This is a genomic window from Paenarthrobacter sp. NPDC090522 (assembly GCF_044769225.1).
Taxonomy (GTDB): domain Bacteria; phylum Actinomycetota; class Actinomycetes; order Actinomycetales; family Micrococcaceae; genus Arthrobacter.
This window is the reverse complement of sequence record NZ_JBIVXL010000018.1, coordinates 1-54,724: the sequence shown is the minus strand read 5'-3', so window position 1 is coordinate 54,724 and position 54,724 is coordinate 1. Positions and strand designations below refer to the sequence as shown.

Sequence of the window (54,724 nt, the reverse complement as noted above, 5' to 3'; positions counted from 1 at the left end):
TGGTGGCCTGTTCTGTTGCTGGCCGTGTCCTTCGGAACCATGAACCTTGGCCTGTATGCCGCTATCCAGCGGATCGGCCTGGGCCTCGCAGTGACCTTGGAGTTCCTTGGGCCGTTGGCCGTGGCATTGATCAGCTCTGGACGCCAGGCCGGCTCCCATCGGAAGGGCAACGTCCTGTGCGCCGTGGCTGCGGCCGGCGGGGTAGTGGCCATCACCCGGCCCGAAGCCTCCACTGATTTCGCAGGGATTGGCCTGGGCCTCATGGCAGCGTGCAGTTGGGCCGCCTACATTCTCCTGAACCGCGTGGTCGGCCAAAGAATCCAGGGAGTCCAAGGGACTGCGGCGGCCACGGGGGTGTCCGCCACGCTCTTCCTGCCGGTCGCCGTCGTGGTTTTCCTGAGCCAGCCTGTGGATGGTTTTGCCGTCCTGTGTGCCGTGGGCGCTGGGATCCTTGCTTCGGTGCTGCCATACGTGGCGGACCTGATTGCCTTGCGGCGGGTCCCTGCCAGTCTGTTCGGCATCCTGATGAGCATCAACCCGGTGTTCGCCGCCATCATCGGCGCGCTCGTGCTGCACCAGGACCTGGCCGCGCTGCAGTGGGCCGGGATAGGCCTGATCGTTGCCGCCAATGCGGGCGTGCTGCTCCTGGGCCGGCGCTGAGTCAGCCCCGGGCGGGCACGTCACCCGACGAGCCCCGGACCTGCAACTGCGACGGCACTTGGTGCAACCTTGCCGGGAGGTCTGGGGCGGTGAGCCGTTCCAGGATGAACTTCCCGGCCTCCACGCCCACGGCAAGGTTTCCGTTGTCCACGGAGGTCAGCGAGAGGTGGCGGATCTTGGCCAGGTAGGTGTTGTCGTAACCCACCAAAGACAGGTCCTGGGGTACGGACAAGCCAAGATCGTCGGCGGCGGACAGGGCGCCGATGCAGGCGATGTCGTTGTACGCGAAGATCGCGGTGGGCCTCTTCGCGGAAGAGAGCAGCCGGCCCGCCGCCGCATAGGCGCTCTCCTCGCTCACGCCACCGGCGACCACTACGGGCTCCAGCCCGGAACCGCGCATGGTTCGCTCAAAGGACAGTCGCCGCAGCTTGCCCACTTCGCCCGGGCCCTGCAAGTGTGCGATGCGCTCATGGCCCAGGGAGATGAGGTGTTCGGTGGCCTGCCGTGCGCCGGCGTCGTCGTCGTTGACCACAATGTCGACGCCGGGAAGGTGCGGTTCGCGGGTGCCGGCCAGGACCACCGGGATGCTCTGCGCAGCCCTTTCAATGGCAGCCGATTCCACCGTGGTTCCGACCACCACCAGTCCGTCGATCCGCTGCTCCAAGAGGGTCTCCACCGAGCTGCGCCCCACGCGGTTGTCCGTGTAGGAATCGGCGAGGACCGGCGAAACACCCGCCGAGTGAAGGGACGCAGTGAGCCCTTCAAGCAGTTCGACGAACCACGGGTTCCGGATGTCGTTGAGCATCACGCCGATGGTCCCGCTGCGCGGTCCGGACAAGCGTTGCGCCAGTCTGTTGGGCCGGTAGCCCAGTTGCTCCATGGCGTCCAGGACGGCACGACGGCGGGGCTCACTGACGTTGGCAGAGCCCTGGAGGACCAGGGAGACCAAGGATTTTGAGACTCCGGCGGTACTCGCTACGTCGCGGATGGTGGGCTTGGCGGCCATGCAGTGCCTCCTGTCGTGTGTCGTCCGGGTTCAAGCTTAGGGGCTTGACGGCTGTGACCTTCCACAGCCATTATGGACCGGTCCAAGTAAATTCCAAAGAGTCAATGAGGATCTTTCATGAGTGCACCGAATTCGCGGCAACTGGTCGCAGGGATGATTGGCGGTGGGCCGGGCGCCGACATCGGCAAGACCCACCGCTACGCCATGCGGCTGGACGGTCACTACGATCTCCAAGCCGGAATCTTCGGTCGGGATCCACGTCAGTCGAGCGACATTGCGGCCCACCTCGGCGTGCCCGGAGAACGCAATTACCGCAGTGTCGAACAAATGGCCGCCGCCGAGGCGCAACGCGAAGATGGGGTGGACCTCGTGGTGGTCGCAACTCCCAATGACAGCCACTTCGAGATCGCCCGGGCCTTCCTGGAAAAGGGCATCTCCGTGGTGTGCGAGAAGCCGCTGACCCAGGATTCCGCCACCGCGGCGGAACTGGTCCGCATCGCCGAAGACAACGACGCAATCCTCGCCGTCCCGCACTGCTATTCCGCCTACGCGATGGTGCGCCAGGCCGCCCGCATGGTACGCAACGGCGAGCTGGGCGCCATCCGGTTTGTCGACGTCGAACATGCCTCCGGCTGGGCCGCGACGCCTCTGGAGGACACAGGCCACAAGCAGGCGAAGTGGCGCACCAACCCGGACATCGCCGGTTTCCCGAGCGTCGTGGGCGACCTCGGCACCCACGCTTTCCACCTGCTCCGCTACATCACGGGGCTCGAGGCGCAGCGCCTGTCCGCCCGGCTCCAGGCGTTCGTCCCGGGGAGGCGGGTTTTCGACAACGCCACCGTTGAACTGGAGCTGACCGGCAACGTCCCGGCGCGCCTTTGGGCGAGCATGGCCGCCACCGGCCACAACCACGGACTCCGCATCCGCATCTTCGGCGAAAAGGGCAGCCTCGAATGGCAGCATGAGGACCCGCACCACCTCACAGTCCAGGACCTGGCCGGCGCCACCACCATCCTCACGCATGGGCTCGGCACCCTGCACGACGACGCGTCCCGGCTCACGCGCGTCGGCCTGGGCCACCCGGAGGGCTTCCTTGAAGCCTTCGCCAACTTCTACTCGGACCTCGCCGAGGTCCTCCGCGCCCGCCGCGACTCTTCGCCGCTCCCGGAGCGGGACCTGTCCTTCCCTACGGGGATCGACGGCCTGATCGGCGTCCAGTTCGTCGAGGCCGTCGCGGCCTCGCACCACGACGATTCCGCATGGAAAGTCCCCGCCTCCGCCCTACAGAAAGCAGCAGTCTGACATGCCCCGTTTCGCCCTCCTGGGAGCCGGCTTCATCGGTTCCGTCCACGCAGCAAACCTCGCCGCGCATCCCGGCATCGACTTCCGCTTGGTCTATGACGTGGACCAGCAGCGTGCGCAGTCCCTCGCCGCCGCCCACGGCGCTGCCGCCGCGACCTCGATCGAGGACGTGTTCAACCCCGGGGAAATCGACGCAGTCTTCATCGCGTCCTCCACCGATACGCACGCCGAACACCTTCGCCGGGCTGCCGCCGTCGGAATTGCCGCCCTGTGCGAGAAACCGATCGACCTGGACCTGGACCGCGCCCGCGAGACTGCTGCCTTCGCGCAGGAAACCGGCGTCCCGGTGATGGTGGACTTCAACCGACGCTTCGACCGCGACTACGCCGAACTCAAGCGCGTGGTGGACTCGGGTGGGATCGGCACGGTGGAGCTCATCCAGCTCACCTCCCGTGGGCCGTCAATGCCGCCGCTGTCCTACGTGGCGGTTTCCGGTGGCCAGATGCGGGACCAGACCGTTCACTTCTTCGACCTCGCACGCTGGCTTTCCGGCCTCGATCCCGTGGAAGTTTTCGCTGCCGGCTCGGCTTTGGCGGAGCCCGGGATTGTGGAGTACGACGACGTCGACACCTCCGCGGTGACGTTGCGGCTCCCCGGTGGGGCGTTGGTCCAGATCGATTCCGTGCGGCGCACAGGATACGGCTACGACGAACGCATCGAGATCATGGGCTCCGAGGGAATGGTGGAAGCCCGCCGCCACCGCAACGGAGCCGTGTCCCGCTACTCCGGAACATCCGTGGTGGACGACGGGCTCCACCCGGGTTGGTTCGAGCGGGTGCAGCCGACGTACGCTGCTGCACTTGCGGCCTTCGTTGCGTCCCTCGACGGCGGCACGGCCCCAACCCCTTCCTTGGAAGACGGCCTGAAAGCCCAAGCCATCGCCGAGGCCGCCGTCCTCTCCCTTCGCTCCGGCCGCATGGAACCCATCAAGTACTGAACCCAACTAAGTCGCATTAGTGCGCGTTTTGACGGTTCAAAACGCGCACAACTGCGACTCAGTTGGGGGAGAAGGCGGTGCGGAAGGCGGCCAGGGCTGCGTCGCCCGCTTCGATGCCCTGGCCGCCGATGGCGCCCGCTTCCATCCCGATCACACCCGTGTAGCCGGCGTCACGGAGTGCCCTGGCTATGGCCGGATAGTTGATCTCGCCCGTGCCGGGCTCGAAGCGTCCGGGAACATCTGCCACTTGGATTTCGCCGGTGAACGGCTGGGATGCCCGGACCAGCTCGATCAGGTTCCCCTCGCCGATTTGGGCATGGTACAGATCCAGCATCATCTTCACCCCGGGGTGGTCCACGGCCTGGACCAGCGCCAAGGTGTCCTTGGCCCGGGCGAGCGGGATGCCGGGATGGTCGAGGATGGTGTTGAGGTTCTCCAGGGCGAACGTGATGCCGTGCTGTTCACCCAGCTCACCGAGCTTCTCCAGCGTGCGCAGTCCTGTCAGCCACATCTCTCCCGTGGAGCGGTGCGTTGGCCGGACAGCGCGGCCGCCCTCACCCAATTCCGCGGGGTGCACCACCATCCGTTCCACACCCAGTTCCAGTGCCGTTGGAATGAGCTTCTCCGCGGAGGCCAAGACCTCGTGGGCGTTGGTGGGGTCGATGACGCTCCCGCCAAAGTAGCCGCTCATCGAAGAGAACCGGGCTCCCGTGCCGGCGAGGGCCGTGATGTCCTGGCCCCGGGTGTCCCACAGTTCCACCTCGAAGCCTTGGTCATGGATCCGGCGGACGCGTTCAATGAGCGGCAGCTCACCGTAGACCATCTCGGCGCAGACAGCCAGGCGGAAGTTCATGCCCCGGCTCCCTGCGGGACGCGGGCTGCCTCAGCGGCCTGGAGCTCAGCGATGTCCGAGACCTCAACCGGCAGCCCGGTCTGCGCCGACTTGAACGCGGCCAGGGCAATGGCCAACGCATTGCGCGCATCCACCCCACCCGGCGCTGCGACCGAGGAAGCCGCCACTGCGGCAGGGGAGGCGCCCGCCGTCGTACGTCCTCCCGCGTAACCGCGGCGCGCGGCGACGTCGTCCGCGAAGTGCGCCAGCTCGTCGGTGTAGGCGTCGTGGAAGAGGTGGATGTTGAGGCGCGAGGTGTCCGAGGCGATGCCGGCGGCGGTGTAGCTGGTGGCATTCGTGGCTTGCGGCGTACCTGCAGTGACCATGCCCGCGGAGCCGAACACTTCGCCGCGGACGTCGTAGCCGTAGAGCGCGTTGAAGTTCGCTTCCGCCACCGCAATGGCGCCGTTGCTGTACGTGACCGTCACGACGGCGGTGTCCAGCAGGCCGCCGGCCTTCGCCTCGGGTGCCACCAGGGCATCGGCGACGGCGTGGACCCTGACCGGAACGGCGCCCGGGTTCAACCAGTTCAGTGTGTCGAAGTCGTGGATGAGGGTTTCCAGGAAGATGGTGCCGGGCGCGATCCGTTCGGGGTTGCTGAGGCCTGCTTCCGTGCCTGGGTCGCGGGTGAGGGAGCGGAGCAGTTGCGGGACGCCCACCACGCCGTCGTCGATGAGCTTCCGGGCTGCCGCGAAATCGCTTGAGTAGCGCCGGTTGAACCCGAAGCGAAGTACGACGCCGGCACTCGCCGCTGCGTCGATGGCGGCGTCAAGTTCCTCGATGGTCCGTCCGCCGGGCTTTTCGCAGAAGACATCCTTGCCGGCGCGGGCGGCGGCAGCGATGAGGTCCGAATGGAAGCGCATGGGCGAGGCGATGAGGACGGCGTCCACGTCCGGATCAGCCAGGACATCGGCTGTGTCTGTGCTGATCTTTGTGACGCCCAGCGTCGTGGCAAGTTCCTGGACGGCCGGAAGGACGGGGTCGGCAATGGCCTCCAGCCGGGCATTCGGGATGCGCCGGGCAATGGATTCTCCGTGGAATCTTCCGATCCATCCGGCGCCGATCAGGGCGATGCGAACGGGCCGGTCTTCCGCGACCGGGTGCTGGAGGTACGTCATTGATGGCTCCTCGTCGATGGTGACTAGATCGTTCTAGTTCCCACCATGGTGGCACGGTATCGAAGGGGCTGTCTAGATCGTTCTAGTAGGTTTCCGGGATCGTCGCTCTTCGGGTGTCGATGCTTGCCCCAAGGCAACGTGCAGCACGGGGGCAAGGAGCAGGAGGGGCAGCATGCACACTCCAGCCCCCACGCCGGTCAGAACCACCGACCCTGCCATCAAGAGAAATCGGATGTCCACACCTTCAAAGAACTCCACAACGCACTCCTGAATCTCGGGTTTCCACTGAGCGATGAGTGCGCCGGGAGCGTCGAACGTGTCGGCGATTCAGCTGCTGCTTAGAGGTAATCTCCGGCGTGCTCGCGGGCGAGCTCAAGGAGGGTGGATTGAAAGGCAACTTCGGCCGGTGCGTAGACCTTGTCCTGGCGTTGGGCCAGCAGAATGCGGCGGAGGGGTGCAGCATCGCCGATGCTGATGACTTTCACCTCGGGATGCAGCAGGGCAACCGCTGTTTTAGGCGCAAGTGCCACACCCATGCCCACGCTGACCATGGCCTGGGCCTCTTGGTAGTCGTTGGCCAGAAAGCCGATGGAAGGCTCGAACCCCGCATTGTGTGCCGCGCGTTGGAGCACCTCAACCACGGGATGCGCTTCAGCCCTGACGATCCAGGATTCCTTCTTCAACTCCTCCATCCGGATCTCTTCGCGGTCGGCCAACGGGTGGCTGCGGGAGACGAGGAGCACGGTGCTCTCCTGGAAGACTTCGGTCAAGCGGATGCTGTCGTCGTGGAACCTGTTCCACGGGTAGTCCCACAGCAGGCAAATACCGGTGATGCCGGACTGGAGGTCGCTGACCAATTGGTCGAACCGTGCGCTGCGGACGGAGAGGCCAATCGCCGGGTAGCGCTTTTTGAAAGCCCGGATCACTACAGGAAGAAAGGATCCTGCGAGGGTAGGGAAGGTGCCAACAGCCAAAGAGCCCCGGTTGAGGCCGGCAATCTGGTCGAGGTCGGACTGGGCGGCCTTCATTTGGCCGACGATCTTCCGTGCATGGGCTGCCAGCACCTGGCCGGCCTCGGTGGGCACCACGCCACGGGAGCGGCGGTTCAGCAGGGGCTGCCCCACCTCCTGTTCGAGCTTGCGCAATTGCTGCGAGACGGCGGACGGCGTGTACATCATCAGGTCCGCCGCCGACGTGATGGATCCCTGCTCCACTACCTCGACCAAGAGTGCGAGTCGCCGGATATCGAAAAGACCCTGGTACTCATCGTTAAGCAACGCTTTACCCTTCCCCACAGATGGTTAATTCCATGCACTCTCATGCTGAATATAGGCACTCTTGATCCCTATCCGCCACCTCGCAGAGGATTTCATGGGCCGCATCGTTCACCTACCTCAATGAGTGAAGCATCTCTACATCCCCCCACACTTATCCAACATTGTCTTCATTTGTGAGCTGGCTCATTCTCGAAGTATCCCCTTCAACTCCGGGGCGTCGAAGAGCAAGGAAATGACCATGAAGATCGAAGCGGAATGGATGCGCGGTGGCACCAGCAAGTGCTGGGTGTTCGAATCAGCGGATCTGGCGGAGACCCAAACCAGTGTGGACGTCCTGCTCCCGCGGCTCTTTGGCAGTCCCGACCACCGGCAGATCGACGGAGTGGGCGGGGCAACGTCTACAACCAGCAAGGCGATGATCCTCCGTCGGCCACTGGACGGCGACGTGGATGTCGAGTTCACCTTCGCCCAGGTGGGCATCGAAGAAGCAGCCGTGGATTGGGGCAGCAACTGTGGCAACTGCTCGGCAGTGGTTGGCCTCTACGCGATCGAAAAGGGTTGGGTCAGCGCCGGTGACGATGTCACCCGGATCGTGACGCGCAATACCAACACCGGCCAGATCATCATCCAGCAGGTCGCCACACCGGCCGGAGCCTTGCCCACCATGCCCGAGGCCCGGATGCCCGGTGTGCCGTTCCCGGGTTACCAAGTGGGATTGGGCTTCCAGGACCCTGCGGGCAAAACGACCGGCAGGCTCCTGCCCACCGGCTCCGCCCGTGACGTGGTGCTTACCGGCGGAACACGCTGGGACGTTTCCATGGTGGACGCGGGTGCTCCGGTGGTGATTCTCCGGGCACAGGATCTTGGCCTCGACCCCGAGCACTACGACATGTGGTTCGGTGGCGTGGAACTGCAACTGCAGACCCTTGAGCGAATCCGCCGCCAGGCAGCCGTTCTTATGGGCCTCGCAGCCACGCCGGGGGAAGCCGCCCGCGCCGTTCCCAAAGTGGCGATAGTTGCTCCTCCATCCATCAACGACCCCGACGCCGATGCCAGCGTCATGATGCTCTCCATGGGCAAGCCCCACCCGGCACTGGCCATTACGGGAAGCATCGCGTTGACACTGGCCGCACGAACCCCCGGCACCGTCATGAACGAATTCATGGGCGCTGCCGTGCACCCCAGGCTCCGGTTGCGCACACCGGCCGGAGTCATCGAAACCTGGAGCGAGGAACGGGACGGATCCCAGCTCGTCGGCGTGGACCGCACAGCCCGCACCATCGCTTCCACCACCATCCACCTCCCTGAGGCCATCGACAGCACGGTCGATGCCTCACTCGCCGGCGCTACTCGATGAAGAGAGAGCATCATGACAACTAAGACTCCAGAAAAGACTGCCCCCAGCACCGTCAGTGAACACCAGCCCGCACCACCCAAGCGACGCCGTCGTATCCTTCTGGTGACGGCAGTTGCCATCACCGTCCTGGGCCTTGCGGCCCTCCTGCTTGGCGGTGTCATGGGCAATCCCTCGGCTGCCTCGGGATCGGAGCCGACCATGACCGCCACCCAGATCATTCCGTTGGTCATCCTGGTGGTGATGTTCGTTGTGGCAACCAAGTGGCCGCTGAACATCGGCGTGATGGGCTTGGTGGCCTCGTTCGGCGTGGGCTACTTCGTCCTGGGCATGACGGATAAGCAAATCCTCGAAGAGTTCCCGGCCAGTATTGTCCTGACGATCATCGGCGTCACCTACTTCTTCAGCATGGCCCAGCGAAACGGCTCGATCGACATCATTGTGCAAAGCTGCGTGCGGATGGTCAGGGGCAAGACGATGCTCCTGCCGTGGGTCTTCTTCCTCATGGCTGCCGCCCTGACCGCCCTCGGTACCTTCAGCCCGGCCGCGGTTGCCCTCCTGGCTCCGGCAGCCTTGGGCCTGGCTTACGAATCCAGGATCCACCCGGTCCTCATGGGTGCCTTCGTGATCAACGGAGCCCATGCCGGCGGTTTTTCCCCTCTGTCCGTAGCCGGCGTCCTCGTCCACGACATCGCCCACAAGAACGATTTCCCCATTGACCAAGGCGCCCTGTTCCTGGCCAGCTTCGCCCTGAACTTCATCCTGTCGGCGCTGACCATCGTGTTGTTCGCCCTCCTTGGCAAGCTCCGCGACAAGAACTCCAACGAATACGCCGAGCTCGACACTCCGCCCGCGGGCCGTGCCAGTGGGCAGCGAATCCTCACGCTGGTCCTGATCCTGGCGATCCTGGTATGCACCCTTGGCTTCCACATGCCGATTGGCTTCGTTGCACTGTCCGCCGGGCTTCTCCTGGCATTCGTCAACATCAAGGAACACAAGACCTTCATTGGCGGCATCTCCTGGTCCACCGTCCTGCTCGTGGCAGGCATGATCACGTACGTCTCCCTGCTCCAGCACGTGGGCGTGATTGACACCCTCGCGGAGATGGCGCTGGCGCTCGGTGCGCCCCTGCTGATCGCCTTGGTCCTTTGCTACGTCATTGGCGTCGGTTCCGCTTTTGCGTCTTCCACCGCGCTGCTCACCGCGTTCATTCCCATGGCAGGTCCGCTGCTCGCCACCAGCTCGCTCAGTGCTTCCGGAACCGTAGCTGCCTTGGCCATCGCCGCGACCGTGGTGGACGTTTCGCCGTTCTCTACCGATGGCGCCCTGGTGGTTGCCAATGCACGCGACTCAGACAGGCAGCGTGTCTACAAGCAGCTCATGATGTACGCAGGAGGAGTGGTCCTGGTGGCCCCCGCACTGGCCTGGGCGCTGCTGGTACCCACCGGCATCATGTAGCAGGCAGAGACCGCCGGACCCGAGTCCGGCAAGCGCAAAGGGAAACTGCACTCCATCGCAACAGGAGACCCGAAAGACGGGCGCAGGAACAACCCGAACGCTGGCAAGGGCGGGGCAGCTCAGAAGAGGTGCCCCGCCCTTGGCGTGCTGCGGCAAAAGCAAACGCGCGCACCTAGGCGCGCAGCCGCCGTCGGAATTCCCTGGGCGTTTGGCCCGTGTCGCGCAGGAAGTGCCGGTTGAAGTTGGAGAGGTTGGTGAAGCCAACCTCGTAGCAGATATCCGATACTGCTTTGTCAGTCCGCTCCAGGAGCCGGCGGGCGTGGGCGAGCCGCAGCTTCCTGACCAGGTCGCTGAAGTTCTGCCCGGTTGCCCGCTTGAAGTACTTGGAGAAGGCGGGCTCACCCATGCCCACCAAGGCTGCGGCTTCGCCCATGGAGAGGGGGCCGGCATGATGCGCGAAAACGTACTCGAGGACGATTTCCACCACGGCGGCGGCCTTCCCGTCGAGTTGCGGGTGAAACCACTCCGACGCGAGATAGCGCCGTTCACCCGCAGGAGCCGCACTGAGGATGCCGAACAGGTCCACCAGGTGCTGCAGGCGTCGCAGGCCCGTGGATGCTCCCATCGCCTCGATGGCCCGGGCCGCATCACCGGCCGCAGCTCCCAGGAACTCGATCCCGCGGGCGGACTCCTCCAGCAAGGGCTTGATCTGCGCCAATTCAGGCACCACGAGTGACGCCTGGGCAACCCACGCGCCCTCGAACTGGATCACGGCGTCGCGGTTCACCAGGACCTGGCCGGCTTCCAGGTCGCTCACCCAGTCGTGGGGGAGGCCCGGTCCGACCAGCACCACATTGCCGGGCTCGAACGTGCCCACATAGTCGCCCACGATGAACTTGCCGGGGCCCGCCCTGGTCAGGTGTATCTCGTACTCGGGGTGGTAGTTCCAACGCGCCAATGGGCTCGGGTAATCATGCTGGTGCCAGCGCACGGAGTGGTGCGGGTCTGCGGGCACCATTTCGCGCACCGCTTGCCGTCCCACCAGACTGCCGGCGAGCAGTGCGGGCATCCGAGCGGACATGGCAACCCTTCCGGTACGTGGCAAATAAGTATCAGTATGGTGTACTTCCGGCGCTAGTTGTCCCCGCCCCGGCTGCCTAGCCTTGAGGAAAATCAACGCGCCAAAGGAACTCCCGAAATGACAAGTGCACTGACGCCCTTGCTGGAACACCCCCACATGCCTGCCACCATGCGTGCCGCGGTCCTGCAGCGCCAGGGAGTGATGAGCCAGGCGACACTCCCCATACCGCAGTTGCAGCCGGACCAGGTCCTGGTCCAGGTGGCCGCTGTGGGCGTCTGCGGCAGCGACGTCCACTATTACGAGCACGGCCGGATCGGTAATTTCGTGGTGGAGCATCCGTTGATCCTCGGCCACGAACTGTCGGGGCGGATTGCCGCCGTCGGAACCGCTGTGGATCCCGCCCGCATAGGCGAGAGGGTCGCCGTCGAGCCTCAACGGCCCTGCCGGAGCTGCACGCAGTGCAAGGCCGGCAGGTACAACCTGTGCCCCGATATGGAGTTCTACGCCACCCCGCCGGTGGACGGTGCGTTCGCCGAGTACGTCGCCATCCAAAGCGACTTCGCGTACGCCATCCCGGACTCGGTGAGCGACGACGCCGCAGCCTTGATCGAGCCGCTGTCCGTGGGTTTGTGGGCCTGCCAGCGCGCGGAGGTCCAGCCGGGAAGCAGGGTACTCATCGCCGGTGCCGGGCCTATCGGCATCATCGCAGCGCAGGCGGCGCGGGCGTTCGGGGCCACCGAAATCCACATCACGGACATCGCGGAGGATCGCCTGGCCTTCGCCTTGGAGCATGGTGCCACCCACGCCCTGAACGCAAAGACGGACAGCGTGGAAGGGCTCGACGTCGATGCCTTCATTGACGCTTCCGGCGCACCTGCCGCTGTCCGTGCCGGGATCAAGGCAGTGGGACCCGCGGGCCGTGTCATCCTGGTGGGTCTTGGCGCCGACGACGTGGAACTTCCCGTGTCGCATATCCAGAACCGGGAGATCTGGCTGTCCGGCGTGTTCCGGTACACCAATACGTGGCCCCTGGCGATCCAGCTCCTTGCTGACGGCAAGGTGGACCTGGACATCCTTGTTACCGGGAAATTCGGGCTCGATGAAGCCGAAGCGGCACTGCGCGCAGGCAAGGAAGCGGGGCAGCTCAAGGCCCTGGTCTACCCGGGCCGCTGACCGTAATCCGGTGCCGAAAACTTTTTTCGAAACCACCCGTCACGTTTCAGGAGGGGTCTGCACATATCCAGTGCCTATGTCGTTGCATCGCAATCTGTGTTGTCGCCCTTTTCGACGCAGTTCCGCGGGCAACGTTGCGTTAGCAGTGATGGATGTGGCGGGTTCTGGGGCCCGCCCGGGGCGCCGTCACTGCGGATAACCGGGCTAAGTGCGGTCGGTCGTCTGAGTCGCGACCGGCCGCACGTTCAAAGTCCGCAAGGGGCTGTCTTGGATCGTTCTATAGACTGGCTCCGGCGGAGGAGGGACATGGCAGGCAAACGCCCCACACTGATGGACGTCGCTGAAGCGGCCGGGGTTTCCCGCGCGCTCGTGTCCATCGTGATGCGCGATGCTCCCGGTGCGTCAGAGGCCACCCGGCTCAAGGTCCAGGAAGCCGCCCGGCACCTCGGATACCGCCCGGACAGCCGTGCCAGGCTCCTTCGCAGCAGCCGGACCAGGCTCCTGGGCATCAGCTTCTCCACGGCGCACGCCTTCCATGCCGAAATCGTGGACGCGGCCTACGCCGGCGCCACCGAACGCGGTTATGACATTGCCCTCAGCGCTGTGGCCAACGGCCGCCCGGAACAACGGGCCGTCGAATCACTCCTTGACCTCGGCTGCGAGGCCCTGATCCTGATTTCGCCGTTGCTCGGAGAGGCCGAACTGGCGGGCTATGCCGCGCGGGTGCCCGTGGTCAGCCTGCTCCGGGACGATGTTGGCGAGGCCTTGGATTCCGTCAGCAGCGACGATTTCGAGGGAATCCGTATCGCGATCGAACACCTCACCTCGCTGGGACACGAACGGATAGTCCACGTCGACGGCGGCAGTACCGTATCCGGTCCGCAGCGCCGCGAGGCTTTCCGCGCAGAAATGCTCAGGCGGGGTCTGGAGCCCCGGACCGTGGCCGGTGGACCCACGGAAGAGGACGGGCTGCGCGCAGGGCATGAGCTCCGTGCGGACCCGCCCACGGCCATCATCGCCTTCAACGACCGCTGCGCACTCGGCGTACTCGAAAGCCTCAGGGCCGCCGGACTCCGCGTTCCGGAGGACGTCTCGGTCCTCGGCTATGACGACAGCCAGTTCGCACGGCTCAGCTACGTCCAGTTGTCGTCGATCAGCCAGGACGCGCCGCTCTTGGCGCGTGCCGCCGTCGAACGCGCCATTGACCGCCTGGAAAGCCCGACGCCGGCGGCGCACCAGGTGCGGACCCCGCACCTGGTGGTTCGCAGCACCACCGGCCCAGCTCGGGCGTAGGCGCGCCGCGGAGTCCGGGGCGCGCCCGTTTACGCCGATCGCGCCCGTGGCCCCGCTCGCCAACCCTGGGCGCACCCGTTCCCGCCGATCGCGCCCTTTCTTGCGGGTGCCTGGAGCGGCTATGGGTGCGAGGAGTGTTCCGTGTGGGTGCGTAGGGCGGGTGTCGTTGCGCAAGGCGGGTGCGAGTGCGGGTGCGTGGGGGCGCGCCCATTTCCGCCGATCGCGCCGTGGTCCCGCTCACCAATCCGGGGGCGCACCCGTTCACGCCGTTCGCGCCCGTTCTTGCGGGTGCGTGGAGCGGCTATGGGTGCGATGGATGTTCCCTGGGGGTGCGGGTGCGTGGGGGGCGCACCCGTTCACGCCGATCGCGCCCGTGGTCCCGCTCGCCAATCCGGGGGCGCACCCGTTCCCGCCGATCGCGCCCATTCTTGCGGGTGCGTGGAGCGGCTATGGGTGCGATGAGTGTTCCGTGTGGGTGCGCATGGCGGGTGCGGGTGCATAGGGCGGGAACGGTTGCGTGGGGGCGCACCCGTTCCCGCCGTTCGCGCCCATTCTTGCGGGTGCGGGGAGCGGCTATGGGTGCGATGGATGTTCCGTGTGGGTGCGCAGGGCGGGTGCGGGTGCGCAGGGCGGGAACGGTCGCGGGGAGTGTCCCGGGGGGTGCGCAGGGCGGGTGCGGGTGCGCAGCACGCGCCCCTACACCGCGTCCGGCTGGCTGTCCGGCGATTCGGCCGAGACCGTGTCCGAGGTCAGCGGATGGGCGATCTCGTCGCTGGTCATGCGGGCTGCGAAGAGCGCCAGGAAAGCCATGAGCGGGCAAACCAAACCGCCCACGAAGAAGATCAGCCAGATCGGCACCACCTCGGCAACCGGACCGGCCAAGGCCATGGACACGGGCATCAAAGCCAGCGAGACGAAGAAATCCAGGCTGGAAATCCGGCCCAGCAGATGCGGTGGTACGCGTCGCTGCAACAGCGTGCCCCAGATGACCACGCCGATCCCCTCGGTCACGCCGAACACCACCATCGCCGCGCCCAACCACCAGAACTCGGTGATAAAGCCAATCGCAGCAACGGGAAGGCTTCCCAGTCCCCACGTCACTACCATCACCGTCAAATAGCGCCGTGGCAGGGGGAACGAAGCCGTGGTCAGCGAAGCGACAGCGCTGCCAACGCCCATGATGGCCAGCAGGAACCCGAACATCCTCGAGTCGCCACCCAACTGGTCCCGGACCACGAACGGCAACAGCACCTCGATGGGACCGATCAGGAACAGCACGGACAGGCACGCCCAAATGAGTGTCCACAACAGCCACGGGGTTCGCAGGGTGTAGATGAACCCTTCCTTGAGATCGAAGAAGAAGGATGACTCGGTGGGGCCCTCAGCCGGGGCCACCCCGCGGGCGTCCAAGGTTTGCCGGCTCAGGAAATTAAGGATGCCGAACGCCAGGAAGTGGCACACGGCAACCCCGGCCACGGCAAACGCGGGCGACAAAGATGCCACAATGATGCCGGCCAGGGCTGGGCCAGCTGCCTGCTGGAGGATGGGCCGGACGGTCCCTTCCATCCCGTTCGCCGCCAACAGGTCCTCGGCGGGCAGTATTCGGGGCAGGATGGCCGAATAGGCAGGAAAGAAGAACGCCTGGCCAACGCCCAGCACGAAGGCTCCCAAAGCCAGGTGCCACAACTGCAGGACATTGAGCATGGCCAACAGGGAGACTGTGGCGATGACGGCGAGGTTGGCACCCTCCACCGCGATGATCAGCAGGCGCTGCGGAAAACGGTCGGCCGCGATCCCGCCCACCAGCACAAAGGCCACCAGGCCGATGCTCGCTGCCGTTGCCACCAAGGACAGTTCCAGCGGACCCCCACCAAGGTGGATCACCTCGTAGACCATGGCGACGGCCCACATGCCGGAGCCGAAAATCGAGATGGACAACGCGGAAATCAGCACACGGAATTCCCGGTGTGTGAAAGGACGCAGCGCCCTCAGAGCCACCATCACTCCAGCCTAGACCTGGGAAAGCCGGCGGGGGAGGGGCGCCCGCGCCGGCGCGGGAGGGGTGTCAGTTATGAAGCGCCCGACGGAGGGGCGTCGCCGTCGTCAATATCCGGACCTTCGGCAGGATCCTGGCTGTGGAGGCCGACGTCGTGCGCCACCCACCCGTCCGTCTCGCCTTCGGCCGGAGCGTCTGTATGGTGCCTGATGAAGTGCTCTGGCTTGTCGGTTGCGCTCATGACGGATACTCCCTGTCCGTGGGTGGACCTGCTTCCGTGAATGCCCTCAGTCTACGCCGGGGCCCTGTCTTGTGGCATAGGCTGTGAACATGCCGAAGCGACCCAACCCGGCGGTACGAATCGCCCAGGAAACAGCCCACAACGCAGTGTTCGACGCCCAAGGCAACACCAAGCCAGGCGTCCACAACGTGCTGCTGAAAGCCGTGGAAGTACAGCGCCCGCTGGTCCTCGCGAACCTCAAAAGAATGCAGCGAAGGCACCCCCATGCGACGCCCGACCAACTGGCCGCCAAGCTGGAACGCGACTACCTGACCGCAGTGGCAGGTGGGGGAGCCGGGGTAGGTGCCATCGCCGTCGTTCCCGGACTGGGAACCGCGGCGTCGCTGGGTCTTTCCGCCCTGGCCACCGTGGGATTCCTGGAAACCACTGCACTGTACGCGTCGTCTCTGGCCGAACTGCACGGCATCCGGCTGACCGATCCCGAACGCGCGCGCACCATGGTCATGGCCATCATGCTCGGCGAGGAAGGGACATCGCTGCTGGGCGCGCTGAGCGGGCAATCGCTGGGCCGCGGCAAAGGCGTGACCCACGCGTGGGGACGGACGCTGACCAAGAAGATTCCGGGCAGCGGATTCGGTGTCATCCGGGACGCGATCCAACGGGCATTCCTGAAGAACCTTGTGAAGAAGCAGGGCTCGGCGTTCCTGGGCCGCGCGCTGCCCTTCGGGGTTGGCGCCGTGGTGGGCGGAGCCGGCAACCTCATGATGGGCCGGGCAGTCATCGCCTCCGCCAAGGAAGCTTTCGGCGCCCTGCCCGCAACTGTTCCCGGCGAGTTGCTGCCGACCAATGCGAAAAACCAAATCCTGGAAGGCGGTACCAGTGGATCTCAACGCTGACCTCGGAGAGTCGTTCGGCTCCTGGACCATGGGCGACGACGCGTCGATGTTCCGCATCGTCAGCAGCGCCAACGTAGCCTGCGGATTCCACGCCGGAGACCCGCTGACAATGCTGGACAGTTGCCGGGCAGCGTTCGACCTGGATGTCCGGGTGGGCGCGCATGTCGGTTACCGGGACCTCGCGGGCTTCGGCAGGCGCTCGCTGGATATGAGCTTCGATGAACTCTTCGGCGACGTCCTCTACCAACTCGGTGCGTTGGATGGAGTGGCCCATGCCGTCGGCGCCTCCGTGGATTACGTGAAGCCGCACGGTGCCCTTTACAACCGGATCGTCCACGATCCGGAGCAGGCGGAAGCAGTGGTTGCCGCTGTCCACGCTTATGATCCCGGGCTCCCCGTGCTCGGCCTGCCGGACTCCGTTTGGCTGAATCTCGCCGAAGAGTCGGGGCACCCCGTTTTCCGGGAGGCCTTTGTGGACCGGGCCTACCTTGCTGACGGGACGCTCGTGCCGCGCTCACAGGAGGGTGCCGTGTTGCACAACCCCGCCGACGTAGTGGCCCAAGCCGTGCGGATCGCCACCCGCGGCGAAGTGGTGGCCCAGGACGGAACGGTGGTCTCCGTGAAGGCCGATTCCCTCTGCATCCATGGAGATACGCCTGGCGCCGTCGAGATGGCCGCAGCCGTCCGCAGCGGCCTCGAAAAGGCGGGTGTGGAGATCCAGGCGTTCGCCTAGTCTGGTGTTCGGACTGCAGCCCAAGGAGGCCCGATGAGTGCCATAGTGATGGATCCCGGCGCGTTGACCCTGGTTGTGCCTCCTGACAAGGCCTTGGACCGTGCGTCCCTCGCCTTGGCCAACGCCTTGCTGGGGAATCCCGATTCGGCTCCCGGCCTTGAAGTGCTGGTGGGTGGGCTCCGGCTGCGTTTTGTCACCGGCACGGCCATCGTCGTGACGGGCGCAGAGGGCTTGGTCAGGCTCAACGGTTCCGAGCTGGCCATGAACAAAGCCGTGCGGGTGGCTCCAGGTGCCGTGCTGGAGTTCGGACGCGCACTGTTCGGGATCCGCTACTACCTTGCCGTCCAGGGCGGGATCGAGCCCCAGCCCGATGCCCTCCATACCGGCCGCACCCTTGCGTTCGGCCGGCCCCACGGACACGGCTTCCCCGCCGTGAACCAGCCCGCCCGGCGTGCCCTGGATGCGGAACGGCCCGTGGTGGCCAGGGTATCGCCCGGACCGGACGCGCAATCGTACGACGCCGGCACCTGGCTTCGGTTGACCACGGAACCGTGGACTCTCTCGCCGGAGTCGGACCGCGTGGGCGCCCGGCTGGGAGGACGGCCACTCTCCCTTGAGGGGTCTCCGGCACCCGGCACCCAACCGCTGGTGGCCGGCTCAGTCCTGCTGCCGCCGTCGGGCCTTCCCGTCATCGCCCTCGCAGACCATCCGGCGACGAGCGAATCGCCGGTGATCGCCGTGGTGCGGGACGAGGACCTGGATTCCCTGGGGCAGGCCCGGCCCGGGCAGATGGTGCATCTGCTGGGGTGAGAATGGCGGTGCGGGATTTTCTCAAGAATGGGCGTTGGTGAGAAAATCCGCTGGTCCTACCCGAAAATCAAATGCGCCGCCGTGAAGATCAGCAGTCCGGCAAGGGCACCCACCACGGTGCCGTTGATCCGGATATATTGGAGGTCCTTGCCCACTTGCAGTTCGATCTTCTGTGAGGTTTCCTCGGCGTCCCAGCGGGCAACCGTGTCCGAGATGACCCCGGCAATGTCTGAGCGGTAGGTGTTCACCAGATAACCGGCAGCATCCCCGATCCACGCGTTGACCTTCCCGGCCAGTTCGGCGTCGTTGACCAGCCGGGCGCCGAAGTCGCGCACGGCGCCCTTGAACCGTTGGCTGAGTTCGCTGTTGGGATCGTCGACGGCGGTCAGCAAGGCGTTCTTGACGGTTCCCCACGTGCGGGACGCCAGTTCGCGGACCTCGGGGTCTCCAAGGATCTGGGCCTTGATGGCCTCGGCCCGCTCGATCATGGCGGGGTCGTGCTGCAGGTCCTGGGCGAGGTCGGTCAGGTACGTGTCAATGGATTGGCGGACCTGGTGGTTGGGGTCGTTCTGCACTGCGCGGACGAACTTCAGAAGCTCCACGTACACCTTGTCGCCCACCAGCCCGTCCACGAACGTGGGCACCCAGACCGGCGAGCGGTCCGAGACGAGCCGGTTGACCGTGTTGTGGTTGGCATCCACCCAGTCCGCGGCCCGGTCCACCAGCAGGTCCACGAGCTTGTGGTGGTGCCCGTCGGCGAAGATCCGCTCAGCCATGCGTCCGACGGGCGGACCCCACGGCGGGGTGAGCAGGTGCTTGCGGACCAGTCCCTCAATGACTGCCTGGACGTCGTCGTCATTAAGGACGGTGAACGCACCGCGGATGAGGGCGCCGCCTTCCTTGGCCACGCGCTCCGGGCCGCCGGGGCTGGACAACCAGGTGCCGGCCTTCCGCGCGATGTCGATGCTGGCGAGCTTGTCCTGGACCACTTCCTGCGAGAGGAAGTTGCTCTCCACGAAATCGCTGAGGGATTCACCGATCTGGTCCTTGCGGCGGGGAATGATGGCGGTGTGGGGGATCTTGAGTCCCATGGGGTATTTGAACAGCGCCGTGACCGCGAACCAGTCGGCCAACGCACCCACCATGCCGCCCTCGGCCGCGGCCCGGACGTACTCGAGCCACGGATACTGCTTCTGCAGCGCAAACGCGAACAGGAAGATCACGGCCATGACCAGCAGCAGGGACAACGCCAGCCGTTTCATGCGGCGCAGCGCGGCCGCCTTCTCCAAGTCACCATCGGAAAGACCGACGACGGCGGAACGCGCTTTGGGGGTAGCCGTACCTGTGGTGGGGGCTGGTTGGGGCGGGTTGGTGACGTCTTCGGCTGGGATTTGTTCAGAGTTCACCTGCATTAGCCCAGACTAGCGCTGTGCGTGCAGGCGCGTGGGCTACCGTGGCTGCATGACCAGTGAATCCTTCGACTCCCCGCGCCCCAGGGTCTACGCGCACCGCGGTGCCAGTGCTGCCTTCGCCGAGCACACCCGTGCCGCATATTTGAAGGCCATCGCCGACGGCGCCGACGGAGTGGAGTGCGATGTCCACCTCACCCGTGACCAGCACGTGGTGTTGCTGCACGACGCGACTCTGGACCGCACCTCGAACGGCACAGGCACCGTGGCGGACAAGACCTTGGAGGAACTCCGTGCACTGGACTTCTCGTCATGGAAAGGTGCCAGGATTCCCGAGGCCTACGGTGGGATCGCGGACCAGTTCCTGACGTTGCCGGAGCTCCTGGACATCCTTCGCGGAGCCGACCGTGAGATTGGCTTGGCCATCGAGTTCAAGCACCCCAGTCCTTACCAGCTGAAGCTTGAGGAGCGGGTGCTGGATCTGTTAGCGGCTGAGGGCTGGACCCCCACGGATTCACGCGTGGACAACATCCAGGTCTCCTTCATGAGTTTCGACACGGATTCCGTGCAGCGCCTGCTGGAAGACGTACCTGCCGGGCATGTCTGCCAGTTGGTGGACAACTTCACGGTCCGGGAACTGCGCGACGAGCTGGGACTGGGCCCCATCACGGCCGGCGCCGTAGCCAACGTCATGAAGGCAGCCCAGCAGGAAGCCGAACGCGTTTTGGACGAAGGCGAGGCGGGCATCGCTGGTCCTGGCATCGACTATGTGCGGGAACATGCCCGGAACGTGCAGCGGTGGTTGGATGCCGGGCGTATTTTCCGGGTGTGGACAGTGGACTCCGAGAAGGACGTTGCACTGTGCCAGGGCCTGGGCATCCACGAGATCACCACCAACCGGCCAGCACAGGTCCTGGCACAGTTAAGCGTGCCCAGCAGATAGACGAAACTTTGGCGGGCCTCGCGGCCGTTGTGATTGAGTGGTCTCATGTCACTTCGCTGGTCACCCAAGGCAACTCATACCCTCTCAGCCATAGGTTTGAGCGCGCTCCTGATGGCCAGCGCCATGAAGCACTTCCGGACACCCTCCTTCTACAACCCCGTTGTGCCGGAATACTTGTGCCGGAATGACGAGCCGGGCGGTGCACCGAACGGCCCCTTGGCAGTTATGTCCCGCGAGGAATGGATCGCCTCCTCCGGGTTGCTGGAGGCGACTGCCGCCGTCGGCCTGTTGATTCCGGCTACCCGCAAGGCTGCCGCGGACGGCACCACTGCGATGTTCGCAGCATTCCTGGCCGGGCATATTGACGCGTTGCGACGTGCCTATGGTCCGTACGGCTCACAGAAGGAGCGACGGATCCACACCCTGCGCCTGCCGTTGCAGATTCCGCTGATCCTGTGGTCGTGGAGCCTGCGGAAGTGAAGCTCAGGGATTCACCGGCCTTCAAGATCGCTCTTTCACTGAGCATTGCGACGGGCCTGTACGGAGTTTCTTTCGGAGCCTTGTCCGTGGCTTCGGGCTTCGATTTCTGGCAGACCATGGTGCTGAGCCTGCTGCTGTTCAGCGGCGGTTCGCAGTTCGCGTTCATCGGGGTGGTGGCCGGCGGCGGTTCCGGCGTGGCAGCGATGACGGCCAGCGCCCTGCTCGGTCTCAGGAACGGCATCTACGGTATGCAGATCAACGCGATGCTGCGTCCCGGCGGATGGAAGCGCTACGTCTCAGCGCACATCACCATCGACGAGTCCACGGCCACGGCGTCCGGCCAATCGGATGTGGACGAGCAGCGCAGGGGGTTTTGGACCGCTGGCATTGGAATATTCGTCTTGTGGAATATCTTCACCGCGATCGGAGCGCTTGCAGGCGATGCCATGGGCGATCCAAAGCAGTGGGGCCTCGATGGAGCGGCGGTTGCCGCTTTCCTCGCCCTCCTTTGGCCCCGGCTGAAAGGCCGTGAACCATGGGCGATTGCGGCTGCCTGCGCACTGGCCACTATCCTGGCCGTCCCGTTCGTCCCCTCCGGCGTTCCTATCCTGGTGGCCGCGCTGGTGGCCGGGGTCATCGGCTGGTTCAGCCACGCCCGCATGGATGAGGGCCTGGAACCGGACATCGATCCGTACCCGGAAAACAGGCATGACCACAAAAGCGCAGAAGGCCGGGCGCAGCGGGAAGGCGGCATGGAATGAATCTCTGGCTGTGGATCGCCATCGCCTGCGCGCTGGCCTACCTGACCAAGCTGGTGGGCTACTTTGTCCCCGCAAAGCTGTTGAAGAGCCCGCGGATCATGCACATCGCGGGAACCATGACCATTGGCCTGCTGGCGTCGCTGACGGTGGTTAATGCCGTCGCTTCCGGTCAGGGCTTGGTGCTCGACGCCCGTATGGGCGCCTTGGTGGCTGCCGCCGTCGCGCTTTTGCTCCGGGCGCCGTTCCTGGTGGTGGTGATCTCCGGCGCGGCCGCGGCGGCCTTGCTGAGGCTGATCGGCTGGGGCTAGACGCTCCGGGTCCTAAACAGCTTCGAAGGAAACGCCCGGAATGTCCGACTGCTCCGGCAGCGGGCGTGAAGGGCGCTCGGTGCGGATGGCGTCTTCCACCAGCGCCAGCGGACGCTTCCACGCTTCGGAGCCAGGTTCCATGGTGTCCACTGAACCGATGAGCATGGCCACGAGCCGCACCATGTCTTCGATGGTGATGTCACGGCGCAGGGAACCCTGTCCCTGTCCGCGTTCCAGCAGCGTGGCCATGGTGTCGATGAGCCCTCGGGTGATGCCCACCAGGAGCCCGCGGCGGCCGGCGACGGCGCTGAGCAGGTTGGCTTCATCGCTTGCCACGCGCATCACGGCGTCGATGAGTTTCATGAGCCCCTCGGCGGCGTCCATGCCGTCCAGGGCCTCCTGGGCCACCGGATCCGCGTGCTGGCGGAGCTCGCGGGACAGAGCGGAAAGCACAAGTTGTTCTTTGTCGGAGAAGTTACGGAAAAGGGTTGCGGGACCTACCCCGGCCGTCGCGGCAATGGTCTGCAAGGGCACTTCGGGGCCGTGTTCACGGAAACACTGACGTGCCGCGGTGATGATTTTGTCCACATTGCGTGCAGCGTCGGCCCTGAGGGGCTTGCGTTCGGAGGGCAGTTCCATGCTGCCCAGACTAGCAATGGAGCGCTGATCACCAGTGGTTACGCGGGAGTAGGCTGTTATATGACAAACCGGTACGTGAAACACTGGTTTTCATGTTGCTTGCATTCTCAGTAGCCCCTTCGGGCCAGCCCGCTTCCGCTCCCAACGATTCACCCAACGCAGACGCCTCCGTCCACGACGCCGTGGCTGCCGCGGTGAAGATCGTCAGGGAGTCCGGACTTCCCAACCAGACCGACTCCATGTTCACCACCATCGAGGGTGAATGGGACGAAGTTTTCGACGTCGTCAAACGCGCCACGGAGGCGGTGGGGCGCTATGGCAGCCGTGTTTCCCTGGTCATCAAGGCAGATATCCGCCCCGGCTACTCGGGTGAACTGACCGGCAAGGTGGAACGGCTCGAGGGCGCGCTCAAGAACCAGGAGTAGTTCCTTCCGCACGGCTGCGCCGGGTGCAAGACTGGGGCGCATGATTGAACACGTGACCGAGCCCGGCTGGGTTGAGGTGGAGCGTTACTTGACTGACGTCGTGGTGCGTCCCGATCCTGCCCACGAACGGGCTTTGACGTCCGCCGTCGAGGCGGGCATGCCGGCCATCGAAGTTGCTCCCAATGCGGGGAAGCTGCTGAAGATGCTGGTCCAGGTGTCCGGCGCCACGCGGGTCCTTGAGATCGGTACGCTGGCGGGCTTCAGCAGTATGTGGATGGCCCAGGGGCTGCCCGACGGCGGCCGCCTGGTCACGTGCGAATACCTCCAGAAGCACGCCGACGTGGCACGCGCCAACCTCGACGCAGCCGGGGTTGGGGACAAGGTGGAGATCAGGGTGGGGGCTGCCCTGGATACGCTGCCCACGTTGGAAGCCGAAGAACCGTTCGACTTCGTCTTCATCGACGCGGACAAGGAAAACGATTCGAACTACCTCGATTGGGCCATCCGGCTGGGACATCCCGGCACGGTGATCGTGATCGACAACGTCATTTGGGACGGGTCCATCCTGGAGCCGGAACGCGACGAAGTGAACGCGCCGGGCATCATCCGTGTGCTGGACATGCTGGGCCAGGATCCACGGCTGGACTCCACCGCCATCCAGACGGTGGGCAGCAAGGGTTGGGACGGCTTCGCGATCGCGCGGGTGCGCTGATGGATTTCAGCCTCCGCGCTGCAGTGGTTGATGACGCCGAAGACATGGCGGTCATGCACGTCCAGGCCTGGCGGGAGAGTTACGGCCACTTGCTGCCGCCGGAGTTTTTCGCCAAGCAGGAAGCTGCCCTGCCGGACAGGATCATGCGGTACCGGGAATATATTGCCGCGGGGCACCGGAGGATGCTGGCCCACGGGCCGGACGGGGAACTCGTAGGCATCGCGGCGTCGGGGCCAGGCAGGGACGAGGACAGTCCCTGCGAGGTGGAACTCTTCATGCTGTACACCCTGCAGTACGTCCACGGCCGGGGTGTGGGCCAGGCGCTGGTGGATGCCCTGCTCGGCAACGGGCCCGCGTACCTGTGGGTCCTTGACGACAATCCGCGGGCCCAGGCCTTCTACCGGCGCAACGGCTTCGTCCCCGACGGTATGCGGCAACTGTGCGATCCGTCCTGGTACTCCTTGCCTGAACACAGGATGGTCCGGGCCTAGCCGCCATGCGCTCCACTAGGCTGGAACCATGACTGACGCAGGACGGATCCAGTGACCAAATCCAGGAAAGGCAAGTCCGGCAGGTCCGGCAGTTTCGGCGCTCAAAGGTCGACGGCGGCAGTCATCGAGGTGCCCGAGGGTACCCGCCCCGATGGTCCGGTCGCTGGCGTGTATTACATCGACACCGGCGACTGCGAGCTCCTGCCGGATCCGGACAACGGCAATGGCTGGCTCCTGAAGATCAATGGCGTGCTGAGCTCGCATATCGACCTCGCTGATCCGTTGTTCCTCGACTTCGAATACATGCGCTGGATCGCTGCCCTCGTGGAGTCCCGGTGGCCACGGGAAACCAAGCCCAAGCTCCGGGCCCTGCACTTGGGCGGGGGAGCGTGCTCCATGGCCAGGTATTTCAACGCCTCGTACCCCGATGCCCGCCAAGTAGTTGTGGAACTCGACGGAAAGCTCGCCGAGTATGTCCGCGGCTGGTTCGACCTTCCCAAGGCCCCACTGTTGCGGATCCGGGTGGGGGAGGCCCGCCAGGTGACAGAGCAGCTCACTCCGGACACCCGCGACCTCATCATCCGTGACGTCTTCGCCGGAGCCTTCACTCCGCGCGCCCTGACAACCCGCGAGTTCAATGCCCACGCCGACGCCGTCCTGGCGCCGGACGGACTGTACGTGGTGAACTCCGGCGACGCCCCGGACCTGAAGAATGCCCGGGCCGACGCCGCCACCATCGCTGACACGTTCGAACACACGCTGATCATTGCCGATCCGCCCATGCTCAAGGGCAGGCGCTACGGCAACATGATCATGGCGGGCAGCCACGTTCCTTTCGGTGATGATCCCAGCCTGGCCCGCAGGCTCCTTGGCGGCGCAGTTCCCGCGCATATGTGGAACGATGCCCAGGTCCGCGCGTTCGCGGCGGGAACCCCCGTGCGGCACGATCCTGCCCCGATGCCGGATCCCGCCGCGACGCCGGATCCCGCCTCGGCGCCCGATCCCGCCGCGGCGTCGGATCCTGCCGCGGCGCCCGAAACGTAAACGCAGCGCTGGGCTTCCCAGCGCTGCGCTAACCTGCACTGCCCCCGAGCCCTAGGCCCGGCTCAAGGACGTGTTCCAGGCTTCCCAAAGCCGGGCGTACCTGCCGCCGTTGGCCAGCAATTCCTGGTGCGAGCCCGATTCGACGATCCGCCCCTGGTCCATGACCACCACCGTGTGAGCCGTTGCCGCCTGGGAGAGCCTGTGTGCGATCACCACCGACGTGCGCCCGGCCAGTGCGGCGTCGGCTGCCTGGTCCAACATGGTTGCCGAGCCAGTGCCCGCTTCCGCCGTGGCTTCATCGAGGACCGCGATGGGCGGATCCTTGAGCATCAGCCGCGCCAGGGCCAGTTGCTGGGCCTGTTCCGGCGTGAGTTGGTGGCCGCCGGCACCTACGAAAGTCTCCAACCCGTCGTCGAGCATTTCATGCCAGGCAGCGCCGACGTCCCGCAGGACGCGCCGCAACTCGTCAGAAGAGGCGCCGGGCTTGGCAAGCCGAAGGTCCTCCGCGAGCGTTCCGGAGAACACATGGACTTCCTGGCTGACCATGGCGATCCGCTGGTGCAGTTCCGCCGCGGAAGCAATGGCCGCATCGAGTCCGCCCACCAGCACCCGCCCGTCGTCGGGCTTTTCGAGTCCCATGACGACCTTGGCGAGCGTGGTCTTGCCGGCACCGGATGTCCCTACGATCGCCACCCTTTCACCCGCCGCGACCCGCAGGGACACGGCGTTCAGCGCCGGCCGCTGTCCGGGGTAGCTGAAGGTCAGGTTGTCCAGGACCACGGCGTCCGACGCCGGTCCTCCCGCCGGACGTTCGACGGCGGTCCGCTCGGCTTCCCCGGAGGCGGTGCCCCGCGTCAGCCCGAACATCCGCCCGAGTCCGGCAGCGGCCTTTTGCAGTTCATCGAACTGTCCCAGCACCAGTCCGATCGGATCGAACAAACGGTAGAAGTAGAGGGCTGCCGCCGTGGCCGCTCCGATGGTCACCACACCTTCGGCATGGAGCCAGAAGCCGACCACCAGCACGGCGGACAGGCCAAGGAGTTCGGCGAGGTTGAGGCGGTTGTAGAACCGGGTAAGGTACCCGATACCGCGCAGGGAGTGGCCGATGGTTTCCCGCGAAGCCGACGCCACGAGACTGGCGTGCCGATCGCCCAGGCCGAGTGCCAGGACAGACTGCGAGCCGTGGACAGTCTCAATGATCTGTTCGGTCCGGTTGGCTTCAGTGATCCGGACGGTCCGGTAAATGGGCGCAGTCCGCTTCAGGAACCAACGGAGCGTGAAGATCTGCAGCGGGGCGGCGATCAGGACGGCCACGGCGAAGCGCCAATCGATCACGCCCAGGCCCAGCAGCGTGACCACGATGGTGAACGCGGCGCTGGTGAAAGCCGGAAGCACGCCGGAAATTGCTTCACTGACGGCCTCAACGTCACCGGATACACGGGCCACGACATCCCCGATTCCTGCCTTCTCCAATTGCGCGAGCGGCTTGCGGACGGCTGCGGCGAACACCTCCTCCCGTAGTCCGGCCAAGGCTTCCTCGCAGATCCTGGCCAACAGGTTCTGCCCCAGGATGCCGAGCAGCGCACCCGCGCCACCGGCCGCCAGGAGTCCGATGGCGAGCCACAACAGGGACACCACCTCGCCGCCGCTGGCGGCGATGTTGACCATGATGCCCAGGATCGCCGGTGCGGCCAGCCCACAGCAGGAAGCGGCCAACAATACCAGCACGGTAAGCGCCAGCCGGCCGGGCCGCTGGGCCAGCAACTTCCACATGGCCCGGCGGGTTTCACGCGGTGTCGCGATGGGCAGGATGCCTGCATTCATGGATGCGTCGGTGCTCATGAACCCACCACCGCACGGTAGCTTGCCGACGTCGCCAGCAGTTCACGGTGGGACCCCGTCTCGGGCGGCCCGTCCGCGGTGCCCAGCACCACCCGGTGGCATGCGGCAAGCAGCGTAGGACTTGTGGTCACGAGGACCAGCGCCTTATCCGGAAAGTTCCGCAGGCCATCCGCAATGACGGCTTCGGTAGCGGTATCGACGGCGGTGGTGGGGTCGTGCAGCACCAGCACCGGTTGCGGCTGATGCAGCGAACGGCCCAGCACCAAGCGCTGCCGTTGCCCGCCGGAGAGGCTTTGCCCGTGTCCGGTCAGCATGGTTTCGGTTCCTTCCGGCAGTTGCGAGACAAAATCGACGACGGCGGCAGCCGCGAAGGCGCGATCGTCCAGTTCAGCGTCGGCTACCGCGACGTTCTGCCGCACCGTGCCGCGGAACAGGACACCCTCATGGCTGTCGGCAAATACCCGCGACCGCGCGTGCGACGGATCCACGTCCGCGGCGTCAGAGCCGTCTATCGTCATGAGGCCCGCGGGCGCAGGAACCCGGAAGCCGAGGATATCCACCAGCAGCCTGGCCTGCACGCCATCCGGAAGGACAACACCCACAACATCCCCCGCGGACGCGGAGAACGCGGGAAAGTGTGACCCGGGCGAAGGACGAACCTCGAGCAGGGGAGTAGCTCCGCGCCCGGTTGCGCCAGCAACCGGCGCAGCCGCAGCACCCGGTGACCCAACCCCGCGCCCGGTTGCGCCAGCAACCGGCGATGCCGCAGCAACCGGCGATGCCGCAGCAGCCGGCGCGCCAGCGACATCCGGCGCCACCGCCACACCCAACGCAACGCCCACTTCCGGCACCGCCTCAGCCTCGCCAAGCAGCACAGCAATCCGCGCTGCCGACGCCCGCTTCCGGGCCAGTTCCACGCTCAGGAATCCGAGGGCCGCCATGGGACCCTGGACGAACTGGGCCACGCCCACCACGGCCACCAGTTGCCCCACCGTAATGCTGCCCTGCACGGCGAACCATGCGGCAAAGAACGCGATGCCCGCCAGGAAAGCCGCCGACATGGCCGTGCTCGCCCCAGTGAACGCACTCTTCGCGCGGATGGCCTTCAACGCCGATACCAACGAGCTCTGGCTCGCCGCCCGGTACCTGGCAATGGCAGCATCTTCGGCCCCCAGTCCCTTCAGCGGACGCGACCCCGTGATGAAGTCTGTCGCCAAGGCTCCGGCGCGGGCCGCCGTCGACTGTTCCACGTCGCTGCGGTCTTCCAGTGGCTTGGTGAGCCGGTGCATGACCAGCAGCATCAGGGGCGTGGCCAGCAGTACAGCCAATCCCAGGGGCACGGAAATGAGCAAGAGGGTCACTGCCGAGGTGACCACGCCCGCGGTGGACGCGAGGCCGCCGCCGATGAGCCAGGCCAATCCAGCAACCCTGTCCGCATCCGAAGAGGCAATGGCCACGATTTCACCCGGCGCACGACGAGCCGCCATTCCCCGCGGATGCAGCGTCCGTTCCACCACGAGTTGGCGGAGGTCGTGCGAGCCGTAGGAGAAGGAGCGCATGGTGGCGAGCGTTCCGATGCGCCAGGACAGGGCCAGCACGATGAACACCGCAGCCAGTGCGCCGAGCCACCACAGGAGGGCGCCGCCGTCGTGCGGTGTAATCGCGTTGTCCACTACGGCGCCGATGGTGGTTGGCACCAGAGCCTCGCTGATTTGGTGCAGCGTCAGGCCTGCGCAACCAACCACCACATACTTCCAGCGGCGGTTTCCGAAGAGGGAGTAGCTGAAGAGGCGGGAGGCCTTCCATGGAGTTTGCTTGTTACGCCCGGGCGGGCAGGACGGCATGGCGGTACTGGAAGGCATGCTTACCATGGTAAGGCTCACCTAACTTCAAGAAGGCACCATGACCCGCCAAGCTCTATCGCATTCCGGACAGCCGACGGTCCGTGGTGTGTACACCGCGTACTTTGAATGCGCCACACCGGCCACGTGGACGGAACACGTGCACCCCACCCATGAACTGTTGTGGGGTGCCCGTGGCGTGCTCACGGTCGAAGCTGACGCGGCGTTCTTTGCGGTCCCTGCCACGCTGGGCCTGTGGATTCCGGCGGGAGTCCCGCACGCGGTGAAATCGACCGAAGGTACGGGCTTCTTCTGTTCGCATATAGACGCGGACGTCGCGGCGCCGCTGGACAGCCGGACTGTGGCAGTGACGGTCCCGACGGCGGCCCAGGAACTCTTGCGCCACATGCGGACTTTCGATATGGAGCCGGAGTTGCGCGAACGTTCGGAGCAGTTGGCCATAGCGCTGTTGGATGTGGTGGACGCCCGGCCCATGCTGCTGCCCATGCCCTCGGACCCCCGGTTGGAACGGATTGCGCGGGCCCTCCTGGATGATCCCGCGCTGGACCGTTCCCTTGAGGAGTGGGGCGCCGAAGTGGCCATCAGTGTCCGCAACTTGTCCCGGCTGTTCCATAAGGAGACCGGTATGACGTTTGCCCAGTGGCGGATCCACGCGCGCGTCCGCGTGGCTTTGGGTCTGTTGGCTGCCGGGTACCCCGTTTCCTCGGTCAGCCGGCGCGTGGGCTACAACAACCCGAGCGCCTTCGTGCAGGTGTTCCGGAAAGTGATGGGGCACACTCCAGGGTGGTACGTGGCCTCGCTTAAGGCCGGAAACCATCAGTCCTTGGCCGGTTCCGAATAGAAATCGCGGGTCCAATACGGAATGCCGTTGTTAGGGTAGGTATACCTAACTTCGACAGTCCGATGACAGCACCCTCATTGCGTCTCGACTGCCAACGGGAGACCTCCAACCTCCCCTGAGCATCAAGAGGACCACAGTGATTTCACGCCCTAGAACCATGTCCGCTGCCCTCGCGGCGCTTGCCTCGGCGGCCCTTCTGCTGAGCAGCTGCGCGAGCCCGGTGGCGAACGCCAATGACTCAGCTGCTGCGCAAACCCGCACGGTTACCAGCGAGGTCAAGGAGCTGACCATTCCGGCGGAGCCGAAGAAGGCCCTGGGCATGTACACCACGGACCTGGACATGCTCATCACGCTCGGCATTCCCTTGGCCAGCCAGCAGCCCATCCGCGACAGCGGCTACAAGGGGTTCCCGTACTTCTTCGACCAGAAGGCGCTTGAAGGGATCACCCCCTTCACCAACTACCCGGAGTTCAACTTCGAGGCCATCCTCAAGGCCCAGCCGGACGTCATCCTGAACGGCCTCGGCTACGAGAAGGACCTGGACGGCAAGCTCTCCGATATCGCCCCCACCTACACCTTCAACGGCTTTGACGGCAGCGACTGGCGCACCAAGTTCAAGACCGTCGCCGAGGCCTTCGGTAAGACCGGGCAGTACCAAGCCTGGATGGACAAGTACCAGGCCAAGGTGGATGACGTGAAGAAGCGCCTGGCCGAGGCCGGCAAGAGCGATCTGGTGATCGGCCCGGTTGACTACTACGAGGACCAGGTCTCCGTCAGTTGCTACGGAACCCCCTGCCTGGTGATCAAGGACCTGGGCTTGAAGATCTCCCCGCTGGCAGACGGCGAAGGCGCCAAACTCAGTGTCGAACAGCTTGAGCAGTTGAAGGGCATTGACGCCGTCATCACCACCGAAGTCCCCGAAAAGGACGGCGCCAACCCGGACGCGTTCGCTCCGCTGGCCAACAACAAGCTCTGGACCTCGCTGCCGTTCGTAGCCAACAAGCAGATCTTCACCTACGACCTTGAGATGATCTACGGCTCCCCAAGCGGCCAGTATGCACTGCTGGAGAAGATCGAAAAGGCGCTCCTGCCATGATGAGCATCTACCGCGCGGAGGTGCTGGCTACCCGGGCTTTGACGCCCGGAATGGTCAGGATCACCTTCGGCGGACCCGGCCTGGCCGGGTTCGAGTCCACCGGTGTGGGCGACGAGTACCTCCGCGTTTTCCTGCCGGATGCAGGTGAACACGAGGCCCGGTTGCCCATTTCCACGGGTGAATCCTGGGACTGGGAATCCGGGGTCAAGCCCTCCGCCATGCGGACCTACACGGTCCGCTCGGTGGACCCGGCCGCGGGCACCGTGGACATCGACTTCGTCGTTCACGACGGCGGCGTGGCAGCAGCCTGGGCGCAGCGCGCCGAGGTGGGTGACGTCGTCGGGCTCAACTCGCCTACGGGACTGTACGAACCACCGGCAGAACTGCAGTGGCAGATCCTGCTGGCCGACGCGACGGGACTTCCCGCCGTCGCCCGCTTGCTGGAAAAGACTCCGCCGGGTGTCCGGACCCGCGTCCTGATAGAGGTGGAAGACCCCTCGCACCAGCAGGACCTGGTCATCGGCGCGGGCACTGAAGTCGCTTGGATCCACGGCGGCAACGGGCACAGCCAATCGCGGTTGGACGAGGCTTTGAAAAGCATGGAACTCCCCGGCGGAACGGGCTACATCTGGGTGGCCGGGGAAGCAAAGGTACTGCGCGGGATCCGCAAGTACCTGCGCCACGAGAAGAAGCTCACCCCTGAGTCCTACAAGCTGATCGGCTACTGGACGGACAAGAGCGAGGCGTGGACGGAGCGTTGGGAGAACCTCGACGCCGAAACCCGCCGCTGGTTCGACGAACTGTGGTCCGACGGGAAGCGCGACCGCGAAGAACTCGAGGACCTGCAGGACGCCAAGTTCGAACTGCTGGGACTGTAATGACCAGCGGAACCATGGCGGGGACGGAGGCCGGGACTGGGCAGGCGGATGCGCCGGCCTCCGCACCTGCGCCGGCCCCCGCATCCGCGGCGCCCTCCGCAACCGCACGCCAGGGCAGCGCCGGCCTTGCCACCGTCAACCGCTACCGCCTGCTCGGACTGATCGCGTCCATCGCGGCCTTGGCTTTGGCCCTTCTGCTCAGCATGGTCATCGGCTCCAAGGACGTGGACCCGGCCTCGCTTTGGCCCGCGATCACGGCCTACGACGGCTCGCCGGAACATGTGATCATCCATGACCTGCGCTTTCCTCGGACCGTCGTCGGCGTGCTTGTGGGCGTTGCGCTGGGACTCTCCGGAGCCCTCATCCAAGCCATGACCCGCAACCCCTTGGCGGACCCCGGCATCCTGGGCGTCAACGCGGGTGCTGGCTTCTTCGTGGTCCTCGGCGTCGCGCTGTTCGGGGTAACCAGCATCCAGGAATACATCTGGTTCTCCTTTGCCGGGGCCGTGATCGCCACCGTGATCGTTTACCTGATCGGTTCCATGGGCAGGGGAGGGGCAACCCCGCTGCGTCTGACCTTGGCAGGGGTTGCCCTGGGGGCGGTCCTCGGCGGGGTCTCTTCCGGGATCACGCTCCTCCGGCCCGCCGTGTTCGACAGCATGCGCAACTGGACCGCCGGTACGCTCAGCAACCGTTCGTGGGACATCGTGGCCACCGTCGCACCGTTCATCGTGGTGGGCACCATCATCGCCCTGGCCCTGGCGCGGCCACTCAACGCTGTGGCCATGGGTGACGACACCGCCACGTCACTCGGCGCCAACATCTTCCGCACCCGCACGTGGACCATCATCGCCGTCACCCTGCTGTGTGGCGCCGCTACTGCAGCGGCAGGTCCCATCGGCTTTGTGGGACTGATGGTTCCGCACGTGGCCCGCTGGATCGTCGGGCCGGACCAGCGATGGATCCTGGCCTACACGCTGGTGCTGTCACCGGTCTTGCTGCTGGTGTCAGATGTCCTCGGCAGGCTGGTGCTCAGGCCCGGCGAAATGCAGGTAGGCATCATCACCGCGTTCGTCGGGGCACCAGTACTGATCTGGCTGATCCGCCGCCGGAAAGTGAGCACCCTGTGAGCACCCTTGATTTTGGCCGGCGAACACTCGCGGTCCGTCCGCTGGGCGGCCGGGTTTCGGCCCGCCTCGACGTTCGCTCGATGATTGTCACCGCCGTCCTCGTCGGCGCCGCCCTTGCGCTCGCCGTCGTCGCCCTTGGCCTGGGCGAGTTCAGTATTCCGGTGCCGGACGTGGTCTCGGCGCTGTTCGGTCGCTCCACCGGCGCCATCCACATGGTGGTAGTGGAGTGGAGGTTGCCCCGCGTCCTCCTGGCCCTGTTGTTGGGGGCGGCCATGGGGGTCAGCGGGGCCATCTTCCAATCGCTGACCCGCAACGCGCTGGGCAGCCCCGACGTGATCGGTTTCAACACCGGCGCCTACTCGGGTGCCTTGGTGGTGATCCTGTTGATGGGTGGCGGATACTACGCCGTGTCCGCGGGGGCGCTGGTGGGTGGTTTGGTGACCGCGGTCCTGGTGTACCTGTTTGCCTACAAGAAGGGCATCCAAGGCTTCCGGCTCATTATCGCGGGCATCGCGGTGAGCGCCATGCTGGCGTCAGTGAACACCTACATGATCCTCAAGGCGTCCCTCGAGCAGGCCATGTCCGCCGCTGTATGGGGTGCCGGATCGCTGAACAAGGTGTCTTGGGAGCAGGTGCTGCCAGTGGTGCTGATCTTCGCCGGGCTGCTGGCGGTGCTGGCCTTTTTTGGTCGCCGGCTGGGGCTTTTGGAGATGGGCGACGACGCCGCCCGCGCCTTGGGCGTTCGGCTTGAGGGTTCGCGGGTGGTCCTCGCAGCCGTTGGCGTGGCGTTGACGGCGATGGTCACTGCGGCCGCGGGACCCATCGCGTTTGTTTCGCTCGCTGCTCCGCAACTCGCCCGCCGGCTGACCCGCTCGGCGTCAGTGGGCTTGGTCCCCTCCGCTGCCATGGGAGCTCTTTTGCTCGTGGCCAGCGACATCGTGGCGCAGAACCTCTTCGCGCCGATTCAATTGCCGGTGGGAGTGGTGACCGTGAGCATCGGTGGCTGCTACCTCGTCTGGCTGCTGGCGCGCGAGGTGCGGCGGCAATGACTGTGAAGGAGACTGCTTTGACTGACGTGCTGGCTGCCCCGGCGGTGCCGCTCGTGTCCACGGATGCCCGGTTGCGAGCTGACGGCGTGAGCCTGGGCTATGCGGGCCGGACGGTGTCTTCCGCCTTGGATGTCCGGATTCCCGATGGCGAATTCACGGTGATCGTGGGTCCGAATGCCTGCGGAAAGTCCACGTTGCTCCGGGCCTTGTCGCGCCTGCTGCAGCCGACGTCCGGCACGGTCTTCCTGGACGGGAAGGACATCTCCTCCTACGGCGCCAAGGACGTGGCCCGGAGGCTGGGCCTGTTGCCGCAGACCTCCCTTGCCCCCGACGGCATCACTGTTGCGGACCTCGTGGCCCGTGGCCGCTACCCGCACCAGAAGTTGCTGCGCCAATGGTCGGAAGAGGACGAGGCCGCCGTCGTCAGCGCCTTGGAGGCGACCAACGTGACCGGGCTGTCCGGACGGCTGGTGGACGAACTCTCCGGAGGCCAGCGGCAGCGCGTCTGGGTGGCCATGGTCCTCGCGCAGCAGACGCCGTTGTTGCTGCTGGACGAGCCCACGACGTTCCTGGACATCGCCCACCAGATCGAATTGCTGGAGCTGTTCAAGCGCCTGAACGGCGAGGGCAACACTTTGGTGGCCGTGCTTCATGATCTCAACCATGCTTGCCGCTACGCCTCGCACCTGATCGCCATGAAGGATGGTGCGGTGGTGGCCGAGGGGCGGCCTGCGGACGTCATCACCGCAGAGTTGGTGGAGCACGTGTTCGGCCTGCCCTGCATGGTGATCGACGATCCCGTGAGCCACACGCCTTTGGTCATTCCGCTCTAGGCTCCCGGGAACTCCCCGGCGACCGCCTCAGCCCAGCAGCTCAGCCCGGCGGTTCTCCGTCTCCTCCCGCAAAGCATGCACGACGGCGGCTACCGCGGGGCGGCGCATCGAGTCGGGGCGGAGGACCAGCCAGTAGGGAAGGAGTTCGGCGAAGTCTTCGGGCAGCAGCCGGACCAGGTCCGGGTGGCGATCAGCCATAAAGCAGGGCAGGAATCCCACCCCTGCGCCGGCCCGCGTCGCTTCCACATGGACGAACACGTTGGTTGACGTGAGCCCGTCCCGCATGCTCGGAACCAGCCTGCGGGGCGCGTCCAGGTCGTCCACCTGCAGCATGGAATCCACGAAGTACACCAACTGGTGCTGGGTCAGTTCTTCTGCGTTGGCAGGAGTTCCGTTGTCCTCGAGGTAACTGCGTGAGGCATACATCCCCAGCCGGTACTCGCCCAGTTTGATGGCTTCGGCCCGGTGTACCTGTGGCGTCCCCACCACCACTTCGATGTCCAGGCCCGAGCGTTGCTGCAGTGCCCGGCGGGTTACGGTAACGATCTCCAGGCTGAGGCCCGGGTGGTCCCTCCTGATGCGCGCGGCGGCCGGTGCCGCGATATAGGCACTGAAGCCGTCGGTAGCCGTCATGCGTACGACGCCGGTAATGGGGTCGGGTGCACGGTCGCTGGGTCCCAGCGAACCCACCGCCGCTTCCACCCGCTCGGCCACCTGGACGGCAGCCGCCCCCAGCTCGGTCAGTTCCCAGCCGCCTGCCGCACGCGCAAGGGCGCGGCCACCAAGCGCCTTTTCCAGCGCGGCGATCCTGCGCGAAACGGTGGTGTGGTTCAGTCCCAAGGCTTGTGCCGCCGTCGTGAATTTACCCGACCGTGAGACGGCGAGGAGGATGAGGAGGTCGTCCGGGTTCGGGTTCATATCTGCAATTCTGCACATAGGGGGTGCCTCTTTGGTTATTGAGGCACGCCGAATCTGCAGCAATACTCAGTGAAGCTATTCGTGTTGTGGATCACAACGCGCATGAAAAAGGGCATTGTCAAAGAAGACACTGAGGAGATGGATATGAGCGTAGAGCAACGCTCCACACCCGCTGCCGGAAACACCGGCAAGGGATCAGGCCTGAAGAAGATCGTCGCCGCGTCCATGGTGGGAACCGTGGTGGAGTGGTACGAGTTCTTCCTGTACGCCACGGCCGCCACATTGGTATTCGGCAAGTACTTCTTCCCGAGCACCGGTAATGAACTCGACGGAATCATCCAGGCCTTCATCACCTATGCCGTCGGCTTCATCGCCCGGCCCCTGGGCGGCATAGTGTTCGGCCAGATCGGCGACAAGCTCGGCCGCAAGCCGACGCTGCAGCTGACCATCGTGATCGTCGGTGTCTCCACGTTCCTTATGGGCTGCCTCCCCGGCTTCATGGACATTGGCTACTGGGCGCCCGCCATGTTGGTTGCCCTCCGCTTCATCCAGGGCTTCGCGCTCGGTGGTGAATGGGGTGGCGCAGTGCTGCTGGTCGCCGAGCACAGCCCCAACAAGTCGCGTGCGTTCTGGTCATCCTGGCCGCAGGCTGCCGTTCCCGTGGGCAACCTCCTGGCCACCCTGGTCCTGTTCGTCATGTCCACCACCCTGAGCAGCGAAGCCTTCCTCGGCTGGGGTTGGCGGGTCGCATTCTGGCTGTCCGCCGTGATCGTCTTCGTCGGCTACTACATCCGCACCCACGTCAGCGAAGCCCCGATCTTCCTCGAAGCCAAAGCCCAGGTGGAAGAGTCCTAGGCCATCAGCTACGGCGTCGGCGAGGTCATCCGCAAGTACCCCAAGGGCATCCTGCAGGCCATGGGCCTCCGCTTCGCCGAGAACATCATGTACTACCTGGTGGTCAGCTTTGCGATCGTCTACCTCAAGAGCGTCCACAAGTACGACACGTCCTCGCTCCTCCTGGCACTCCTGATCGCCCACGTGATCCACTTCCTGGTCATACCGCAGGTGGGCCGCTTGGTGGATTCCTGGGGACGAAAGCCCGTGTACCTGGTGGGCGCTGTCACCGGCGCGGTATGGCCGTTCTTCGCCTTCCCCATGTTCGACACCAAGAACGCCGTGATCATTGTGCTCGCCGTGACCATCGGCCTCTGCCTGCACGCGTTCATGTACGCAGGACAGCCAGCCATCATGTCCGAACTCTTCCCCACCCGCATGCGGTACTCCGGTGTTTCGCTCGGCTCGCAGGTCACCTCGATTTTCGCCGGCTCCCTGGCGCCCCTGCTGGCCACCCAGTGGTTGAAGGACACCGGTTCGTGGGTGCCGACGGCGATCTACCTCGTCGTCGCGTGCGCCATTACCGCCGTCGCCGTCGTCTCCCTGAAGGAGACCAAGGGCATCGCTCTGCAAGACGTCGACGCCGCCGATGCCGAGCGGCACGGACTGGCTACCGCTTCCGTTACTTCGAAGGGCTGATTTGATGGACAACTCCTTGAATGGGCGCAAAGCCCTGGTGACCGGAGGTGCCAGCGGAATCGGGGCGGCCTGTGCGCGGGCGCTCGCGGCCCGTGGCGCGAAAGTAGTAGTGGCCGACGTCGACGCCTCCGGAGCCGCGGCCCTCGCCGACGAGCTGGGTGGTACCGCCTGGACCGTGGACCTGCTGGATGTGGATTCCCTCGCTGCCTTGAGCCTGGATTGCGACATCCTGGTCAACAACGCCGGCATCCAGAAGGTTGCGCCCATTGAGGAGTTCGACCCCGCTGAGTTCCGGCGGATCCTGGCGTTGATGCTTGAGGCGCCGTTCCTGCTGGTTCGCGCTGCACTCCCGCACATGTACGCCAACGGCTTTGGCCGGATCATCAACGTCTCGTCGGTGCATGGGCTGCGGGCCTCGGCGTACAAGAGCGCTTATGTGTCCGCGAAGCACGGCCTTGAAGGACTCAGCAAAGTCACGGCTTTGGAGGGTGGCGAGCATGGCGTCACTTCCAACTGCATCAACCCCGGCTATGTCCGTACCCCCTTGGTGGAGCGCCAGATCGCCGACCAGGCCCGGCTCCACGGTATCCCCGAGGCCGAGGTGCTCGCCAAGGTGATGCTGACTGAGTCTGCGGTGAAGAGGTTGGTGGAGCCGTCCGAGGTGGCGTCCCTGGCGGCCTGGCTGGCCTCGGACGACGCCGGCATGGTCACCGGTGCGAGCTACACCATGGACGGCGGCTGGTCGGCGAGGTAGGACTTGCCTGCGAGGCACCCGGCGCGCCCAGTTCCTTCGGCGCCCCCGTTTCCGCCCGGCGCGCCCAGTTCCTTCGGCGCCCCCGTTTCCGCCCGGCGCGCCCAGTTCCTTCGGCGCCCCCGTTTCCGCCCGGCGCGCCCAGTAGCACGGGTGCGTCAGGCGGAAAGGGGTGCGCTAATCCGGCCGAAGGGGTGCGTCAGGCGGAAAGGGGTGCGCCAACCGTTGCCCGGAGGCTTTACGGAACCTTCACCACCGGGAGGGAAGCCGTCTCGTCAACCAGTTCAGCGCGGCGAAGCCCACCGCCACGCACCCACAGCTTGTAGGCCACGAACAGCAGCACCAACCAGGTTGCACCAACATAGAGGGCCACGCGGGTGTCCTCGAAGACGCCCAGGATCACGATCACCAACGCCATGAACGCCATGGTCAGGATGGATGCGAGAGGCCACAAGGGCGATCCGAATTCAGACGCAGGCAGCCCCTTGGCCTTGATCTCGCGCTTCATGGCTACGTGCGAGGCGAGGATCATCACCCAGACCCACACGGTGGCGAACGTGGCGATGGAGGCGATGACCACGAACACGTCCTCGGGAATGACGGCGTTCAGCACCACACCGACCAGGAGGATGCCACCCATCATCACCACGGTCATCCACGGAACGCCATGGCGGGAGACCTTGCCGAAGCTCTTGGGTGCGTGTCCTTGCTGGGCCAGGCCAAAGAGGATGCGGCCGGCCCCAAAGATGTCGCTGTTGATGGCGGACAACGCGGCCGTGATCACCACGGCATTAAGGATGTGCGGCGCTGCGGGAATGCCCAGGCCAGCGAAAATCTGCACGAACGGGCTGCCGTTACTGCCGATGTCGTTCCAGGGGAAGATGCTCATCAGCACGCCAAGGGTCAGCACATAGAACAGCAGGACGCGGACCGGGACGGTGTTCACGGCCTGCGGGATGACCTTCTTGGGATCGGCGGCCTCGCCTGCCGTGATGCCAATCGTTTCGATCCCGCCGAACGCAAACATCACGACGGCGAACGCGGCCAAGAGGCCCTCGAACCCGTTCGGGAACAATCCACCGTGGTTGACGAGGTTCCCCAGTCCCGGTGCCACGCCACCGCCGTCGTTCCCTGTCTGGAAGCCGAATACGACGATCGCCGCGCCGCCAATGATCATGGCGATGATAGCCACAACCTTGATGAGGGAGAACCAGAACTCAAGTTCCCCGAAGACTTTGACGCTCAGCAGGTTCATCGCGCCGAGGAAGAGGATGATCGCCAGGACCCAGATCCAGCGATCGACCTGGGGGAACCAGAAGCCCATGTAGATGCTGAAGGCCGTGACGTCGGCGATGGCCACGATGGCCATTTCGAACACGTACGTCCAACCGGTAACGAAGCCTGCGAACGGTCCCAGGTAGCGGCTGGCGTACTGTCCGAACGAGCCGGAGACCGGGTGGCGCACCGCCATTTCGCCGAGTGCCCGCATCACCATGAAGACGGCGGCGCCGCCGATGATGTAGGCCAGGAGGACGGCGGGACCTGCCTTTTGGATGGCCGAGGCCGAACCGTAGAAGAGCCCCGTGCCGATGGCGGATCCAAGTGCCATGAAACGGATGTGGCGGACGTTGAGGCCACGGCTGAGCGCCGATCCGGCGGCCTGGAGGACTGTGTCCCTTTCGGCCAGCGTGGTGTGTTGCATGGTAAAACCTTCTCGTCTTTGGGAGGGGATCGCTAACCAGCAGACCATTTTTGGAGACCTTGTGATCGGTCTCACGGGGCATTGCTGTCTTTGATCGCAGACAATCGGGTTTTGCGGTGGCTTGGGGCGGCGACCCCCAGGGCCTTCCTATTCTCCGTGCAGCAGGCCGGCGAGAAAGGCGTCGAGTTCCTGGCTCAGGGAGGCTTCCGGCTCAAGATACAGGCCTTCCCAGGGGGCGCAGCTGACACTTCCTTGGTTGGAGTCCTGTTCCGGAGCGTGCACGGGAGCAGGCTGGCGGTAGGTGGTGGTCCGGCGGCCGAAGGCATTGGCGAGGACTCGGTGGGTGATGGAGATGGACATGGTCCCGTCCCTTCTTTCTGGTGGCGGATACGGCGATGTATCGGCCCAACGGGGGGTAATTTTTGAACGTAACGTTCATTTTATGAACGTTAGTCCATTGTGTCACGCCTCACCTTTTGCGCGCAATGGTTTTAGTCGTGCAGCCAGGGGGCTTTCTGGGTTGCGGCACTCTTGACCACCTGTGGCCTGTCGCCGCGGCAGACCATGAGGCGCCCTTGACCGTCATCCTGGATGAGCCAGAAAACGCTGCGGTCTACCGCGATCATCTCGATCAGCCCGGAGGTCACGCGGCCGTCGCGGTGAAACACCTGGACGCGGTCGTTGCGGGAGAGCTTCGACCAGTTCGGGACGGGCCGGGCTGGGAAGGCGTTGCGGGTTGGGGTGTGGAGGCTCATGGTGGCACCTTGGAGGAGGTTGGGGAGTGTTCGTTCAATGAACGTTTCATTCAAGGTATGCGCACATGGGTGAGTGCGTCAAGAGATTCGGACCTTGTTCAGGCGCGCGGATAGTACGACGACGGCGCGTGGCAGCCAGGGTGGGGCGGCCGAAGGCGGCGCGGAGTCACCGCCGGTGGGATGGTCGACGGCGGCGCGTGGCAGCCAGGGGGCGGCTGACGGCGGCGCGGAGCCACCGCCGGTGGGACGGCCGCCGCAGGTGCGGCACCGGCGTCGTGCCCCGGCAGGTTGCCGCTAGGACAGGGCTTTGGTGATTTCCTCAGCTGCCTTGCGCAGTTGGTCGATGGTGCCGGGCAATTGCTCAGACTTCAGCCGCTGGACCGGGCCGTTCACTGACACGATGCCCATGAGGGTTCCGTCCACCTCGCGAACCGGGTAGGCCGCCACGAAGAGGCCCTCCTCCAGTTCGTTGTCCATGATGGAGTAGCCCTGCTCGCGGATCCGTCGAAGATCCTTGAGCAATCCCTCCCGGCTGGTGATGGTGTGGGAGGTATAGGACGCAAGCTTCTTGGGCAGCGCTGCGGACACTGCTTCGTCGCTTAGTTCGGAGAGCATCAATTTGCCCGTCGCGCTGGCGTGCAGCGGATAGGTCTCGCCAACGTAGAAGGATACGTTCAGGTACCGGGAAGCGGACGCTTCGGCGATGACATCGTAGGCCAGTTCGCCGCGCACCATGGCAAAGCTGACGGTCTCCTTGAGCTTGCCGGCATAGTCATCCAGGATTGGCTGGATTCGGGCCACGGCTCCGGCGTAAGGATCCGCGAGCCGGCCCAAGCGGGACATTTCCCACCCGAGCCGGTAGCGGTTGTCCACGCGGTCAACAAAGCCGGTCTGCTCCAGGCTCAAGAGAAGGCGGAACGCAGTGGGGCGCGTCATGCCAACGGCCTGGGCCAGTTCGGTCACCGTGATGCCCTGGCGGTGCCGGCCGAGTTCGGAAAGGAGGATGGTGGCCTTGATGACGGACTTGTTGGTCAGGTCCGCGGCCTCGTCCGGCGCTGATGCTCCGCCGTCGACGTCTGCCTGCTCTGCTTCCGATGCCATGCCGCTCCCGGTCTTCGTGGCCAAGGCTGGGTGCCCTCGTGCTCAATGTCCCACCCATCCTATGCCGGGGCTACGCGCGTTCGAGGGTTGTGCCTGACGGAACCGGGGTCAGCAGCATGGTGCCGGTATCCAGCCGCTCGTTGCTGTCCTGTCCAGCGGCCAGCTCCACGGCTTCCTGCCGGCTGCTGACCACGGGCACCGAGCCAAGGAGGGGATGGGCTGCCGATTCCCGCATCTTGAAGACGGCGAAGAGCGCCACTGCGGAGAAGAACATGATGTAGAAAGCCGGTGCATACGGGTTGCCGGTGACTTCAACCAGGATCTGGCTCACCAGGGGCGTGGTGCCGCCGAAGATGGAGATGGACAGGTTGTGCGTGACGCCCACGCAGCCGTAGCGGGAGGCGGTGGGGAACAGCTCGGACATCACGGCGCCCGTGAGTGCCAGGAAGAACGCGCTGGGCACCATCACCAGGAACATTGCCACGTAGAGGGACCACAGGGTTCCGACGTGCATGAGGGCGAACGCGGGTATCAGCAGCACCAGGTTGCCGATGGTGGCCATGGTGTAGATGGGCCTGCGGCCAATGCGGTCCGACCAGCGCGCGACGAGCGGAATGAGCACGGCCTGGAGTACCAGGACCACGACGGCGGCTACCGCGGTGTGGACGGCGGGGGAGCCCAGCTCCGTCTCGATGTACGTGGGCATGTAGCTGGTGAGCATGTAGGACGAGGTTCCGTCGGCTGCGATGAGGGCTATGCCGATGAGGATTTGCGGCCAGTAGAACCGAAGGATGTTCGGCAGGTTATGCCGCACGAAAAGCGGGTTGACGTCCTGGTTGGTGGTCTTTTCGTGGGCAACTTCGAAGGCCGGCGATTCGGGAATGCGGCTTCGGAGCGAGATGGCAAGGATGCCCAGCGGAAGGGCGAGCAGGAACGGAAGCCGCCAGCCGCCGTCGTGCATTGCCTGGGCACCCCACGCAGAGGTGGTCAGCGCCGTGGTTGCAGCCACCACGCCCGCGCCGACGGCGAAGCCCAGCATGGAGCCGGAGTTCAGGAGGGCGGTCATGAAGCCGCGGTTGCGGTCCGGGGAGAATTCGGCGATGTAGGTGGCGGCCCCGGAATACTCGCCGCCGGTGGAGAAGCCCTGCAGCATCTTGAGCAGGTAAAGGGGGATGATCACCCAGAGGCCCACCTGTCCCGCCGAAGGCAGCAGCCCGATGGTGGTGGTGGCCGCGGCCATGAGTGCCATGGTGAAGAAGAGGACCTTGCGGCGGCCGATCTTGTCCCCCAGGGGTCCCAGGATCATGCCGCCGAGAGGGCGGACCACAAAGGAGACCGCGAAGCCCAACAGGGTGACCAACAGGCCCATGCGCTCGTCCATGCCTTCGGTGAAGACGGACGTCATGGTCACGGCCAGGTAGCCGTAGATGCCAATGTCGTACCACTCGATGAAGTTGCCCACGCCGGCGCCCACTTGCGCCTTACGCAGCTCGCGGTTGTCCACAATGATGCAGTCTTCTGCCCGTAACCGCCGGGTGGCGCCTTGAGGCGCGCCACGTTGTGCTCTGGACTGATCGAACATCGTTGTCCTTCTTTCCTTTGGAGGTACGCCACACGTCTCGCATCCACGCTTGAGCCGTACTGGGGATCGCTGGGAACTGTGGCCGGAATCTTGCGCCCGTGCGCCGTTGGGGTGGCGGAGCGAAATGTCAAACGTTCATTCTTTGAACGACGTGATCAAAAATATGGCATGCGCCACATTTGCTGTCAAGAGTTTTTCCTTTGTTGCGGGCCCCGCGCGAACCCCTTGACAGTGAGCCAAGCCACGTTCTAAATTGAACGAAGCGTTCAGCAAGTGAACGTCGCAAGTGAAGTTGCCTGCATAGCCCGGCACGAGTCCAAGGAAGCACCGCTGCCATGAATAATGCGCCTTTGAGCCTGTTCGCTTTTGATGTTTTCGCCCCTTCCCACCTGACCTCCGGGTCGTGGAGGAACGACGGCGACCAAGGGCACCGCTACACCGACCTGAAGTACTGGACGGGAATCGCCCAGATGCTTGAACGCGCCGGCTTTGACGGGATCTTCTTCGCGGACAACGTGGGCTACCACGATGTGTACCGCGGCAACGGGGACGCGGCCCTCCGGGATGCTGCCCAGATTCCCATCAATGATCCGACAGTCCTCATCAGTGGCATGGCCGCGGTCACCAAACACCTGAACTTCGGCGTCACTGTTTCGGCAACGTACGAGCCGCCCTACCTGCTGGCCCGCAAGTTCAGCAGCCTGGACCACCTCACCGGTGGTCGGGTGGGCTGGAACATCGTGACGTCCTACTCCGAGGCCGCTGCACGGAACCTGGGCAAGGAGCAGCAGCTCACCCCGGCTGAGCGCTATGACATGGCTGATGAGTACATGGAAGTGGTCTACAAGCTGTGGGAGTCTTCCTTTGAGGATGGCGCCGTGGTCAACGACGCCGAAACCGCCACGTACATCGACCCTGCCAAGGTCCACCCCATCAACCATGAGGGCAAGCATTTCCGGGTCCCGGGTTTCCACCTGTGTGAGCCTTCCCCACAGCGCACCCCGGTCCTGTTCCAGGCCGGCGCCTCATCGCGCGGCATGGAGTTCGGCGGCAAGCACGCCGAAGTGGTGTTCCTGCAGGGAACGTCTGTGGAAGGAACCCGGCGGTCCGTGGACAAGCTCCGCCAGGCTGTGGCCGACGCCGGCCGCGACCCGCGCGACGTGAAGATCGTCATTCTGCTGACCGTCGTGGTGGCTCCCACCGACGAAGAAGCCCAGGCAAAGTACCAGACGGCCGTGGACACAGCCCCGATCGATGGGATCCTGGCCCGCTTCAGCGGCTGGACCGGCATCGACATGTCCGAGTACGAACTCGACACCCCGCTCCGCTCGGTGGGCACCAAGGCCGGCCAGTCCATGGTGGACATGTTCTCCAAGGCAGACCCGGACCGTGACTGGACGCCGCGCCAGATCGCCGAATTCCTGGCCGTTGGCGGCACCGGTTCCACCGTCATCGGTTCGCCGGAAACCGTGGCCAAGGAACTCCGCCGCTGGCGCGACGAGGCCGACATCGACGGCATCAACCTCAGCTACACCACCAAACCGGGCAGCTGGGAAGACTTCATCGAACTCGCCCTCCCCGAACTCCGCGCCCAAGGACTCATTGCGCCGCTCCGCGACCACGAGCGGGACTCGGTGACCTTGCGCGAGACGCTTTTCGGCCAGAAGTTCACCCTCGACGGCCACCCGGCCACGGGACACCGCACCCAGCACCTCGCCCCGGCGAACTAAGCACCCACCGATATCAACGGAGATACCCATGACTGAACCCTTTGACACCGAACAGGCTGACGTCGTCGTCATCGGCGCCGGACTGGCCGGGCTGATCACCGCCCGCGAACTGACCAACCGAGGCCACCACGTGGTGGTCCTCGAAGCCCGCGACCGGCTCGGTGGCCGGCTGTGGACCGAGCGCCGGCTCGGCCAGAACCTGGAACTCGGCGGCAACTGGCTGCACTGGACCCAGCCCCACGTCTGGGCCGAAGTCACCCGCTACGGACTCGAAGTCTCCCGCGGCCCCCGCTCGGAAGAGACCTTCTGGCTGGCCGGAAACGAGGTCCGCCGCGGCAACCTGGACGACTTCATGAAGCTCATCGACCCCGGCATGACCCGCCTGCTCGAAGACACCGTCAAGTGGCTGCCCCGCCCGGACGCCCCGCTCACCGTGGAGAACCTCGCCGAAGCCGACCAGTACAACCTGCAGGAAATGCTGGACAAACTGGACCTCTCCGAGGACGAGCGCAACGCCAACGAAGCCGCCTGGGTGGGCCACTTCAACGCACCCCTTAACCAGTGCGCCTACGTCAACGCCCTCCGCTGGACCGCCGGTTCCTCCGGGCACTGGCACCTCATGCACGAGGCCTCGGCCATCTACCGCCTCAAGGACGGCAACGACGGCCTGGTCAACGCGATCGCCGAAGACACCACCGCGGACATCCGCCTGAACGCACCGGTCACCACAGTGGAACACCACCACGACGGCGGCACGGTCACCTACGGCGACGGGCAACGCATCGAAGCGAAGAAGATCGTGGTCACCCTGCCGGTCAACGTCCTGCACAAACTCGACGTCACCCCCGCCCTGCCCGAGGGCAAGACCGCCCCGAGCCGGGAACGCACCGCCTCCCAGGGCGTCAAGGCCTGGATCCGGGTCAAGGGACCCATCAAGCCCTTCTTCGCCTACTCGGCCCAGGACAAGCCACTTTCTGTGATCCGCACCGAATTCCTCGGCGAAGACGACGCCGTGCTGGTGGGCTTCGGTGCCGACGCCAACCGGATCGACGTCACGGACATCGAGCAGGTCCAGGAAGCCATCAAAGTCTGGCGCGACGACCTCGAAGTCATCGAGGTCACCGGCCACAAATGGGGCGAGGACCCTTACGCCGAGGAAACCTGGCTGGTCCAGCGCCCCGGCCAACTCACCAAATACCACGCAGCCCAACAGGCCTCCGAAGGCGCCCTGCACTTCGCCAGCGGCGACATCGCCAACATCTGGGCAGGCTTCTTCGACGGAGCCATCGAATCCGGCCTCCGCGTCGGCCGCCAAGTACATCAAGAACTGCAAGAGGAACAGGCCTAGCCATGAGCGACATCACGCCGGCGTTCTACCGCCAAATCCTGGGCAAGCTGCCCACCGGCGTCACCGCCATCACCGGAATCAATGACGACGATGAGAAACTCGGCCTCGTGGTGGGCACGTTCCAGTCGCTGTCCCTTGAGCCGCCGCTGGTGATGTTCTGCGTGGACAAGTCCTCGTCGAGCTGGCCCAAGCTGCGGAAGCTCCAGAAGTTCACCGCGAACATCCTCGCCGATGACCAGATCCCTATCTGCAAGTCCTTGTCCCGCAAGGGCCCTGAGAAGTTCTCGGGCCTCCCTTCCACGCCCGGTCCCCTCGGAACCCCGCACTTGGAAGGTGCCACGGCCTACATCGACTGCGTCGTCACGGCGGAGGTTTTGGTAGGAGACCACTACATGGTGGTGGGCGCCGTCACCAGCATGGAAGACGGAACAGGCGATGCTTTGCTGTTCCGTGGCGGCAAGTTTGGCCAGTACGTGCCCATCGACATCCCGGCGCCTGCCGCTGCGGCACCCGTCGCCCCGGCACCCGTCGCTCCAGCACAGGTCGCTCCAGCACAGGCACCCGAACTCGCAAGGAGCGCATCATGAGCCGTCGCGACACCATTTTGAGGGCCTGGAACGGCGCCTGGGGCAACGGCGATCTCGCCGCGTTCGAGCAGCTGCTCAGCCCTGGCTACGTCCGCCGCTCCAAATCCGGCAGCGAGGACTTCGCCAGCCTCCGCAAGACCATCGAAGCCATGCACACGGCGTTCCCGGACTCGTCCACGGACATCCTGCAGATCATCGAGGACGGCACCCAGGTTGCCATCCACTGGCAGACCACGGGCACGCACACGGGCGAGTTCATGGATGTCCCCGCCACGGGCAGGAACGTCACCGTGACCGGTGCCTCTTTCCTGACGTTCGACGGCGATAAACTCGCCGAGGAATGGGTGGTGTGGGATCCCCGCGAGCTCCTCTCGGCCCTCGGCATCTGGCACCTCGGACACGGAAACTAACCCAGAAAGCTCCCCATGACTCTTCACGGACACTCCCTCATCGCCGGCGAGGCCACTCCCGGCACCAGCGGTTCGGCCTTCGGCATCAACCCTGCCACGAATGAACAGCTGGAACCGGCCTACAGCCTGATCAGCGAAAAGCAGTTGCAGGAAGCCACTGCGGCCGCCGAGGACGCCTTCGGTTCCTTCAGCGCCCTGGACCCGGAGCAGCACGCCCGGTTCCTGGACGCCATCGCGGAAAACATCGAAGCAGTCGGCGAGGAACTCGTCGAACGCGCGTCCTTGGAAACCGGGCTTGGACTGGACCGTCTTCGCGGTGAACGTGCCCGTACCACCGGGCAGCTGCGGCTCTTCGCGAACGTTGTCCGCCAGGGCGACTTCCGCGGAGTCCGCATCGATCCCGCCCTTCCCGGGCGTACGCCCTTGCCCCGCGCGGACATCCGCCAGCGCCAGATCCCCCTGGGCCCGGTGGCTGTGTTCGGTGCGAGCAACTTCCCCCTCGCGTTCTCCGTGGCCGGCGGCGACACCGCCTCGGCCTTCGCCGCCGGTTGCCCGGTGATCGTGAAGGCCCACAACGCCCACCCGGGCACGGCCGAGCTCGTGGGCCAGGCCATCACCAAGGCCGTGAAGGACCTGGGCCTGCATCCGGGCGTGTTCTCCCTGGTCTACGGCTCAGGTTCGAGCATCGGGCAAGCCCTTGTTGCGGATCCTGCGATCAAGGCCGTGGGCTTCACCGGATCCCGCGCCGGCGGCACCGCCCTCATGCGCACCGCCGCGGCACGACCGGAGCCAATCCCGGTCTACGCCGAAATGTCCTCCATCAACCCGGTCTACGTCTTCCCGGGAGCCCTCGACGGCTCCGAAGAGGACATCAAAGCCCTTGCCAAGCAGTACATCGGCTCTGTCACTGGCAGCTCCGGCCAGCTCTGCACCTCGCCCGGCCTGGTCTTCGTCCCGGCAGGGGAGGCGGGGGAACGCTTCGCCGCAGCCGTCACCGGAGAAATCACCCCTCTCCACGGCCAGACCATGCTGACCGGCGGAATCGCCACGGCATGGCAGCACGGCCACGACGCCCTCGAAGCAGCCCCCGACGTCGAAATCCTGGGCCGCGGCACCGAAGGCCCCGGCGAGAACGCGCCCGCACCCGCCGTGTTCGGCGCGGACCTGGACGTGTTCATCAACAACCCGATCCTCCATGAGGAAGTGTTCGGTGCCGCGTCCCTCGTGGTCCGCTACAAAGGCATCGAAGACCTCATCGAAGCCACCGCCAAGCTCGAGGGCCAGCTCACCGCTTCCCTCCACCTCACGGAAGCTGACTACGCCACCGCGGCACCACTGATCCCCACCCTGGAACGCAAGGTAGGCCGCATCATCATCAACGCCTGGCCCACCGGCGTCGAAGTCGGTCACGCGATGGTCCACGGCGGCCCGTTCCCGGCCACCTCGGATGCCAAGACCACGTCCGTCGGCACGCTCGCGATCGACCGCTTCCTGCGTCCCGTTGCCTACCAGAACTTCCCCGAGGAACTGCGCCCCGCCGCCGTCAAAGACGCCAACCCCTGGAACGTGAACCGCCTCGTGGATGGACAGCCCGAGCTCGCCCGCTAGCCACGGTCCAGCCAACCCCAAGCAAGCCGCCCGGCGATCGCAACCGCCGGGCGGCTTTTCCATGCATCCAGGTTCCCCTGCCCGCGGGACCGTTCTGTGCCGTGAGAGTCTGGTATTCCGGACGCTCGCGATCGGGGAGGGCTAGGAAGTCAGGGGCAGTTCTGTGCATCCTTGAGTACGGGATACCGGACAGGCGGTGGGAAAGTTGCCTGGAGAGTCACCCTTGAGTACCCAAGCAGTGAGGCACCATGACAACCACGCCACTGGCACCCGGCAAGTCCACTTCCAAGGTTCCGGCCGCCGAAAACACCCTGCGCATCCTCAAGCTGCTGGCGTCGCGCCGCGGTCCCATGGCGGCGTCGAACATCGCCACGGCGCTCGGCCTGCCGCGCTCCAGCGTCTACCACCTGCTGGGGGTCATGGAGGCAAACGGCTTTGTGCTGCACCTGCATGAAGAACAGCGCTATGGCTTGGGAATCAGCGCCTTCGAGCTCAGCTCGGCCTACTCGCGGCAGGAGCCCCTTTCCCGGTTGGGCCGGCCCATGCTTGCTTCGTTGGTGGATGTCATCGGTGAGAGCGCGCACCTGGCCGTCCTGCACGGCCGCGACGTCCTCTACATCGTGGAGGAGCGGGCCAAGAACCGCCCCAGTCTGGTGACCGACGTCGGAGTTCGCCTGCCCAGCCACCTCACCGCGAGCGGCCGTGCCATCCTGGCAGCGCTGCCCAAATCGCAAGTCCGCGCGCTGTACCCCAATGCTGCAGCCTTCACGTCGCGGCATGAGGTGGAGTTTCCCATCATGAAGTACTCGGCCTTGTCCTCGCACCTGGATCAGGTGCGGCAGCGCGGCTACGCCACGGAAAACGGTGAAATCACGCCGGGTTTCGGCTCCATCGCCGCCGCCGTGACGGACCACGTGGGGTGGCCGACGGCGGCAGTCGCCGTGACGTTCCTGGAGGACAAAGTGCCGGCCGAGCAATGGCCGGTCCTTGCTGCCCGCATCCGCAAGGCGGCGGATGAATTGTCGGTCCGGATCCACGGGCGCCCGGCCGTCTGAGTTGCCTGCCCCCGCCCCAACTAGGTCGCATTAGTGCGCGTTTTGAGCCGTCAAAACGCGCACTAATGCGACCTACTTGGGTGACGAGGCCTGCAGCTTAGGAAGTTCCAGGAGGCTCCGGGGTCTCGCGTTCCACGAGTGCCCGGAACACTTCCAGTTCGCCTCTGAAGCTGCCCTTGTAGGAGCCCGTTGCGAAGAGGCGCCCAAAGATTCCCGCAATGAATCCCCGCGTGACGAATTCCTGGTTGAGGCGTGTTCCAGCACCCTCGGGCAGGAACGTGACATCCGATTCGCCCTTGAGGATCGCGTTGCCGAAGCGCGTGCGGATATGCCGTGGCCGCTCGACAGCCAAGACTTCGGTGGGGCTGGACATCCGCCCGAACCACACCGTGTAGCGGCTGCCGGGCTCGTCAATCGGGCCCACGCGATCCGTCACGCCGGTGACGCCGCCGATCCATTCCTTGAACCGGTCCTGGTCCGTCCAGGTGGCGAAAACACGCTCCGGTGGAGCAGCAATGAAGGTGGACACGTGGAATGTTCCCATGGCTTCAGCATGCGCCTGTTTTGCCGTGAATGCGAGGGTGCGGCAGCGGTCTGTAATCCCGGACAGCACCCATCGAAAAGCCGTTCCGGGCGCCCCGGGAACAGGCTCTACTGGATACAGAAGATCTTTCACCCAGACATTTACCGAGAGATGAAGGAGCCATCATGGCACCCGCCGATTTCACTACAGGAGCCCGCCCGGTCAAAGCTGCCCGTGGCACGGAGCTCACCGCTAAGTCGTGGCAGACTGAGGCGCCGTTGCGCATGTTGATGAACAACCTGGATCCGGAGGTTGCTGAGCGTCCGGATGACCTCGTTGTGTATGGGGGTACGGGTCGTGCGGTGCGTTCGTGGGCTGCGTTTGATGCGATCACCCGGACCCTGGAAACCATGGAGAAGGACGAGACGCTGCTGGTCCAGTCGGGTAAGCCGGTGGGTGTGTTCCGCACGAATGAGTGGGCGCCGCGGGTGTTGCTGGCGAACTCGAACCTGGTGGGGGACTGGGCGACGTGGCCTGAGTTCCGCCGCCTGGAGGCCGAGGGCCTGACGATGTACGGGCAGATGACGGCCGGGTCGTGGATTTACATCGGCACGCAGGGCATCCTGCAGGGCACGTACGAGACGTTCGCCGCTCTCGGGAACAAGCTCGTCGCGGAAGGCCGGCACCCGGCCCCCGCTGCGGAGGGCTCCACGGAGGGCCCGTTGGCGGGGACGCTGACCTTGACCGGTGGGTGTGGTGGCATGGGCGGCGCCCAGCCCCTGGCGGTGACCCTGAACGACGGCGCGTGCCTGATCATCGACGTTGACGAAACCCGCCTGCGCCGCCGTGCCGGGAAGCGCTACCTGGATGAGGTCGAAACGGACCTGGACACCGCGATCGCCAAGGTCACCAAGGCCAAGGCCGAGCGCCGTGGCTGGTCGGTCGGGTATGTGGGTAACGCCGCCGAGGTCTTCCCCGAACTCCTTCGTCGCCACCAGGCAGGCGAGCTGACCATTGATGTGGTCACGGACCAGACGTCCGCGCATGATCCGTTGTCCTACCTGCCCGAGGGCATCACCGTGGCCGAGTGGCACACCGAAGCCGCCGCGGACCCGGAAGGGTTCACGAAGAAAGCCCAGGCCTCCATGGCCCGCCACGTGCAGGCGATGGTGGAGTTCCAGGACGCCGGGGCCGAGGTCTTCGATTACGGCAACTCGATCCGGGATGAGGCCCGCAAGGGCGGGTATGACCGGGCGTTCGAGTTCCCCGGCTTCGTCCCGGCCTATATCCGTCCGTTGTTCTGCGAGGGCCTGGGCCCGTTCCGGTGGGTGGCGCTCTCCGGTGATCCGGAAGACATCCGCGTCACGGATGAGGCGATCAAGGAACTCTTCCCGGAGAACAAGCACCTGCATAAGTGGATCGACGCCGCGGCCGAGCGGGTGGAGTTCGAGGGCCTGCCGGCGCGTATTTGCTGGCTCGGGTACGGTGAGCGGCACCAGGCCGGGTTGCTGTTCAACAAACTCGTTGCCGAGGGCAAGGTCAAGGCCCCGATCGTGATCGGCCGTGACCACCTGGATTCGGGCTCGGTCGCGTCCCCGTACCGTGAAACCGAAGCGATGAAGGACGGTTCGGACGCGATCGCTGACTGGCCGCTCCTGAACGCCCTGACCGCGGCGTCCTCGGGTGCTACGTGGGTGTCCATCCACCACGGCGGCGGCGTCGGAATCGGCCGGTCCATCCACACCGGACAGGTCTCCGTGGCCGACGGCACCGACCTGGCCGCGGCGAAACTGACCGCGCTGCTGACCAACGACCCCGGAATGGGCGTCATCCGCCACGCCGACGCCGGCTACGACCGCGCCATCGACGTCGCCCACGAACGCGGCGTCCGCATCCCCATGAACGAAGGCAAGTAACCCCATGACCATCACCACACACGAACAGCTGACCGTCACCCTCGGCTCCAGCGGCGTGACCCCGGAAGACGTTGTCGCCGTCGCACGCCACGACGCCAAGGTGACCATCTCCCAGGACGCCCTGGACACGGTTGCCAAGGTTCGCGCCCACATTGACGATCTGGCCACGAGCGAGGTTCCGGCTTACGGCATCTCCACTGGCTTCGGCGCGCTGGCCAACCGCCACATTCCCAACGAACTCCGCACCCAGCTGCAGAAGTCGCTGATCCGCAGCCACGCTGCAGGCATGGGCCCGGCCGTTGAACGCGAAGTCATCCGTGGCATCATGTTCCTCCGCGCCAAGACCCTGGCATCGGGCCGCACGGGTGTCCGTCCCGTCGTCCTGCAGACCATGGTGGACGTCCTCAACGCGGGCATCACCCCGGTGGTCCGGGAGTTCGGTTCGCTGGGTTGCTCCGGCGACCTCGCTCCGCTGTCCCACTGCGCGCTGGTCCTCATGGGCGAAGGCGAAGCAACAGGGCCCGACGGCGAACTGTACGGCGTGGCGGGCAAGGCGCCTGTTGCTGAGCTGCTCGCGCAGCACGGCATCGAGCCTGTCACGCTCGCCGAGAAGGAGGGCCTGGCCCTCGTCAACGGCACCGAAGGCATGCTCGGCATGCTGCTGATGGCCATCGCAGACATCCGTCTGCTGCTCGCGACGGCGGATGTCACCGCGGCGCTCAGCGTCGAGGCCCTCCTCGGCACGGACCAGGTGTTCCTGCCCGAGCTCCACGCTGCACTGCGCCCGCACCCGGGCCAGGCTGCCAGCGCGGACAACATGCTCCGCGTGCTGTCCAACTCGCCGATCGTCGCTTCCCACCGGATCAACGACACCAAGGTCCAGGACGCCTATTCGCTGCGTTGCGCACCCCAGGTTGCCGGAGCTGTCCGCGATACCGTGGACCACGCCGCGCTGGTGGCGTCCCGCGAGCTCGCCGCAGCGATCGACAACCCGGTGGTCCTCCCGGACGGCCGCGTGACCTCCAACGGCAACTTCCATGGCGCACCCGTGGCCTACGTGCTGGACTTCCTGGCCATCGCCGTCGCGGACCTGAGCTCCATTGCCGAGCGTCGCACGGACCGCATGCTGGACCCTGCGCGTTCGCACGGACTCCCGGCCTTCCTCGCCGCGGATCCCGGCGTGGACTCCGGCCTCATGATCGCCCAGTACACCCAGGCCGGCCTGGTCTCGGACAACAAGCGGCTGGCCGTGCCGGCATCGGTGGACTCCATCCCGAGCTCCGCCATGCAGGAGGACCACGTGTCCATGGGCTGGCACGCTGCCCGGAAGCTGCGCAAGGCCGTCGAGAACCTGCGGCGGGTGCTCGCCGTCGAGCTTGTCACCAGCGCCCGCGCGATTGATATGCGCACGCAGCTGTCCGACGGCGAACTCACCCCAGGTCCTGCCGGCACGGCAGTGCTTGAGGTGCTTCGCGAAGTGGTCCAGGGTCCGGGCACCGACCGGTTCCTGTCGCCTGAGCTCGAAGCGGCTGACCGTTTGGTCGGCTCGGGTGCCGTCCGTGCGGCAGCCGAATCCGCCGTCGGGATTTTGGCCTGACGTCGAACAAAAGCCTCATATAAGGCGCATGTTTGTCACGTTCCGGAAATTGTTCGCAACGCAGTCTCCGGAACGTGGCAAATGTAGTAATACTTATGGTGTACGTCACGTCCACGCCAACGATGTCGTGGGCTTGACGGTCAACTGTCTTACACAAGTCAATACACAACGAACATCCACAAAGGGGTAGAAGTTCAATGAAGGCACGCGGAGCAGTCCTGTCCAGGCGAAACGCTCACACGGCTACGGTGTCCGACTGGAGGCAACTCCGGGTGGGCGAATTGGTGGAAGTGGTCAAGTACGCCCACGTCATCGCAACCGGCCAGATCGAGGAAGTTTCCAGCAGCGGGAATGTGGTGTGGCTTGAACATTCGGGGCCCGGGGTCACCGAAGAGGGCAAGGAGCTTTTCATGAAGTCCGACGGCGTGACCCTCCGCCGGGCATAACAACCCAACTGAGTCGCAGTAGTGCGCGTTTAGAGCAGGCGGAGTCAAGGGGTGGGAGCAACGCTGGGGGGTTAGGCCGCTTGTAGCAGCTGGTTAAGCCGGTTGGCTGGGGTTTCGAGGTTGAGGGTGGGT

52 protein-coding genes and 1 pseudogene (1 of these 53 cut by a window edge) are annotated in these 54,724 nt (G+C 65.3%); 35 read left to right on the top strand and 18 right to left on the bottom strand.

The window, feature by feature from the left end; all coding sequences use genetic code 11:
• A protein-coding gene (locus ACIQT2_RS19470) for an EamA family transporter (RefSeq protein WP_400335649.1) crosses the window boundary here: on the top strand, positions 1-660 show its 3' portion. It extends 210 nt beyond the left edge of the window; the window shows 660 of its 870 coding nt (coding positions 211-870); the start codon falls outside the window, past its left edge; its stop codon occupies positions 658-660.
• 1 nt (position 661) lies between these two features.
• Here the strand turns inward: ACIQT2_RS19470 and ACIQT2_RS19465 are convergent, their stop codons facing one another.
• A complete protein-coding gene (locus ACIQT2_RS19465; RefSeq protein WP_400335648.1) occupies positions 662-1,666 on the bottom strand; it encodes a LacI family DNA-binding transcriptional regulator in 1,005 nt (334 codons plus the stop codon).
• A 117-nt stretch (positions 1,667-1,783) separates the two neighbouring features.
• On the opposite strand from ACIQT2_RS19465, the gene ACIQT2_RS19460 reads away from it, so the two are divergent.
• Positions 1,784-2,968, top strand: a complete 1,185-nt coding sequence (locus ACIQT2_RS19460; protein WP_400335647.1) for a Gfo/Idh/MocA family protein — start codon at positions 1,784-1,786, stop codon at positions 2,966-2,968.
• A gap of 1 nt (position 2,969) precedes the next feature.
• On the top strand, positions 2,970-3,965 hold the full coding sequence (locus ACIQT2_RS19455) for a Gfo/Idh/MocA family oxidoreductase (protein ID WP_402949728.1): 996 nt from the start codon (positions 2,970-2,972) through the stop codon (positions 3,963-3,965).
• A 58-nt stretch (positions 3,966-4,023) separates the two neighbouring features.
• Here ACIQT2_RS19455 and ACIQT2_RS19450 read toward each other — a convergent pair whose 3' ends face one another.
• From ACIQT2_RS19450 to ACIQT2_RS19440, 3 genes are all read right to left on the bottom strand, one after another.
• A complete protein-coding gene (locus tag ACIQT2_RS19450) occupies positions 4,024-4,818 on the bottom strand; it encodes a TIM barrel protein (protein ID WP_402949725.1) in 795 nt (264 codons plus the stop codon).
• On the bottom strand, positions 4,815-5,975 hold the full coding sequence (locus ACIQT2_RS19445; protein WP_402949722.1) for a Gfo/Idh/MocA family oxidoreductase: 1,161 nt from the start codon (positions 5,973-5,975) through the stop codon (positions 4,815-4,817). Before ACIQT2_RS19445 ends, ACIQT2_RS19450 begins: the two co-directional genes overlap by 4 nt.
• Positions 5,976-6,313: 338 nt before the next feature.
• On the bottom strand, positions 6,314-7,252 hold the full coding sequence (locus ACIQT2_RS19440) for a LysR substrate-binding domain-containing protein (protein WP_402949720.1): 939 nt from the start codon (positions 7,250-7,252) through the stop codon (positions 6,314-6,316).
• Positions 7,253-7,490: 238 nt separating this feature from the next.
• On the opposite strand from ACIQT2_RS19440, the gene ACIQT2_RS19435 reads away from it, so the two are divergent.
• Together ACIQT2_RS19435 and ACIQT2_RS19430 are read left to right on the top strand one after the other, a co-directional pair.
• Positions 7,491-8,609 (top strand): PrpF domain-containing protein, encoded by a 1,119-nt coding sequence (locus tag ACIQT2_RS19435; protein ID WP_402949718.1) that lies wholly within the window; start codon positions 7,491-7,493, stop codon positions 8,607-8,609.
• 12 nt (positions 8,610-8,621) lie between these two features.
• On the top strand, positions 8,622-10,064 hold the full coding sequence (locus ACIQT2_RS19430) for an SLC13 family permease (protein WP_402949716.1): 1,443 nt from the start codon (positions 8,622-8,624) through the stop codon (positions 10,062-10,064).
• A 172-nt stretch (positions 10,065-10,236) separates the two neighbouring features.
• On the opposite strand, the gene ACIQT2_RS19425 is transcribed toward ACIQT2_RS19430, so the two are convergent.
• A complete protein-coding gene (locus tag ACIQT2_RS19425; protein WP_402949713.1) occupies positions 10,237-11,145 on the bottom strand; it encodes an AraC family transcriptional regulator in 909 nt (302 codons plus the stop codon).
• Between the two features lie 117 nt (positions 11,146-11,262).
• Here ACIQT2_RS19425 and ACIQT2_RS19420 point away from each other — a divergent pair, with 117 nt between their 5' ends.
• Positions 11,263-12,318, top strand: a complete 1,056-nt coding sequence (locus ACIQT2_RS19420) for an NAD(P)-dependent alcohol dehydrogenase (RefSeq protein ID WP_402949711.1) — start codon at positions 11,263-11,265, stop codon at positions 12,316-12,318.
• A 306-nt stretch (positions 12,319-12,624) separates the two neighbouring features.
• Positions 12,625-13,611 (top strand): LacI family DNA-binding transcriptional regulator, encoded by a 987-nt coding sequence (locus ACIQT2_RS19415; RefSeq protein ID WP_402949709.1) that lies wholly within the window; start codon positions 12,625-12,627, stop codon positions 13,609-13,611.
• Positions 13,612-14,307: 696 nt separating this feature from the next.
• Here the strand turns inward: ACIQT2_RS19415 and ACIQT2_RS19410 are convergent.
• Both ACIQT2_RS19410 and ACIQT2_RS19405 read right to left on the bottom strand, forming a co-directional pair.
• Entirely contained in the window at positions 14,308-15,612 is a 1,305-nt protein-coding gene (locus ACIQT2_RS19410; protein ID WP_402949707.1) for an MFS transporter, read from the bottom strand.
• Positions 15,613-15,680: 68 nt separating this feature from the next.
• Entirely contained in the window at positions 15,681-15,848 is a 168-nt protein-coding gene (locus ACIQT2_RS19405) for a hypothetical protein (RefSeq protein ID WP_402949704.1), read from the bottom strand.
• An 89-nt stretch (positions 15,849-15,937) separates the two neighbouring features.
• Between ACIQT2_RS19405 and ACIQT2_RS19400 the strand changes: the two genes are divergently transcribed.
• The 3 genes from ACIQT2_RS19400 to ACIQT2_RS19390 are packed head-to-tail and all read left to right on the top strand — an operon-like array spanning position 15,938 to position 18,287.
• Positions 15,938-16,744 (top strand): hypothetical protein, encoded by an 807-nt coding sequence (locus ACIQT2_RS19400; protein WP_402949702.1) that lies wholly within the window; start codon positions 15,938-15,940, stop codon positions 16,742-16,744.
• Positions 16,728-17,477 (top strand): LamB/YcsF family protein, encoded by a 750-nt coding sequence (locus tag ACIQT2_RS19395; RefSeq protein ID WP_402949699.1) that lies wholly within the window; start codon positions 16,728-16,730, stop codon positions 17,475-17,477. The genes ACIQT2_RS19400 and ACIQT2_RS19395 overlap by 17 nt, the downstream gene beginning before the upstream one ends.
• Before the next feature lie 33 nt (positions 17,478-17,510).
• Complete coding sequence (locus ACIQT2_RS19390) at positions 17,511-18,287, top strand: allophanate hydrolase (protein WP_402949697.1); 777 nt, start codon at positions 17,511-17,513, stop codon at positions 18,285-18,287.
• Positions 18,288-18,343: 56 nt separating this feature from the next.
• Here the strand turns inward: ACIQT2_RS19390 and ACIQT2_RS19385 are convergent, their stop codons facing one another.
• Positions 18,344-19,699: a DUF445 domain-containing protein gene (locus ACIQT2_RS19385; protein ID WP_402949695.1), complete on the bottom strand. Its 1,356-nt coding sequence runs from the start codon at positions 19,697-19,699 to the stop codon at positions 18,344-18,346.
• Between the two features lie 49 nt (positions 19,700-19,748).
• Here ACIQT2_RS19385 and ACIQT2_RS19380 point away from each other — a divergent pair, with 49 nt between their 5' ends.
• From ACIQT2_RS19380 to ACIQT2_RS19365, 4 genes are read left to right on the top strand one after another with little or no spacing between them, the layout of a single operon-like run.
• The gene (locus tag ACIQT2_RS19380) at positions 19,749-20,639 is read left to right on the top strand and encodes a glycerophosphodiester phosphodiesterase (protein WP_402949692.1); all 891 of its coding nucleotides are present in this window, start codon (positions 19,749-19,751) and stop codon (positions 20,637-20,639) included.
• A 45-nt stretch (positions 20,640-20,684) separates the two neighbouring features.
• Positions 20,685-21,119 carry a hypothetical protein gene (locus ACIQT2_RS19375; RefSeq protein WP_402949689.1) on the top strand — a complete coding sequence of 145 codons (435 nt, stop codon included), beginning with the start codon at positions 20,685-20,687 and terminating at the stop codon, positions 21,117-21,119.
• Complete coding sequence (locus ACIQT2_RS19370; RefSeq protein WP_402949686.1) at positions 21,101-21,880, top strand: AzlC family ABC transporter permease; 780 nt, start codon at positions 21,101-21,103, stop codon at positions 21,878-21,880. Before ACIQT2_RS19375 ends, ACIQT2_RS19370 begins: the two co-directional genes overlap by 19 nt.
• Positions 21,877-22,188, top strand: a complete 312-nt coding sequence (locus ACIQT2_RS19365) for an AzlD domain-containing protein (protein ID WP_397324958.1) — start codon at positions 21,877-21,879, stop codon at positions 22,186-22,188. The genes ACIQT2_RS19370 and ACIQT2_RS19365 overlap by 4 nt, the downstream gene beginning before the upstream one ends.
• A gap of 12 nt (positions 22,189-22,200) precedes the next feature.
• Here the strand turns inward: ACIQT2_RS19365 and ACIQT2_RS19360 are convergent, their stop codons facing one another.
• Positions 22,201-22,827, bottom strand: a complete 627-nt coding sequence (locus tag ACIQT2_RS19360) for a TetR/AcrR family transcriptional regulator (RefSeq protein ID WP_397324960.1) — start codon at positions 22,825-22,827, stop codon at positions 22,201-22,203.
• Positions 22,828-22,919: 92 nt separating this feature from the next.
• Here ACIQT2_RS19360 and ACIQT2_RS19355 point away from each other — a divergent pair, with 92 nt between their 5' ends.
• From ACIQT2_RS19355 to ACIQT2_RS19340, 4 genes are all read left to right on the top strand, one after another.
• Positions 22,920-23,252, top strand: coding sequence for an MTH1187 family thiamine-binding protein (locus ACIQT2_RS19355; protein WP_397324961.1), 333 nt, complete (start codon positions 22,920-22,922; stop codon positions 23,250-23,252).
• A 40-nt stretch (positions 23,253-23,292) separates the two neighbouring features.
• Positions 23,293-23,964, top strand: coding sequence for an O-methyltransferase (locus ACIQT2_RS19350; protein ID WP_402949682.1), 672 nt, complete (start codon positions 23,293-23,295; stop codon positions 23,962-23,964).
• Complete coding sequence (locus tag ACIQT2_RS19345; RefSeq protein WP_402949679.1) at positions 23,964-24,455, top strand: GNAT family N-acetyltransferase; 492 nt, start codon at positions 23,964-23,966, stop codon at positions 24,453-24,455. The genes ACIQT2_RS19350 and ACIQT2_RS19345 overlap by 1 nt, the downstream gene beginning before the upstream one ends.
• Positions 24,456-24,584: 129 nt before the next feature.
• On the top strand, positions 24,585-25,499 hold the full coding sequence (locus tag ACIQT2_RS19340) for a spermidine synthase (protein ID WP_402949809.1): 915 nt from the start codon (positions 24,585-24,587) through the stop codon (positions 25,497-25,499).
• A 51-nt stretch (positions 25,500-25,550) separates the two neighbouring features.
• On the opposite strand, the gene ACIQT2_RS19335 is transcribed toward ACIQT2_RS19340, so the two are convergent.
• Both ACIQT2_RS19335 and ACIQT2_RS19330 read right to left on the bottom strand, forming a co-directional pair.
• Positions 25,551-27,323, bottom strand: coding sequence for an ABC transporter ATP-binding protein (locus ACIQT2_RS19335; RefSeq protein ID WP_402949807.1), 1,773 nt, complete (start codon positions 27,321-27,323; stop codon positions 25,551-25,553).
• Positions 27,324-27,337: 14 nt separating this feature from the next.
• Positions 27,338-29,203: an ABC transporter transmembrane domain-containing protein gene (locus ACIQT2_RS19330; protein WP_402949676.1), complete on the bottom strand. Its 1,866-nt coding sequence runs from the start codon at positions 29,201-29,203 to the stop codon at positions 27,338-27,340.
• A 40-nt stretch (positions 29,204-29,243) separates the two neighbouring features.
• On the opposite strand from ACIQT2_RS19330, the gene ACIQT2_RS19325 reads away from it, so the two are divergent.
• The 6 genes from ACIQT2_RS19325 (at position 29,244) to ACIQT2_RS19300 (ending at position 35,030) form a co-directional block, all read left to right on the top strand.
• Entirely contained in the window at positions 29,244-30,044 is an 801-nt protein-coding gene (locus ACIQT2_RS19325) for an AraC family transcriptional regulator (protein ID WP_402949674.1), read from the top strand.
• Positions 30,045-30,201: 157 nt separating this feature from the next.
• On the top strand, positions 30,202-31,140 hold the full coding sequence (locus tag ACIQT2_RS19320; protein WP_402949671.1) for an ABC transporter substrate-binding protein: 939 nt from the start codon (positions 30,202-30,204) through the stop codon (positions 31,138-31,140).
• Positions 31,137-32,018, top strand: a complete 882-nt coding sequence (locus ACIQT2_RS19315) for a siderophore-interacting protein (RefSeq protein ID WP_402949668.1) — start codon at positions 31,137-31,139, stop codon at positions 32,016-32,018. Before ACIQT2_RS19320 ends, ACIQT2_RS19315 begins: the two co-directional genes overlap by 4 nt.
• Positions 32,018-33,148, top strand: a complete 1,131-nt coding sequence (locus ACIQT2_RS19310) for an iron chelate uptake ABC transporter family permease subunit (protein WP_402949665.1) — start codon at positions 32,018-32,020, stop codon at positions 33,146-33,148. The genes ACIQT2_RS19315 and ACIQT2_RS19310 overlap by 1 nt, the downstream gene beginning before the upstream one ends.
• Positions 33,145-34,197 (top strand): FecCD family ABC transporter permease, encoded by a 1,053-nt coding sequence (locus ACIQT2_RS19305; protein ID WP_402949663.1) that lies wholly within the window; start codon positions 33,145-33,147, stop codon positions 34,195-34,197. The genes ACIQT2_RS19310 and ACIQT2_RS19305 overlap by 4 nt, the downstream gene beginning before the upstream one ends.
• Complete coding sequence (locus ACIQT2_RS19300; protein ID WP_400335608.1) at positions 34,194-35,030, top strand: ABC transporter ATP-binding protein; 837 nt, start codon at positions 34,194-34,196, stop codon at positions 35,028-35,030. The genes ACIQT2_RS19305 and ACIQT2_RS19300 overlap by 4 nt, the downstream gene beginning before the upstream one ends.
• Before the next feature lie 27 nt (positions 35,031-35,057).
• Here the strand turns inward: ACIQT2_RS19300 and ACIQT2_RS19295 are convergent, their stop codons facing one another.
• Entirely contained in the window at positions 35,058-35,948 is an 891-nt protein-coding gene (locus ACIQT2_RS19295) for a LysR family transcriptional regulator (RefSeq protein WP_400335606.1), read from the bottom strand.
• Positions 35,949-36,092: 144 nt separating this feature from the next.
• On the opposite strand from ACIQT2_RS19295, the pseudogene ACIQT2_RS19290 reads away from it, so the two are divergent.
• Together ACIQT2_RS19290 and ACIQT2_RS19285 are read left to right on the top strand one after the other, a co-directional pair.
• Positions 36,093-37,481: pseudogene (locus tag ACIQT2_RS19290) on the top strand (MFS transporter).
• 4 nt (positions 37,482-37,485) lie between these two features.
• Positions 37,486-38,235: a 3-hydroxybutyrate dehydrogenase gene (locus ACIQT2_RS19285; RefSeq protein ID WP_402949659.1), complete on the top strand. Its 750-nt coding sequence runs from the start codon at positions 37,486-37,488 to the stop codon at positions 38,233-38,235.
• 235 nt (positions 38,236-38,470) lie between these two features.
• Here ACIQT2_RS19285 and ACIQT2_RS19280 read toward each other — a convergent pair whose 3' ends face one another.
• From ACIQT2_RS19280 to ACIQT2_RS19260, 5 genes are all read right to left on the bottom strand, one after another.
• The gene (locus ACIQT2_RS19280) at positions 38,471-39,934 is read right to left on the bottom strand and encodes an amino acid permease (RefSeq protein WP_402949656.1); all 1,464 of its coding nucleotides are present in this window, start codon (positions 39,932-39,934) and stop codon (positions 38,471-38,473) included.
• Between the two features lie 147 nt (positions 39,935-40,081).
• A complete protein-coding gene (locus tag ACIQT2_RS19275; protein ID WP_402949653.1) occupies positions 40,082-40,294 on the bottom strand; it encodes a hypothetical protein in 213 nt (70 codons plus the stop codon).
• Between the two features lie 131 nt (positions 40,295-40,425).
• On the bottom strand, positions 40,426-40,689 hold the full coding sequence (locus tag ACIQT2_RS19270) for a hypothetical protein (protein WP_402949650.1): 264 nt from the start codon (positions 40,687-40,689) through the stop codon (positions 40,426-40,428).
• Positions 40,690-40,983: 294 nt separating this feature from the next.
• Positions 40,984-41,790: an IclR family transcriptional regulator gene (locus ACIQT2_RS19265; RefSeq protein WP_400335594.1), complete on the bottom strand. Its 807-nt coding sequence runs from the start codon at positions 41,788-41,790 to the stop codon at positions 40,984-40,986.
• Positions 41,791-41,860: 70 nt separating this feature from the next.
• A complete protein-coding gene (locus ACIQT2_RS19260) occupies positions 41,861-43,372 on the bottom strand; it encodes an MFS transporter (protein ID WP_402949648.1) in 1,512 nt (503 codons plus the stop codon).
• A 335-nt stretch (positions 43,373-43,707) separates the two neighbouring features.
• Here ACIQT2_RS19260 and ACIQT2_RS19255 point away from each other — a divergent pair, with 335 nt between their 5' ends.
• The 6 genes from ACIQT2_RS19255 (at position 43,708) to ACIQT2_RS19230 (ending at position 50,110) form a co-directional block, all read left to right on the top strand.
• Entirely contained in the window at positions 43,708-45,102 is a 1,395-nt protein-coding gene (locus ACIQT2_RS19255; RefSeq protein WP_402949646.1) for an LLM class flavin-dependent oxidoreductase, read from the top strand.
• 28 nt (positions 45,103-45,130) lie between these two features.
• Entirely contained in the window at positions 45,131-46,450 is a 1,320-nt protein-coding gene (locus tag ACIQT2_RS19250; protein ID WP_402949644.1) for a flavin monoamine oxidase family protein, read from the top strand.
• Positions 46,451-46,452: 2 nt separating this feature from the next.
• Entirely contained in the window at positions 46,453-47,037 is a 585-nt protein-coding gene (locus ACIQT2_RS19245) for a flavin reductase family protein (RefSeq protein ID WP_402949642.1), read from the top strand.
• Entirely contained in the window at positions 47,034-47,447 is a 414-nt protein-coding gene (locus ACIQT2_RS19240; protein ID WP_402949639.1) for an ester cyclase, read from the top strand. Before ACIQT2_RS19245 ends, ACIQT2_RS19240 begins: the two co-directional genes overlap by 4 nt.
• Positions 47,448-47,462: 15 nt before the next feature.
• Entirely contained in the window at positions 47,463-49,055 is a 1,593-nt protein-coding gene (locus tag ACIQT2_RS19235) for an aldehyde dehydrogenase (NADP(+)) (protein ID WP_402949636.1), read from the top strand.
• A gap of 248 nt (positions 49,056-49,303) precedes the next feature.
• A complete protein-coding gene (locus ACIQT2_RS19230) occupies positions 49,304-50,110 on the top strand; it encodes an IclR family transcriptional regulator (protein WP_397325008.1) in 807 nt (268 codons plus the stop codon).
• A 97-nt stretch (positions 50,111-50,207) separates the two neighbouring features.
• Here the strand turns inward: ACIQT2_RS19230 and ACIQT2_RS19225 are convergent, their stop codons facing one another.
• Positions 50,208-50,654 carry an SRPBCC domain-containing protein gene (locus tag ACIQT2_RS19225; RefSeq protein WP_402949633.1) on the bottom strand — a complete coding sequence of 149 codons (447 nt, stop codon included), beginning with the start codon at positions 50,652-50,654 and terminating at the stop codon, positions 50,208-50,210.
• A 164-nt stretch (positions 50,655-50,818) separates the two neighbouring features.
• On the opposite strand from ACIQT2_RS19225, the gene ACIQT2_RS19220 reads away from it, so the two are divergent.
• From ACIQT2_RS19220 to ACIQT2_RS19210, 3 genes are all read left to right on the top strand, one after another.
• Entirely contained in the window at positions 50,819-52,549 is a 1,731-nt protein-coding gene (locus tag ACIQT2_RS19220; protein WP_402949630.1) for a urocanate hydratase, read from the top strand.
• Between the two features lie 4 nt (positions 52,550-52,553).
• On the top strand, positions 52,554-54,146 hold the full coding sequence (hutH, locus tag ACIQT2_RS19215; protein ID WP_402949627.1) for a histidine ammonia-lyase: 1,593 nt from the start codon (positions 52,554-52,556) through the stop codon (positions 54,144-54,146).
• A gap of 197 nt (positions 54,147-54,343) precedes the next feature.
• Positions 54,344-54,592 carry a hypothetical protein gene (locus tag ACIQT2_RS19210; RefSeq protein WP_400335577.1) on the top strand — a complete coding sequence of 83 codons (249 nt, stop codon included), beginning with the start codon at positions 54,344-54,346 and terminating at the stop codon, positions 54,590-54,592.
• The last annotated feature ends 132 nt before the right edge of the window (positions 54,593-54,724 follow it).

Excerpts from the sequence above, each read along its gene's own strand:
- ACIQT2_RS19465 (WP_400335648.1), bottom strand. The coding sequence starts at position 1,666 with ATGGCCGCCAAGCCCACCATCCGCGACGTAGCGAGTACCGCCGGAGTC.
- ACIQT2_RS19460 (WP_400335647.1), top strand. The coding sequence starts at position 1,784 with ATGAGTGCACCGAATTCGCGGCAACTGGTCGCAGGGATGATTGGCGGT.
- ACIQT2_RS19455 (WP_402949728.1), top strand. The coding sequence starts at position 2,970 with ATGCCCCGTTTCGCCCTCCTGGGAGCCGGCTTCATCGGTTCCGTCCAC.
- ACIQT2_RS19450 (WP_402949725.1), bottom strand. The coding sequence starts at position 4,818 with ATGAACTTCCGCCTGGCTGTCTGCGCCGAGATGGTCTACGGTGAGCTG.
- ACIQT2_RS19445 (WP_402949722.1), bottom strand. The coding sequence starts at position 5,975 with ATGACGTACCTCCAGCACCCGGTCGCGGAAGACCGGCCCGTTCGCATC.
- ACIQT2_RS19435 (WP_402949718.1), top strand. The coding sequence starts at position 7,491 with ATGAAGATCGAAGCGGAATGGATGCGCGGTGGCACCAGCAAGTGCTGG.
- ACIQT2_RS19430 (WP_402949716.1), top strand. The coding sequence starts at position 8,622 with ATGACAACTAAGACTCCAGAAAAGACTGCCCCCAGCACCGTCAGTGAA.
- ACIQT2_RS19425 (WP_402949713.1), bottom strand. The coding sequence starts at position 11,145 with ATGTCCGCTCGGATGCCCGCACTGCTCGCCGGCAGTCTGGTGGGACGG.
- ACIQT2_RS19420 (WP_402949711.1), top strand. The coding sequence starts at position 11,263 with ATGACAAGTGCACTGACGCCCTTGCTGGAACACCCCCACATGCCTGCC.
- ACIQT2_RS19415 (WP_402949709.1), top strand. The coding sequence starts at position 12,625 with ATGGCAGGCAAACGCCCCACACTGATGGACGTCGCTGAAGCGGCCGGG.
- ACIQT2_RS19410 (WP_402949707.1), bottom strand. The coding sequence starts at position 15,612 with ATGGTGGCTCTGAGGGCGCTGCGTCCTTTCACACACCGGGAATTCCGT.
- ACIQT2_RS19405 (WP_402949704.1), bottom strand. The coding sequence starts at position 15,848 with ATGAGCGCAACCGACAAGCCAGAGCACTTCATCAGGCACCATACAGAC.
- ACIQT2_RS19400 (WP_402949702.1), top strand. The coding sequence starts at position 15,938 with ATGCCGAAGCGACCCAACCCGGCGGTACGAATCGCCCAGGAAACAGCC.
- ACIQT2_RS19390 (WP_402949697.1), top strand. The coding sequence starts at position 17,511 with ATGAGTGCCATAGTGATGGATCCCGGCGCGTTGACCCTGGTTGTGCCT.
- ACIQT2_RS19385 (WP_402949695.1), bottom strand. The coding sequence starts at position 19,699 with ATGCAGGTGAACTCTGAACAAATCCCAGCCGAAGACGTCACCAACCCG.
- ACIQT2_RS19380 (WP_402949692.1), top strand. The coding sequence starts at position 19,749 with ATGACCAGTGAATCCTTCGACTCCCCGCGCCCCAGGGTCTACGCGCAC.
- ACIQT2_RS19375 (WP_402949689.1), top strand. The coding sequence starts at position 20,685 with ATGTCACTTCGCTGGTCACCCAAGGCAACTCATACCCTCTCAGCCATA.
- ACIQT2_RS19365 (WP_397324958.1), top strand. The coding sequence starts at position 21,877 with ATGAATCTCTGGCTGTGGATCGCCATCGCCTGCGCGCTGGCCTACCTG.
- ACIQT2_RS19360 (WP_397324960.1), bottom strand. The coding sequence starts at position 22,827 with ATGGAACTGCCCTCCGAACGCAAGCCCCTCAGGGCCGACGCTGCACGC.
- ACIQT2_RS19355 (WP_397324961.1), top strand. The coding sequence starts at position 22,920 with ATGTTGCTTGCATTCTCAGTAGCCCCTTCGGGCCAGCCCGCTTCCGCT.
- ACIQT2_RS19350 (WP_402949682.1), top strand. The coding sequence starts at position 23,293 with ATGATTGAACACGTGACCGAGCCCGGCTGGGTTGAGGTGGAGCGTTAC.
- ACIQT2_RS19345 (WP_402949679.1), top strand. The coding sequence starts at position 23,964 with ATGGATTTCAGCCTCCGCGCTGCAGTGGTTGATGACGCCGAAGACATG.
- ACIQT2_RS19335 (WP_402949807.1), bottom strand. The coding sequence starts at position 27,323 with ATGAATGCAGGCATCCTGCCCATCGCGACACCGCGTGAAACCCGCCGG.
- ACIQT2_RS19330 (WP_402949676.1), bottom strand. The coding sequence starts at position 29,203 with ATGCCTTCCAGTACCGCCATGCCGTCCTGCCCGCCCGGGCGTAACAAG.
- ACIQT2_RS19325 (WP_402949674.1), top strand. The coding sequence starts at position 29,244 with ATGACCCGCCAAGCTCTATCGCATTCCGGACAGCCGACGGTCCGTGGT.
- ACIQT2_RS19320 (WP_402949671.1), top strand. The coding sequence starts at position 30,202 with ATGTCCGCTGCCCTCGCGGCGCTTGCCTCGGCGGCCCTTCTGCTGAGC.
- ACIQT2_RS19315 (WP_402949668.1), top strand. The coding sequence starts at position 31,137 with ATGATGAGCATCTACCGCGCGGAGGTGCTGGCTACCCGGGCTTTGACG.
- ACIQT2_RS19310 (WP_402949665.1), top strand. The coding sequence starts at position 32,018 with ATGACCAGCGGAACCATGGCGGGGACGGAGGCCGGGACTGGGCAGGCG.
- ACIQT2_RS19300 (WP_400335608.1), top strand. The coding sequence starts at position 34,194 with ATGACTGTGAAGGAGACTGCTTTGACTGACGTGCTGGCTGCCCCGGCG.
- ACIQT2_RS19295 (WP_400335606.1), bottom strand. The coding sequence starts at position 35,948 with ATGAACCCGAACCCGGACGACCTCCTCATCCTCCTCGCCGTCTCACGG.
- ACIQT2_RS19285 (WP_402949659.1), top strand. The coding sequence starts at position 37,486 with ATGGACAACTCCTTGAATGGGCGCAAAGCCCTGGTGACCGGAGGTGCC.
- ACIQT2_RS19280 (WP_402949656.1), bottom strand. The coding sequence starts at position 39,934 with ATGCAACACACCACGCTGGCCGAAAGGGACACAGTCCTCCAGGCCGCC.
- ACIQT2_RS19275 (WP_402949653.1), bottom strand. The coding sequence starts at position 40,294 with ATGTCCATCTCCATCACCCACCGAGTCCTCGCCAATGCCTTCGGCCGC.
- ACIQT2_RS19270 (WP_402949650.1), bottom strand. The coding sequence starts at position 40,689 with ATGAGCCTCCACACCCCAACCCGCAACGCCTTCCCAGCCCGGCCCGTC.
- ACIQT2_RS19265 (WP_400335594.1), bottom strand. The coding sequence starts at position 41,790 with ATGGCATCGGAAGCAGAGCAGGCAGACGTCGACGGCGGAGCATCAGCG.
- ACIQT2_RS19260 (WP_402949648.1), bottom strand. The coding sequence starts at position 43,372 with ATGTTCGATCAGTCCAGAGCACAACGTGGCGCGCCTCAAGGCGCCACC.
- ACIQT2_RS19255 (WP_402949646.1), top strand. The coding sequence starts at position 43,708 with ATGAATAATGCGCCTTTGAGCCTGTTCGCTTTTGATGTTTTCGCCCCT.
- ACIQT2_RS19250 (WP_402949644.1), top strand. The coding sequence starts at position 45,131 with ATGACTGAACCCTTTGACACCGAACAGGCTGACGTCGTCGTCATCGGC.
- ACIQT2_RS19245 (WP_402949642.1), top strand. The coding sequence starts at position 46,453 with ATGAGCGACATCACGCCGGCGTTCTACCGCCAAATCCTGGGCAAGCTG.
- ACIQT2_RS19240 (WP_402949639.1), top strand. The coding sequence starts at position 47,034 with ATGAGCCGTCGCGACACCATTTTGAGGGCCTGGAACGGCGCCTGGGGC.
- ACIQT2_RS19235 (WP_402949636.1), top strand. The coding sequence starts at position 47,463 with ATGACTCTTCACGGACACTCCCTCATCGCCGGCGAGGCCACTCCCGGC.
- ACIQT2_RS19230 (WP_397325008.1), top strand. The coding sequence starts at position 49,304 with ATGACAACCACGCCACTGGCACCCGGCAAGTCCACTTCCAAGGTTCCG.
- ACIQT2_RS19225 (WP_402949633.1), bottom strand. The coding sequence starts at position 50,654 with ATGGGAACATTCCACGTGTCCACCTTCATTGCTGCTCCACCGGAGCGT.
- ACIQT2_RS19220 (WP_402949630.1), top strand. The coding sequence starts at position 50,819 with ATGGCACCCGCCGATTTCACTACAGGAGCCCGCCCGGTCAAAGCTGCC.
- hutH (WP_402949627.1), top strand. The coding sequence starts at position 52,554 with ATGACCATCACCACACACGAACAGCTGACCGTCACCCTCGGCTCCAGC.
- ACIQT2_RS19210 (WP_400335577.1), top strand. The coding sequence starts at position 54,344 with ATGAAGGCACGCGGAGCAGTCCTGTCCAGGCGAAACGCTCACACGGCT.